General features: G+C 35.5%; 47 protein-coding genes and 1 tRNA gene (1 of these 48 cut by a window edge). 19 read left to right on the forward strand and 29 right to left on the reverse strand.

All coding sequences use genetic code 11. The annotated features are described in order from the left end of the window. Positions 1-335 carry the 3' portion of a LolA family protein gene (locus tag ACFOWM_RS04430; protein ID WP_379707470.1) on the forward strand. It extends 319 nt beyond the left edge of the window, so the window shows 335 of its 654 coding nt (coding positions 320-654); the start codon falls outside the window, past its left edge; its stop codon occupies positions 333-335. A gap of 64 nt (positions 336-399) precedes the next feature. Here the strand turns inward: ACFOWM_RS04430 and ACFOWM_RS04435 are convergent, their stop codons facing one another. Both ACFOWM_RS04435 and ACFOWM_RS04440 read right to left on the reverse strand, forming a co-directional pair. Beyond that, positions 400-2,931: an alpha-amylase domain-containing protein gene (locus tag ACFOWM_RS04435; protein WP_379707471.1), complete on the reverse strand. Its 2,532-nt coding sequence runs from the start codon at positions 2,929-2,931 to the stop codon at positions 400-402. Positions 2,932-3,078: 147 nt separating this feature from the next. After that, the gene (locus ACFOWM_RS04440; RefSeq protein WP_379707472.1) at positions 3,079-3,651 is read right to left on the reverse strand and encodes a UbiX family flavin prenyltransferase; all 573 of its coding nucleotides are present in this window, start codon (positions 3,649-3,651) and stop codon (positions 3,079-3,081) included. A 24-nt stretch (positions 3,652-3,675) separates the two neighbouring features. Between ACFOWM_RS04440 and ACFOWM_RS04445 the strand changes: the two genes are divergently transcribed. Genes ACFOWM_RS04445 through ACFOWM_RS04455 form a run of 3 tightly spaced genes read left to right on the forward strand, consistent with a single transcriptional unit; the run spans position 3,676 to position 6,769 of the window. After that, positions 3,676-4,200, forward strand: coding sequence for a thioredoxin family protein (locus ACFOWM_RS04445; RefSeq protein ID WP_379707473.1), 525 nt, complete (start codon positions 3,676-3,678; stop codon positions 4,198-4,200). A 24-nt stretch (positions 4,201-4,224) separates the two neighbouring features. Further along, positions 4,225-5,388, forward strand: coding sequence for a class I SAM-dependent methyltransferase (locus ACFOWM_RS04450; protein WP_379707474.1), 1,164 nt, complete (start codon positions 4,225-4,227; stop codon positions 5,386-5,388). Between the two features lie 22 nt (positions 5,389-5,410). Further along, complete coding sequence (locus ACFOWM_RS04455) at positions 5,411-6,769, forward strand: APC family permease (RefSeq protein WP_379707475.1); 1,359 nt, start codon at positions 5,411-5,413, stop codon at positions 6,767-6,769. Positions 6,770-6,816: 47 nt separating this feature from the next. Here ACFOWM_RS04455 and ACFOWM_RS04460 read toward each other — a convergent pair whose 3' ends face one another. After that, on the reverse strand, positions 6,817-8,079 hold the full coding sequence (locus tag ACFOWM_RS04460) for an aminotransferase class I/II-fold pyridoxal phosphate-dependent enzyme (RefSeq protein WP_379707476.1): 1,263 nt from the start codon (positions 8,077-8,079) through the stop codon (positions 6,817-6,819). A gap of 294 nt (positions 8,080-8,373) precedes the next feature. Here ACFOWM_RS04460 and pafA point away from each other — a divergent pair, with 294 nt between their 5' ends. Next, positions 8,374-10,017, forward strand: a complete 1,644-nt coding sequence (gene pafA, locus ACFOWM_RS04465; RefSeq protein WP_379707477.1) for an alkaline phosphatase PafA — start codon at positions 8,374-8,376, stop codon at positions 10,015-10,017. A 67-nt stretch (positions 10,018-10,084) separates the two neighbouring features. On the opposite strand, the gene ACFOWM_RS04470 is transcribed toward pafA, so the two are convergent. From ACFOWM_RS04470 to cphA, 8 genes are all read right to left on the reverse strand, one after another. Next, positions 10,085-12,565, reverse strand: a complete 2,481-nt coding sequence (locus tag ACFOWM_RS04470; RefSeq protein WP_379707478.1) for a glycoside hydrolase family 31 protein — start codon at positions 12,563-12,565, stop codon at positions 10,085-10,087. Positions 12,566-12,702: 137 nt separating this feature from the next. Continuing rightward, complete coding sequence (locus ACFOWM_RS04475; RefSeq protein ID WP_379707479.1) at positions 12,703-13,596, reverse strand: hypothetical protein; 894 nt, start codon at positions 13,594-13,596, stop codon at positions 12,703-12,705. 105 nt (positions 13,597-13,701) lie between these two features. Continuing rightward, positions 13,702-14,220, reverse strand: coding sequence for a DUF5004 domain-containing protein (locus tag ACFOWM_RS04480; RefSeq protein ID WP_379707480.1), 519 nt, complete (start codon positions 14,218-14,220; stop codon positions 13,702-13,704). Positions 14,221-14,249: 29 nt separating this feature from the next. Continuing rightward, positions 14,250-15,614: a RagB/SusD family nutrient uptake outer membrane protein gene (locus ACFOWM_RS04485; RefSeq protein ID WP_379707481.1), complete on the reverse strand. Its 1,365-nt coding sequence runs from the start codon at positions 15,612-15,614 to the stop codon at positions 14,250-14,252. A gap of 27 nt (positions 15,615-15,641) precedes the next feature. Next, entirely contained in the window at positions 15,642-18,737 is a 3,096-nt protein-coding gene (locus ACFOWM_RS04490; protein WP_379707482.1) for a SusC/RagA family TonB-linked outer membrane protein, read from the reverse strand. A 281-nt stretch (positions 18,738-19,018) separates the two neighbouring features. Beyond that, positions 19,019-20,863 carry an alpha-amylase family glycosyl hydrolase gene (locus ACFOWM_RS04495; RefSeq protein WP_379707483.1) on the reverse strand — a complete coding sequence of 615 codons (1,845 nt, stop codon included), beginning with the start codon at positions 20,861-20,863 and terminating at the stop codon, positions 19,019-19,021. Positions 20,864-20,968: 105 nt separating this feature from the next. Next, positions 20,969-21,039, reverse strand: a tRNA-Gln gene (locus ACFOWM_RS04500). Between the two features lie 78 nt (positions 21,040-21,117). Next, positions 21,118-23,739: a cyanophycin synthetase gene (gene cphA, locus ACFOWM_RS04505; protein WP_379707484.1), complete on the reverse strand. Its 2,622-nt coding sequence runs from the start codon at positions 23,737-23,739 to the stop codon at positions 21,118-21,120. 238 nt (positions 23,740-23,977) lie between these two features. On the opposite strand from cphA, the gene ACFOWM_RS04510 reads away from it, so the two are divergent. Further along, entirely contained in the window at positions 23,978-25,960 is a 1,983-nt protein-coding gene (locus tag ACFOWM_RS04510) for a T9SS type B sorting domain-containing protein (protein WP_379707485.1), read from the forward strand. 83 nt (positions 25,961-26,043) lie between these two features. Continuing rightward, complete coding sequence (locus ACFOWM_RS04515; RefSeq protein ID WP_379707486.1) at positions 26,044-27,108, forward strand: tryptophan 2,3-dioxygenase; 1,065 nt, start codon at positions 26,044-26,046, stop codon at positions 27,106-27,108. Positions 27,109-27,160: 52 nt separating this feature from the next. Here the strand turns inward: ACFOWM_RS04515 and ACFOWM_RS04520 are convergent, their stop codons facing one another. The 4 genes from ACFOWM_RS04520 to glmM form a co-directional block, all read right to left on the reverse strand. Continuing rightward, on the reverse strand, positions 27,161-27,526 hold the full coding sequence (locus tag ACFOWM_RS04520) for a lipocalin-like domain-containing protein (protein WP_379707487.1): 366 nt from the start codon (positions 27,524-27,526) through the stop codon (positions 27,161-27,163). Positions 27,527-27,546: 20 nt separating this feature from the next. Then, a complete protein-coding gene (locus ACFOWM_RS04525; RefSeq protein WP_379707488.1) occupies positions 27,547-28,593 on the reverse strand; it encodes a tetratricopeptide repeat protein in 1,047 nt (348 codons plus the stop codon). A gap of 88 nt (positions 28,594-28,681) precedes the next feature. Further along, positions 28,682-29,809: a cysteine desulfurase family protein gene (locus tag ACFOWM_RS04530; protein WP_379707489.1), complete on the reverse strand. Its 1,128-nt coding sequence runs from the start codon at positions 29,807-29,809 to the stop codon at positions 28,682-28,684. Positions 29,810-29,842: 33 nt separating this feature from the next. Continuing rightward, positions 29,843-31,237, reverse strand: a complete 1,395-nt coding sequence (glmM, locus tag ACFOWM_RS04535) for a phosphoglucosamine mutase (RefSeq protein WP_379707490.1) — start codon at positions 31,235-31,237, stop codon at positions 29,843-29,845. A gap of 303 nt (positions 31,238-31,540) precedes the next feature. On the opposite strand from glmM, the gene ACFOWM_RS04540 reads away from it, so the two are divergent. After that, positions 31,541-32,278: a class I SAM-dependent methyltransferase gene (locus ACFOWM_RS04540; protein ID WP_379707491.1), complete on the forward strand. Its 738-nt coding sequence runs from the start codon at positions 31,541-31,543 to the stop codon at positions 32,276-32,278. Between the two features lie 3 nt (positions 32,279-32,281). Here ACFOWM_RS04540 and ACFOWM_RS04545 read toward each other — a convergent pair whose 3' ends face one another. Together ACFOWM_RS04545 and ACFOWM_RS04550 are read right to left on the reverse strand one after the other, a co-directional pair. Then, complete coding sequence (locus ACFOWM_RS04545; RefSeq protein WP_379707492.1) at positions 32,282-34,234, reverse strand: LTA synthase family protein; 1,953 nt, start codon at positions 34,232-34,234, stop codon at positions 32,282-32,284. Between the two features lie 96 nt (positions 34,235-34,330). Continuing rightward, on the reverse strand, positions 34,331-36,319 hold the full coding sequence (locus tag ACFOWM_RS04550) for an LTA synthase family protein (protein ID WP_379707493.1): 1,989 nt from the start codon (positions 36,317-36,319) through the stop codon (positions 34,331-34,333). Positions 36,320-36,411: 92 nt separating this feature from the next. On the opposite strand from ACFOWM_RS04550, the gene ACFOWM_RS04555 reads away from it, so the two are divergent. Next, the gene (locus ACFOWM_RS04555; RefSeq protein WP_379707494.1) at positions 36,412-36,975 is read left to right on the forward strand and encodes a phosphatase PAP2 family protein; all 564 of its coding nucleotides are present in this window, start codon (positions 36,412-36,414) and stop codon (positions 36,973-36,975) included. A gap of 9 nt (positions 36,976-36,984) precedes the next feature. Next, positions 36,985-38,304 carry a hemolysin family protein gene (locus tag ACFOWM_RS04560; protein ID WP_379707495.1) on the forward strand — a complete coding sequence of 440 codons (1,320 nt, stop codon included), beginning with the start codon at positions 36,985-36,987 and terminating at the stop codon, positions 38,302-38,304. Positions 38,305-38,313: 9 nt separating this feature from the next. Here the strand turns inward: ACFOWM_RS04560 and ACFOWM_RS04565 are convergent, their stop codons facing one another. After that, positions 38,314-38,787: a DUF6702 family protein gene (locus ACFOWM_RS04565; protein WP_379707496.1), complete on the reverse strand. Its 474-nt coding sequence runs from the start codon at positions 38,785-38,787 to the stop codon at positions 38,314-38,316. A 123-nt stretch (positions 38,788-38,910) separates the two neighbouring features. On the opposite strand from ACFOWM_RS04565, the gene ACFOWM_RS04570 reads away from it, so the two are divergent. Both ACFOWM_RS04570 and ACFOWM_RS04575 read left to right on the forward strand, forming a co-directional pair. Beyond that, on the forward strand, positions 38,911-39,486 hold the full coding sequence (locus tag ACFOWM_RS04570) for a HupE/UreJ family protein (protein ID WP_379707497.1): 576 nt from the start codon (positions 38,911-38,913) through the stop codon (positions 39,484-39,486). Between the two features lie 54 nt (positions 39,487-39,540). Further along, on the forward strand, positions 39,541-41,919 hold the full coding sequence (locus ACFOWM_RS04575) for a M1 family metallopeptidase (protein WP_379708257.1): 2,379 nt from the start codon (positions 39,541-39,543) through the stop codon (positions 41,917-41,919). Between the two features lie 60 nt (positions 41,920-41,979). On the opposite strand, the gene ACFOWM_RS04580 is transcribed toward ACFOWM_RS04575, so the two are convergent. Next, entirely contained in the window at positions 41,980-42,657 is a 678-nt protein-coding gene (locus tag ACFOWM_RS04580; RefSeq protein WP_379707498.1) for a hypothetical protein, read from the reverse strand. Positions 42,658-42,878: 221 nt separating this feature from the next. Between ACFOWM_RS04580 and ACFOWM_RS04585 the strand changes: the two genes are divergently transcribed. Further along, a complete protein-coding gene (locus ACFOWM_RS04585; RefSeq protein WP_379707499.1) occupies positions 42,879-43,259 on the forward strand; it encodes an SRPBCC domain-containing protein in 381 nt (126 codons plus the stop codon). Between the two features lie 52 nt (positions 43,260-43,311). On the opposite strand, the gene ACFOWM_RS04590 is transcribed toward ACFOWM_RS04585, so the two are convergent. From ACFOWM_RS04590 to ACFOWM_RS04615, 6 genes are all read right to left on the reverse strand, one after another. Beyond that, positions 43,312-43,923, reverse strand: a complete 612-nt coding sequence (locus ACFOWM_RS04590) for a fumarylacetoacetate hydrolase family protein (RefSeq protein ID WP_379707500.1) — start codon at positions 43,921-43,923, stop codon at positions 43,312-43,314. Positions 43,924-43,995: 72 nt separating this feature from the next. Then, positions 43,996-44,568, reverse strand: coding sequence for an aminoacyl-tRNA hydrolase (gene pth / locus ACFOWM_RS04595; RefSeq protein ID WP_379707501.1), 573 nt, complete (start codon positions 44,566-44,568; stop codon positions 43,996-43,998). Positions 44,569-44,601: 33 nt separating this feature from the next. Continuing rightward, entirely contained in the window at positions 44,602-47,235 is a 2,634-nt protein-coding gene (locus tag ACFOWM_RS04600) for an FtsK/SpoIIIE family DNA translocase (RefSeq protein ID WP_379707502.1), read from the reverse strand. Positions 47,236-47,330: 95 nt separating this feature from the next. Continuing rightward, positions 47,331-47,720: a DUF423 domain-containing protein gene (locus ACFOWM_RS04605; protein ID WP_379707503.1), complete on the reverse strand. Its 390-nt coding sequence runs from the start codon at positions 47,718-47,720 to the stop codon at positions 47,331-47,333. Next, positions 47,713-48,225: a shikimate kinase gene (locus tag ACFOWM_RS04610; protein ID WP_379707504.1), complete on the reverse strand. Its 513-nt coding sequence runs from the start codon at positions 48,223-48,225 to the stop codon at positions 47,713-47,715. The genes ACFOWM_RS04605 and ACFOWM_RS04610 overlap by 8 nt, the downstream gene beginning before the upstream one ends. 187 nt (positions 48,226-48,412) lie before the next feature. Beyond that, positions 48,413-49,054, reverse strand: coding sequence for a carboxypeptidase-like regulatory domain-containing protein (locus tag ACFOWM_RS04615; protein ID WP_379707505.1), 642 nt, complete (start codon positions 49,052-49,054; stop codon positions 48,413-48,415). 202 nt (positions 49,055-49,256) lie between these two features. Here ACFOWM_RS04615 and ACFOWM_RS04620 point away from each other — a divergent pair, with 202 nt between their 5' ends. The 6 genes from ACFOWM_RS04620 (at position 49,257) to ACFOWM_RS04645 (ending at position 54,739) form a co-directional block, all read left to right on the forward strand. Beyond that, positions 49,257-50,354, forward strand: a complete 1,098-nt coding sequence (locus ACFOWM_RS04620; RefSeq protein ID WP_379707506.1) for an Mrp/NBP35 family ATP-binding protein — start codon at positions 49,257-49,259, stop codon at positions 50,352-50,354. 220 nt (positions 50,355-50,574) lie between these two features. Then, entirely contained in the window at positions 50,575-51,486 is a 912-nt protein-coding gene (locus tag ACFOWM_RS04625) for a glycerophosphodiester phosphodiesterase family protein (protein ID WP_379707507.1), read from the forward strand. Positions 51,487-51,497: 11 nt separating this feature from the next. Further along, on the forward strand, positions 51,498-52,769 hold the full coding sequence (gene kynU / locus ACFOWM_RS04630; protein ID WP_379707508.1) for a kynureninase: 1,272 nt from the start codon (positions 51,498-51,500) through the stop codon (positions 52,767-52,769). Beyond that, positions 52,769-53,383 carry an FMN-binding negative transcriptional regulator gene (locus tag ACFOWM_RS04635; RefSeq protein WP_379707509.1) on the forward strand — a complete coding sequence of 205 codons (615 nt, stop codon included), beginning with the start codon at positions 52,769-52,771 and terminating at the stop codon, positions 53,381-53,383. The genes kynU and ACFOWM_RS04635 overlap by 1 nt, the downstream gene beginning before the upstream one ends. 5 nt (positions 53,384-53,388) lie before the next feature. Then, positions 53,389-54,204, forward strand: coding sequence for an orotidine-5'-phosphate decarboxylase (gene pyrF / locus ACFOWM_RS04640; RefSeq protein ID WP_379707510.1), 816 nt, complete (start codon positions 53,389-53,391; stop codon positions 54,202-54,204). A gap of 10 nt (positions 54,205-54,214) precedes the next feature. Next, complete coding sequence (locus ACFOWM_RS04645; RefSeq protein ID WP_379707511.1) at positions 54,215-54,739, forward strand: thioredoxin family protein; 525 nt, start codon at positions 54,215-54,217, stop codon at positions 54,737-54,739. Here the strand turns inward: ACFOWM_RS04645 and ACFOWM_RS04650 are convergent. From ACFOWM_RS04650 to ACFOWM_RS04665, 4 genes are all read right to left on the reverse strand, one after another. Beyond that, positions 54,717-55,319: an SGNH/GDSL hydrolase family protein gene (locus ACFOWM_RS04650; RefSeq protein ID WP_379707512.1), complete on the reverse strand. Its 603-nt coding sequence runs from the start codon at positions 55,317-55,319 to the stop codon at positions 54,717-54,719. The genes ACFOWM_RS04645 and ACFOWM_RS04650 overlap by 23 nt on opposite strands. A 61-nt stretch (positions 55,320-55,380) precedes the next feature. Beyond that, a complete protein-coding gene (locus ACFOWM_RS04655) occupies positions 55,381-55,881 on the reverse strand; it encodes a hypothetical protein (RefSeq protein WP_379707513.1) in 501 nt (166 codons plus the stop codon). Positions 55,882-56,052: 171 nt separating this feature from the next. Next, positions 56,053-56,586, reverse strand: a complete 534-nt coding sequence (locus ACFOWM_RS04660; protein ID WP_379707514.1) for an outer membrane beta-barrel protein — start codon at positions 56,584-56,586, stop codon at positions 56,053-56,055. A gap of 140 nt (positions 56,587-56,726) precedes the next feature. Beyond that, positions 56,727-57,668 carry an NAD-dependent epimerase/dehydratase family protein gene (locus ACFOWM_RS04665; protein ID WP_379707515.1) on the reverse strand — a complete coding sequence of 314 codons (942 nt, stop codon included), beginning with the start codon at positions 57,666-57,668 and terminating at the stop codon, positions 56,727-56,729. Positions 57,669-57,671 lie beyond the last annotated feature (3 nt).

Consider the following 57,671-nt stretch of genomic DNA (forward strand, 5'->3'; position numbering starts at 1 on the left):
TAACCATCAATAAAATTGATCCTTCTGCTAATAGCATAACACCACAAAAATTATTTACTAATTTTTACGATAAAGATTTTTTATACAAATTAAATGGTACTACAAAAAATGTTAATGAAATTGAATTAACACCTATAGATAAAACAAAACCATTTTTTAAGATTTTGTTATACGTTGATAAAAATGCTATCAACACCACTAAATTGTATGAAAAAACAGGCAATAAATATACTTACAGCACCACAAGCTTAACCCCAAATGCAGCAGTTACAGATGCTACTTTTGTATTTGATGCTAAAAAATACCCAGGTGTTGAAGTAGTTGATTTACGATAATCTTTTAAAAACCTTTATATAAAAAACGCTATCATTACTGATAGCGTTTTTTATTTTATATTATTTATTGTTTTACCAGTGGTTTTGTGATGCGTTGTTTTCCATCATCAACAACAACATTATAAGTTCCTTTTGCAAGTGTGCTTACATCAACCGGAAAATTAGTAGTACCCGGTGTAACCTTCCATGCTTTGCTTATTACTTGTTGACCCACATTGTTTACAACTGTTATTTTTAATGCTGTTGTATTGGTAGTTTCAATATTAATAGCAATATTATTTGTTGCAGTTGGGTTAGGGTAAATATTCACTTCAAATGTTGCAACATTAAATTGAACTTTAATGATTTCGCTATATTTAAAAGAATTGTCTTTATCAATTATTTTTAAACGATAATACAAAGCCGCTGCTTTAGGTAAAGCTGCATCAACAAAACCATAGCTGTAGTTATTACTATTGATAGATGTTACTTGACCAATAGCACTAAAACTTGTACCATTTAATGAACGCTCTACTTCATACTTTTCTACATTTATTTCATTGTTTACATTCCATTGTAAGTTTACTTTATTGTTGGCGGATACTCCATTGAATGACAATAATGATACTGGCAAAATCAAACTATTTTGCGACCATACTGAATAGCTTTTTGGTGGTAAATCAATGTACACCCTATTTAAAGCATCAACTTGCTGAAACGGAAATGCAGAATTTCCTAAAATATCAAAAAACTGTACGCCTTGTGTAATAGCACCACCATTTGTGTTAATTTGATGATTTACTTGCAAACGTGTGGTACCGTAATTAATGGCAACAATAATATCTCTATTACCATTAGCTGCTGATCCACGTAGTTGATAAATTAATGATTTATTAGCGCTGCCACTTATATACTGACTGGTATATGGTGTTGAAAAACGATTTAAGTAATCAATAGATGGAGAACCGTTGATGTAAGTTTTTAAAATATAAATGAGTGAATCAATTTTTGTTTTTAAAGCTGGTAAATTGGTTGGATGATAACTGTACAAACCACCGCTAGGAGCAGGATAACCATAATAATCTGGATAAAAAATAGTTGGTACCCCAATTTGGTTATTGGTTAATAAATAAGCATACGCCAAATCATTATTATTTCTAATTAAAGATGAGAAACCACTAGCATCTCTAAAATCGTGATTGTTGGCAAATGTTACCACATTAAAACCACTCATACCTTGGTTATCTCGTAAACTGCCGGTGAATACGTTTCTTACATCAAAACCAGCATTATCAGAAGCTTGTCTTAATTGTTCACGTAAGGTAAAATCAAACACTTTAGGTTGTATAGCGGCTTGGGCTGCTGCACTCATGTTTGTTTTTACATCATTCACCCAATTTTTTAAAACTACTGGGTTGGCATCATACCATTCACCTACTACCAAACTAGGTATTTTATTGTACTTGTACATACTATCCAACATCCTGCCTACAAACTGCGGTGTAAAATGCTTGACTGCATCCATTCTAATACCACGAACACCTAGTTCATCGTAATTCCATTTGGTCCAATCTATCAAAGTATCTTGTGTACGTTTTTGAAATTGATCGTAATCGTAAAAGAATAAAAAACTATCCCAATCACCATTTAAGAAAGTAGTAGAAGCATTGGTGCTATTGGGTTTAAAAAATTCGTAATTCATTTGTCCTCTACCACTTGCCATGTTATTGTAGTTAGTGTACGTCATATACAACAATTCATTTACAATATCAGTTGCTCTTGCCGTGCTATAAATACCATAAAAACGATGATCAGCATAACCGTTGGTATTGTTCATGTAAATAAAAATGGTATCACCAGCAGGATTAAATTGTCCGTTTGCTAATGTAAGTTTAAACTCATCGGTATTGCAACCAGTGGTGGTTTCAATGGTGCCCAACATATCTCTTCCTAAAGTAATGGTATTGTTGCCTTGTCCGCAATCGCCGCCACCATTGGGCTCTGCTTCATTTTGTGCAGGTAAGCCACCAAAGCCTACAAGGCTGGTTTGCATGTATAATTTATATCCTTTCCCATTAAAACGATTATCGCCTGTTTTTGATGATAGCTTAAAGAAATAATCGCCTGCACCATTACCTGTGGTACCGCCTACTGGCAATGCACAAAAAAATCGATCTGATGGATAAGGCTCTTTTGCAGCGGTATAAAAGTTGGTGATATATGCTTTTACAACCGGGTTAATTTCTGCTGCACCTCCATCACGATGGTTATAAATTAAATCAGCCACTGGCGCAATACCTTGTGCTGACATGGTGCTCAACATATTGTTTAACGCTGCCCTTGTACCTAAACCAGTAGTTTGGTTGCCTATAAATAAATCTTTGGGGTCGTAACCATTGCTATTGGTACCAAAACTAGCCACCGCATGTGGCGGAAACCAAATATGCGTAAAGCCAGCAGTGGCCAAACTAGGCGCTTTTAATCGAAGCGTATCTGCCCAGCTAAAACCATTGGCTGTTTTAGGATAATCCCAATACCAACCTTGCATAAAAACTTGTTGTGCTTTACCTAAAAAGCTAACGCAAACGATTGCGTAAAGTAGTAATAGTTTTTTCATGATCTCAATGCTTTAAAAAAAATAAGTGTTGTTGAAATTTGAAACAGGTGTGGTAAACCTGAAATGATATTTAAAATTAGAGCAAATAATGGAATGATGAGCAAATATTTGTCATATTTTATTGACAAATACTAAGTACTTACCTATTTATTTACCCCAACGATACGTATGGTGTTGTAAACCAGCTAAATCAATGATTCTATCAACAACAGTTGCCGCTACTTCTTCAATAGTAGTTGGCTTACTATAAAAAGATGGAGTAGCCGGACAAATAATACCACCGGCCAATGTTATTGTTTCCATATTACGAATATGAATTAAATTATAAGGTGTATCTCTTGCCACACAGATGAGTTTTCGGCGCTCTTTTAATATTACGTCTGCTGCCCTTGAAATTAAATCATTTGAAATGCCTGCAGCAATTCTACCTAGGGTACCCATGCTGCATGGCACAATAATCATGGTTTGGTATTGGCCAGAGCCCGATGCAAAAGGTGCATCAAAATCTTGTTGTGTGTAATATTTTACATCAAAATTTTTATAGCTTTCATCGCCTAACTCTGTATACCAAACCTCACGAGCATTATCAGTCATCACTACTGATAACTCACTAATTTGCTCCTTCAACTGCAATAATTTTGTTAATAGTACCTTCGCATATACCGAACCGCTTGCCCCAGTGATTGCTACTACAATTTTTTGCGTAATTTTCTCGTTCATACAACTAAGGTAAAGCATTTATACATGAAGCAATTGTTGGTATTTTCGTTTTTAGTAATAATTTTTTGTAGCTTTTCTAACAAGCCTGCAAATAAAGAAACCATACGTTGGTTGAGTTTTGATGAACTTCAATCTGCATATCAACAACAACCCAAACCCATTATGGTTGATATTTATACCGAATGGTGTGGCTGGTGTAAAGAAATGGACCGTACCACTTATAAAAATGAAAAACTAGTTACCTACATTAACGAAAAATATTATGCTGTAAAATTTAATGCAGAAACTAGGGCTGCTATTTCATTCAACAACAAAACTTTTCAATACAATGCTCAATATCGTACCAACGAATTGGCTATTTATTTAACTGGCGGACAATTATCATACCCTACAACCGTTTTTTTAAGTGGTATCAACGGGCAACCAGCGCCATTACCCGGTTACCTTAAACCAAAGCAAATTGAAGCTCCCATTAAATTTTTTGGCGAAAAAGCAAATGAAAAAGAAACCTTTATAGCATTCAACAAAAAATTTCATAGTAGCTGGTAACTGTATCTTTGTAAAAAATATTACATGGTTCAGTTGCAAACATTGTTACAAAAAATAAAAGTAAACGCACAAAATAAGCAGTTACTAAAAATAACATTGGGTAATAAAAAAGATGCACTTGCACTCCCAAAAAATGTTTTCATTAAACCTGTAATTATAAAAAACAGTTTACAACTTTCTTTTACCTACCGCAACCCTACTAATGACATCACCAAAAATTTTGAAATTGATGCGGCACTCGTTGCTATTGAACAATTAGTAGCCGCTACCTTTTTAAATATGGATGTATACACAGTTGATGCAACTATTTATTATACCTCAACCATAAAAGGAAAGGAAAAAGTTATCACAAAAAATAATGCTATACCGAAAGCCAGCATACCTACTTTACAGCATAACAAACAAAAAAATGTAACTATCAATAACGATGCATTTTATTTAAAAGCATTGGGGGTTTGCACTGCTGATGGTAAAATAAAAAACGACAAACAACATAAGTTTAGGCAAATAAATAAATATGTTGAAATTGTTGCCAGCATTTTAAAAACAAGCAACCTGCCAACTCATTTTACAGTTGCAGATATGGGAAGTGGTAAAGGCTACCTCACGTTTGCCTTGTACGATTATTTACAACAACAGCAATATAATGCAACTGTTATTGGTGTTGAAATGCGTACTGATTTGGTGCAAACCTGCAACAACATAGCGCAACAAGCAGGCTACCAACAATTACATTTTAAAGAAGGTACTATTCAACAATACGATATGCCTGCCGTTGATATGTTGATTGCCTTACATGCATGCGATACTGCTACTGATGATGCTATTGCGAAAGGTATAAAAGCCAACGCAGCAATTATAATTTGTGCCCCTTGTTGCCACAAACAAATTCGCAAACAAATGGCACCAACTAATGCAATGCAATACATTACACAACATGGAATTTTATTAGAGCGACAAGCAGAAATGGTTACAGATACCATCAGGGCTTTAATATTAGAAGCCCATGGTTATAAAACCAAGGTTTTCGATTTTATTGAGCAAGATGATACACCTAAAAACGTTTTAATTGTTGGTACAAAATCTACATCAAGTACTAACAATTGTATTGTTATAAAAGAAAAAATAGCTGCTTTAAAAAGTTTGTTTGGCATTCAACAACATTATTTAGAAACACTTTTACCCTAAGTAAGTTTATTATCTTTAAAGCATGACAGCAGTTTCGCAACAAAGACGTTTAGGGTTGTTTCAATCAACCGTGTTGAACATGATTGACATGGTAGGTATTGGGCCATTCATTACCATGCCAATTGTAATAGGCTTATTGGGTGGTATGTACATATGGGCTTGGTTAGCAGGCGCATTGCTCTCCTTTTTTGATGCGATGATTTGGAGTGAACTCGGTGCAGCTTACCCATTAGCCGGCGGCAGCTACAATTTTTTAAACGAAGCGTATGGTAAAAAAGGGGCCGGTAAACTCATGAGCTTTTTATATGTATGGCAAACCATAATACAAGCCCCATTGGTAGCAGCTTCAGCAGCTATTGGCTTTGCCCAATATTTTACTTACTTAGTACCACTCAATGTATGGCAACAAAAAAGCTTGAGTGGTTTAGTCATCATTTTTATCACATTTTTATTATACCGCAACATTGAAAGTATTGGTAAAATTGGAGTGTTACTTTGGATAGGTGTGGTAGCTACCCTCGGTTGGATTATTTGGGGCGGAGTGGCGAATGGTCATTTTTTTACACCAATTAGTAATGTAGGCGCAGCTTTTAGCATCAATACCTTGGCGTCGTTTGCATTCGGACAAGCATGTGTAAAAACCATTTATAGTTATTTAGGTTATTACAATGTTTGTCACCTAGGAGGTGAAATAACCAACCCCAGTAAAAACATACCAAAGAGTATGTTCATCTCCATTATCGCTATTGCTGTATTGTATGTAGCCATGAATGTAAGTGTAACAAGTGTTATACCTTGGCAAGAAATTAGTACATGGCAAAAAGCAGGTACCAATAATTTTGTCATCAGTATATTTATTGAACGTTTGTATGGCAACACCGCTGCCATTATCATCACCATTATGGTACTTTGGGTGGCATTAGCTTCTTTATTTGCAGTAATGTTGGGGTACAGTAGGGTACCTTTTGCGGCAGCGCAAGATGGTGCTTTTTTCAAAATTTTTGCAAAGCTACATCCCACCAAAAATTTTCCCCATGTATCATTATTAATATTAGCCGCCTTTGCTTTTGTATTTAGTTTATTATTTCGAATGGGTGATGTTATAAGTGGCATATTAGCCATGCGTATAATGGTGCAGTTTATTGGCCAAGCTGTAGGGCTTACCATTTTAAGAAACAGCGCAGGTTCAAGCAAACTACCTTACAAAATGCCCTTGTATCCATTACCTATTATTATTGCTATTGCCATGTGGATATATGTTTTTTGTGCAACCGGTTTATTGGTAATGGCCAGTTTTGCCGCCGTTTTAATAAGTGGTATTATTGTTTATTTTATAAAAGCCCGTATTAAAAAAGAATGGCCTTTTAAGCAAACTTCATAAAAAAATGCGAACCTATTGGTTCGCATTTTTAAGTTTTATTATAAAATTTATAAAGCGCCTACCTCAGCCATATCTGGTATATCAGCAGCTTTGTAAGCTCCAGCATCTAATTTCTTTTTAGTTTCTTCAAATGCTTGTAAGGTAATATCAACTTCCTCAAAACTGTGAGATGCCGTAGGTATTAAACGGTAAATAATATCACCTTTAGGTATTACAGGGTATACCACTATACTACAGAAAATACCATAGTTTTCACGTAAGTCCATCACCATTTGTGTAGCTTCTGGTACATCACCCTTCATGTAAATAGGTGTTACCGGGCTATTGGTATTACCAATATCAAAACCCCTTTCTTTTAAACCTGTTTGTAAACGGTTTACATTATCCCACAATTTACTACGTAATTCAGGTTGGTTAATTACCATATCCATACGCTTCAACATACCTTCTACAATTAGCAATGGCAAGCTTTTAGCAAAAATTTGCGAACGGGTATTGTAACGTAAAAATTTAAGTACCGCTTTTGGACCACTAATAAAAGCACCAATACTACCCATACTTTTTACAAATGTGCTAAAGTATAAATCAATATCGGCTTGTACACCTTGTGCTTCATCAGCACCTGCACCCGTTGGGCCCATATAACCAAAACCATGTGCATCATCAATTAAAATACGGAAACCATACTTAGCTTTTAATGCCACAATTTCTTTTAATATACCTTGTTCACCATCCATACCAAACACCCCTTCGGTAATTAATAAAATACCGCCGCCATTTTTTTCTGCCAAGGCTTTAGCCCTTACCAATTGTTTTTCACAATCAGCAATATCGTTGTGTTTAAATGCAAAACGGTTTCCCATGTGCAAGCGTACACCATCAACAATACAAGCATGTGCTTCTGCATCGTACACAATAACATCCCTTCTATTTACCAATGCATCAATACAACTCATGATACCTTGGTAACCAAAGTTCAACAACATTGTATCCTCTCTACTCACAAATTTGCTGATTACTTTTTCAAGTTCTTCATGCTTTGCTGTGTTACCACTCATCATACGAGCACCCATTGGGTTACCCATACCATAGGCAGCCGCTGCATCAGCATCTACTTGCCTCACTGCTGGGTCGTTTACCAAGCCCAAATAGTTATTTAAGCTCCACACAATTACTTCTTTACCCCTAAATTTCATACGTGGCCCTAATTCACCTTCCAATTTCGGGAAAGCAAAATATCCATGTGCTCTATCCATATGCTGACCAATTGGTCCGCCATCTTTCACTAATTTTTCAAAAACATCTACCATAAAATGTATTTTTCGTGTGGCAAAGTTAATTAATAATTAATAATGCCTCATGGTAAAATTCAACAAAATAGAACATTTTAGGGGCTATAGGCTTCAAATCATCTATCAACAGTGGTTCCGGCTATTCGCTGTACCTGCTCCGCTTTGGCGGATGCGGTGCCGCTGCTATCCGGCAGCCCATCAACAGTACATATATTATGGAGCAATTTTATACGCAATCTTAAAAAACCGTTTTCATATTATAATAACCTCAGGTATCATACACAGTTTTTACCTTTGGCAAAATATTTTTACATGAAGTTGAAGTTTTTAATACTATTAACAGGGTCGTTGGCAGCAGCAAAAGTAACCAATGCACAACAAAAATTAAACAGCAATGACCTTGCCCGACCAAAATTGGTAGTGGGTTTGGTGGTTGATCAAATGCGGTGGGATTATCTCTATCGTTTTTACAATCGTTACAGCAATGGTGGTTTTAAACGCCTCATTAATAAAGGGTATAGTTTTGATAATACCATGATACCCTATATGCCTACTTACACAGCACCGGGCCATACTTCTATATACACAGGTGCCGTACCAGCTACCAATGGTATTGTAGGTAATAATTGGTACGAAAAAAGTTTAGGCAAAAGTTTGTATTGTACAGAAGATAGCACTGCACAAGGCGTAGGCAATAATGATGCGGCAGGTAAAATGAGTCCTAATAATTTATGGGCTACTACTATTACAGATGAGTTACGCCTGAGCAACCAAAAACAAAGTAAAGTAATTGGTATTGCTTTAAAAGACAGAGGCGCTATTTTGCCAGCAGGCCATGCCGCCAACGCTGCTTATTGGTACGATGATAAAACAGGTAAATGGATTACCAGTAATTTTTACATGACCGCATTGCCGAACTGGGTAAACAATTTTAACGCTTTAGATGAACCAGGCACCATGATGCAAAAAGACTGGAACACCCTTTACCCAATTAATACTTACACCTTAAGTGCCGCTGATAACCAACCTTACGAAGGCAATATACCGGGTTTAAAAAGTCCAACGTTTCCGCAGGCATTATCAACCATTACAACAGGTAAATACAGCAGCTTTAAATATACTCCTTATGCTGCAACTTACACTTTTGATTTTGCGAAAGCAGCGCTTAAAAATGAAAATTTAGGTAAGGGAAACGTCACTGATTTTTTAACAATCAGCATATCATCTACCGATTATATGGGCCATACATTTGGCCCCAATTCCATTGAGGCAGAAGATACTTATTTGCGATTAGACAAAGACATTGAACAATTTTTACAGTATTTAGATGCACAAGTGGGCAATGGCAATTATGTTGTTTTTCTTTCGGCAGACCATGGCGCTGCTCATGTACCTGGCTACTTAACTGAAAATAATATACCAGCTGGAATATTTAGCGACTTTAAATTTGAGCAAGAATTAAATAAAATTTTGGAAGATAGTTTTGGTATAAAAAGAGCCATTGCCAGCGTTCAAAATTACCAAGTGTATTTTAATGAAAAAGCGATCACACAAAATGGTAAATCTGTTACTGATGTTCAAAATGCTGCTATAAATTATTTACAAACAAAACCATTTATAACACAAGCATTTAAAACAGCACAAATAGGTACCGTTACATTACCTGAACCTATTAAAACCATGTTACTAAATGGCTTTACACCACAACGTAGTGGCGAAGTAATGTTTTTAGTGAAACCAGGTTATTTTGATGGTGGTAATAAAGGTACTACGCATGGTTTATGGAACCCTTATGATGCACACATTCCTTTAATATTTTATGGTTGGAACATTAAGCAAGGTAAAACAAACCGCCCCACCTATATGACGGATATAGCGCCTACCATAGCGGCATTGCTACACATACAAATGCCATCAGCTTGTGTTGGCAAACCACTAATTGAAATTACCCAATAAATAAAATAGCAAATAAAAAAAGCCCTGAAACATATCAGGGCTTTTGTATGAATACTTAAAAATTATTTTACAACTGTATTACCATTTTTGCAGCATCATTTTTAAATACTGTTGTTATGGTATTGCTACCCTCAGGGTTTTTAGTAGTGCCTTGTGGATCAAATTGTGAAATAGGTTGTAAAAAGTTGGTAAACGTAGCCATCGTTTTTGATGTTGCCCCATTTACTGTTGCATTTACATTATTACCAAAACCATGTAACACAATTGCAATGTTTTTGAACTTGCTACTTAACTGCCCTTCAGCTGCATCAAAACTTATTTGCTGGGTTGCAGGGTTGTACTGAATTGTTCTTTTATAAAACATGCCTTTTTCGTAATCGAAGCTGCTTCCATCATCTTCATAATAAACAAAACTATTGGCTACATTACCTTTATAAATATGTACTACCAATGTGTCTGTTGGCGCAATGGTGGTTGATTGTACCAATGATTGCATTGGTATAATACTACTTTCTTTTACATACACCGGTAATTTCGCCATACTCAATTCAACTGTACGATCACTTTTTCCTGTAATAGCAGCATCGGTATACATATCGTACCAATTACCTTGTGGAAAATAAATTTTCATAAAATCTTTACCACTTTCAACAGGTGCTACCATTATTGATGGCCCAAATAAAAATTGGTTTTGAAATGCGCCGTTATAAATAGCATTATCATGTGCATTTTCAAAAACTAATGAGCGGTTTACCGGCATACCACTTTGGGTTGACTCATAAAAACTGCTGTACAAATAAGGTAATAATTTATAACGAAGGTTAATGTAGTTTCTTGAAATTTCGGTTACTTCTTCGCCATAAGCCCAAGGTTCAGATGATTTGGTGTTTACGCCTGTATGGTTTCTAAAATATGGAATAAATGCACCTAATTGCATCCAACGGGCATATAAGCCAATTGATGGGTTACCGGTGAAACCACCAATATCCATACCGGTGAATGGCACACCACTCAAACCTAAGCTGTTTAATAATCGTACGCCAGCCATCATGTGGCTATCTTCTGAGCGGTTGTCACCCGTCCAAATTGCTGCGTAACGTTGTAAGCCTGCATAGCCTGAACGAGTTAATACAAAAGGACGCTCATTTGATAAAGCCCTATACCCTTCATAGCTAGAGCGTATCATTTCTAAACCATATACATTTCTACCTTCAAGGTGTGATGCTTTTCTACCTTCAAAATCAAATATGATGTTGCTTGGCATTTTTTGTCCCCATGTAGCAATTTCATTCATATCATTCCAAACACCACTGATACCATTATCAACAAAAAACTTCATTTCGCTACGCCAAAACTTACGGCCAACTTCACTTGTAAAATCAGCAAAATTGCACCATCCTGGCCAAACTTGACCAGTGTAATTTTTACCATCGGTATATTTTAAATAAGCGCCAGCTTTCAATCCTCTTTCATAAGCTGCGGCACCTGGCTCCACCTTAATACCCGGGTCAACAATTACAGTGGTTTTAAAACCCATTGATTTTAATTGATCTGTTAAACCTTTTGGGTTAGGAAAACGCTCTTTGTTCCAAGTAAATAATTGGTAGCGATCCATGTAATGAATATCAAGTGTGATACCATCTGCCGGTATTTTTTTCTCTCTCAATGTTTGAGCAATACGCAACACTTCAGTATCAGGATAATAGCTATAACGATTTTGTTGGTAACCTAAACTCCACATTGGTGGCAGTTTCATACGACCTGTAAGTGCCGTGTATGATTTTACAATATCTGCTACTTTTTGGTGGTAAATAAAATAGTAATTCATTTCGCCACCTCTTGCACCGAATGATGAAAAACGATCATTACTTGCGCCAAAATTAAAATCAGATTGGAAAGTATTATCCATAAAAATACCATAGTTCAAATTATGGTGAATACCAATGTAAAATGGTATGGTGGAGTATATAGGATCTTGACCAGTACTATAGCCGTACGCATCAGTATTCCAATGGGTGTAGCCATTTCCTTTTCTATCTAAATCACCTGTTTTTTCACCCAAGCCTACAAAGCGTTCACCGTCTTGCATCTTTTTGTAGGTAGTTACTTCTTCACCTAACCATGAAGTAGTTAAGCCAGTTTCATCTTGATTGATAACATCACCATTCAATGTATAAAAAGCAATGGCGTATGGTTTCTTTTGAATAACTGCTTTCATTGAATCAGTTACGATAGTGATAGCTTGCTCATTTTGAGTGATGGTAGTTTTAGTAGTTTGTGGTGTTGCCACAACTGCATAAGAAAAATCTTTTTTAAGCGGTTGCTTATCCATACGAACCCTTATTACAGAAGGCGTATACACCAATGCCTCTACGTAAGCTGCATCTGTTACGATGCTTACATTTTGACCGCTAATTTTTACTGATTTTACATTGCCAACTTCTTTTAAATTGAGTTGTGCCCATAAGGTATTACAAGTACCTAGAGCCAATAAGAGCAATCCAAAAACGGCTTTAGTTTTTTGATTACTTTTTAATAAATAAAACATAATATGAATTTATGATGGTGGTAATAAACGAACTACAATTTCTGTATTAATACTGAATTATAAAAATTAAGCTGTTGTAATTTTTAAAAAAAAGACTGCTCAAATTGAACAGTCTTTTTTTAATATGATTGATTTAATTACTGCGTTACAGGGAAACCAAAATTATCACCCAAAGAGCCACTGTCACCTGATGTGAAAGGACAATAAGGACTTAACCTTGTTCTGAAATGCACTTTAATACGAGTTATACGTGAACCAGCTGGCGGAAATAATGGACTACCTGTATCGCCTATTCTGAAAAACTTTGATGGAACGATCGTCCAACCAAATAAACCATTACCAAAATCTTTTGCTTTTAAAGCAGGGTTATCGGCAGTAGTGGTTTGACCAGGGTAGTAGTTACCATCAGAAGTATTTAATGGTTCGCAATATTGTGAAACCTGAAAATAACCAGTAGTTCCGTTCGGACGAACATAATCAATATCAGTAAACACATACACTTCTGTGGCTGCTTTTAAAGCAGTTTTAGATGGATCTAACAAATTCTTATCTAAGTAAAATGTTACTACATCGTCTTGTGTAAATTTAGAAGGAAACGGCCTGAACACACTTGGTGTAAATGTTAATGGATCCACTGCAAAAACGAAATCTTGCGTTTGGCGGCTACCATTTTGGTTTTTAGCCAAACAACCAAATTGAGCACCAATTTCAGCAGCAGTTTTATTCATGTACTGCGTTGGTGTTAATGTAAATGAATACTTTTTTCCGCCCAAAGCAGTACACTTCGCCAATGGGTTAGAGTTACCAAAACCAAAACCACCTTGATCATTTAATGGTGATCCACAACAACCTGGTACAAACCCCCAGATATATACATCTTCACCATTATTACCTAATTGTACGCCATTTAAATCAAACGTAATGGTAATTTGATCTTCAGCAGTAAAGTTTGCTGGACTTACAGTAGCAGTTTGAGCAAAACCAGTAATACTGGCTATTACAACTGCAAGTAGACTTACTATTTTTTTCATATTTATAATTTTTTTGCTGTTCCAAAATATTTGTAGGTGCTATCAATATTATTGCCTCACAAAGTATTTTGAAAAATGAATATTATTTTTTGAAATACGAGTTCATTAATTTTTTGAAAAGTTTAAATCGTAGTAAACAAACGTTTTATTGTTACTGTAAAAACGTCTGCTCACACGTAAGGCTAACTTTTTATCGCTTACCCTGTAAGCCTTTCCAAAATCAATACTATCGGTACGTGAAGTACCAACCAAACGAACTCTTAGTGGGCCACCATTTTCAAAAAAGTTCCATGTACCTGAAGGTGCTACAAACAAAGGAGCATTTCCAGGGTTGGTGAATGAATAGTTACCAGCATTACCCGTACCATCGTTCGTAAATGAAACAGTTACAGTACCAAATGGAAACAATGAAGTAATGTTTTGCTTTTGCACAAATGCAGGAAATCCTTTGTCAACAGCCGTTTGATCTACTTGTATGATACTATCTAATTTCCAATTACCAATTAAATTGTCTCTTAAGCTGATGCTTTCGCCCACTTCATCGTATTGTATTTTTTTACATGAACTGATGGATAAGCTCATTACAATTAAAGCGGCAAAGCTAAAAATGATGATTTTTTTCATTTTGTTTTATTTAAATATGTTGTATAAAATTAGTTTTGAATCATACCAGGGTTTACTCTTACTTCACCATCAGGTATTTTTAATAACCCTGTAGCATCGTCAAAAGCAATACCTCTTACAGATTGTTTCAATCTTCTTAATTCATGGTAGCTATCGCCTTCAGTAAATAACTCAACCTGACGTTCGTTGCGAATAGCGGTTAATAAAGCAGTTGCACCACTAGTGCTATTATCTGCTACTACACCTGCAACAGCTCTTACAGCGTTATAATCAGCTCTTACAGCAGCATCAGTAAATGTACCAGTTTGTACCCTAGCTTCTGCACGTATCAAATACATTTCTGATAGCCTTACTACTGGCACATTAATAGCAACATCACCTAACACACTCCACTTTAATGATACACCTTTACCACTTGTTGAAGATGTTGATAAGAAAGTAGCTCTGTTACCACCTCTTGCATTAATGTTTGAGAAAGTTGCATTAGCTATTGGTAAGAAAGTATTGTTTAAATCACTGTTCCAAAAATTACCTCTCAAACGGCCACCATCGCCTAGTACACCAAAAACCACTGATGCAGGAAAACTAGCCACATTACCAGTAGTAGTAAATGGTGCTTTCACATCAGTACCCAACGCAAAGCCACCGTTAGTAATAACATCATTTGCATACGCAAAGGCATTGGCGTAATCTGCCATATTAAAATAAATACGTGCTAAGTAAGCTTTTGCAGCCCAACGTGTAGCTCTTACACCATTTGTGGTAGGCAATAATTGTTCTGCAGCTTTTAGGTCTGCAATAGCAGCATCGTAAGATTGCTTAACGGTACTACGTTGTACTTGTTGTTGTGCTTCAGTAGCGTTTAATGCTCTCAAACGCAATACCACACCCGGGTCGCTGGTTGGGTTAGCGGTATATGGTTTAGCGAAAATGCGAACCAATTCGAAATGAGCTGCACCTCTTATAAACAATGCTTCACCTTTCCATGTATTTTTTGCAGCAGCAGTAGTATCATTAAATGTATTATTATCAATTGCATTTAACACCACATTTGCTCTACCAATGGCTTCATAACCAGTAAACCAAATATCTCTACCTATTTGATTAAAAATATTGAAACTACGGCTTACAAATTGTGCTGGTGCACCACCTGTAGCATTGGCAAGATCAACTTGATTGCCATATAATTCAGCTGTACGTTGTACTTCGCCACCAACAAAATTATTATCTGTAAATCGGCTGTATGAAGCAGCTAATACTGATAATACATTGGAGCTTGATTTTAATACCTCTTCGCCAGGTTGGGCATCTGTAGGTAATTTATCTAATAATTTTTTACAACCCGTACTTAAAATACTTGCTGCGAAAAATGAACCTATTAATATTTTTTTCATTGTAATAATTTTAAAATGTGGGTAAGATTATAAACCAATATTTAAACCAAAGTTGATGCTTTTGCTTTGTGGTGTTGGCAAGTAAGGCGCATTAAAAGCACCGTTAGATGCACCATTATTAAAACGGTAACGAACCACTTCCGGATCCCAACCAGCATACTTAGTAAACGTGAATAAATTTTGGCCAGATACATAAATTCTTGCACTGGTTAATTTTGCTTTGTTTAAAATTGACTTAGGTAAGTTATACCCTAATGAAATACTACGAACACGTAAGAAAGATACATCATATAAATACCTTGATGAGTTGCTGTTATCAGCATTACCACCCTCAATTAATGATACTTTTGGTACATCAGTAATATCACCAGGTTTTTGCCATCTGCTCAATAACTCTCTACGTTGGTTCCAACTACCTAAACGGCCACCCATTTGATATTTACCACCATCATCATAAATAGTATTGCCATATTGGAAGGTTAATAAAATTCCTAAATCAAAACCTTTGTAAGTAAAATTATTTTCAAAACCACCATAAAAATCAGGGTTTGGTGTACCTACAGGCACCCTGTTTGCATTTTGCGATGCTGGTGTTAATTTTATTTTTTTACCAGTACCTTTTTCAAATATCAATTGATCACCAGTTTGAGGATCAACACCTGCAAAAATTGGTAAATAATTTATACCTAATGGATAACCAGCAATAACCCTAGTATCACCTTCACTCAAATCTAAAAAGTCAGGATCAGTAAAACCAGCTACTGTTAATACTTTATTAGCGTTATGTGAAATGTTTAAAGAGCTTGTCCATTTAAAAGATTTTGTTTCGAAGTTGGTTGAGTTAATGACCAACTCAACACCCATGTTACGCACTTGTACATCCACATTACTAGCAATGTTGCTAAAGCCAGTAGAACGTTGTACAGGTGTGTTCAACAATAAATCTTTTGATTTTTTAGTATAGAAACTCAAGCTACCAGAAATTCTGTTTTTCAACACAGCATAGTCAACACCAAAATCAAATTGTTGACCTTTTTCCCATGATAAATCTGGGTTAGCTAATTGCGATTGTACTTGGCCATTAATACCAGCATACCCACCTGTTGGGTTGTATAATTCAATATAGCGGAAATCACCAATTTCAGCATTACCTGTTAAACCATATGATGTTCTTAATTTTAAATAGTTGATTACTTTACTATCTTTTAAGAAAGATTCGTCAGATGCGATCCACCCTGCAGATACTGATGGGAAGTAACCATAACGATTGTTTGCACCAAAACGAGGTGAAGCATCGGCACGGAAACTTGCGCCGAATAAATACCTGTCTTTAAAACGATAATTCGCTCTTGCAAAATAAGACAAGAAACCACTTTCGTTTCTGTTACGATAAGCGTTTACCGGCGAACCATTGCTAATAGTAGTAGGTGCTAAAGGCGACCATGATAAACCAGCAGTACCTTCTGTATAAAAATTATTTACAAAACCAACACCGGCATCTCTAGGTGTGTAAGAGATTTCATGGTAACGCAATGCATTTACTGCAAAACCAGCAGTTGCATCAATTTTATTATCAGCGTTAATTTGTTTATTGAAAGTAAAATAATTGTTGGTATTGATGTTGGTTAAATCCAAGTTTCTTTCAGATGCTGCTGCCAACATGGTGTTTTGATACCATCTATTAAAATTTTGTTGGTAGTAATTTTCTTGTTGCTTGCTCATATCTAAACCAAATTCACTTCTAAAAGATAATGTTTTGGTTATTTTTAAAGCCGCATACACATTCGCAAATGTTCTGAGTGTTTGGTTAATGAATGTATTTTGTAATTGTGCAACAGGGTTAATAAAGATGTTGTTTTTAGTTTGTGTACCAAAATAACTTCCATCTGGATTAAATACAGGATATATTGGTAATGACTGTGATTGAGCCCAACCAATACCACCATTAAAAGAGGTAGGTACTTCGTTGGTTTTGGTTGAATACATACCAAATTGTACCCCTAAATCTAAGCGGTCAGATGCTTTATTATCAATATTAACACGGGCACCAATTCTTCTAAAATTGTTACCTACCAATACGCCTTTTTCATCACGATACACACCGCTTAAATAGAAACGAGTTTTATCGTTACCACCTCTTGCTGATAAGTTCGCTTCGTACAAAGTACCATTTTGTGTAGTTTGATCAATCCAATCGGTATTTACATTTGGGTTGTACACATACGATAATGCTTGACCAGGTATTGCTTGGTTAGGCCCCAAAGGCAATTGACCATCATTTACCCTTGCTTCATTGTATAATTGAAACCACTCAGCACCATTTAATAAAGGTAGCTTACGGGTAATTTTTGAAACACCCGAAACCGCATCTAACGAAATTTGCGTTTTACCAGTTTTACCTTTTTTGGTAGTAATTAAAATAACACCATTTGCAGCTCTTGCACCATAAATAGAAGCTGAAGCAGCATCTTTCAACACTTCAATTGATTCAATATCATTTTGGTTAATGGTTGCTAAAGGGTTTGTATTATTCGCTTTTGTAGCATCAAAACCACTTCCAAAACCTGCTTGGTTATCGCCATTAGCAAACGGCACACCATCAATAACATACAATGGTTCACCACTTGCAGATATTGAGCTAGTACCTCTTACCCTAATACGTACGGCACCACCTAATGAACCATTGGCTTGTTGTACTTGTAAACCAGGCGCTCTACCTTGCAAAGCCGCATCAAAACTTGGTGCTGGTGTACTAGTAAAAGCTTTGGATTCAACTTTTGATACAGAACCCGTTAAATACTTACGTTGTTGTGTACCATAACCTACCACTACTACTTCATCTAAATTAGCGGTGTTAGGTGTTAGTGCAACGTTCACATTTTTTTGACCAGCAATGGCCAATTCAATACGTGTAAAACTTGCAGAAGTAAAAACCAATGTTCCGTTACTTGGCGCTGTTATGGTATATGCACCATCAGCCGAAGATTGTACGTTGGTAGACGTACCTTTTACATTAACGGTAACACCAGCAATTGGGGTACCATCTTTTGCGTTTGTAACAACGCCACTAATAGGGCTTTGTGCATACAAACTCATGGATGCTACTGCACAGAACAATAACATACAAATTCTCAAAATTTGCCTTGAGGAGAAGTTCATAAATAACATTTGTTTTGGTTAAAATAAATTCAATAATGGTCGTTATAACAAGTGAATTGTTCACTTATTAATAAACCAAAAATAACAATTTATTAATTAACGCAATCGTTTGCGTAAATTAATTTTTAATGAATTGGTTATCAATTAATTACGAATCATATAAAATAAATAATACTTTATATATTATTGATAACCAATGAAGCAATTAATTAAATAATTAATACGAATTACAACATAGTGGCGTTTTACAAGAGTTTTCCGATGTAAAACGTTTGCGCTGGAATGTTAATTTTAGTTGAACTTATTTCGTTGGTGAAGATGTTTTTAACGCTGTTTTGCGCCTTTACCATATCAGGATACTTAACCGAAATATCAATAGTTTTATTAGTAGTACTTGTATTGAGCATACAAATTATTTTTTCATTTTGATTGTATCTAAAGTAAGTATATAAACCATCATCAGGAAGGTACTGCATTAATTTACCTGTACGTATTGCTGAAGATGTTAATCTAAAATTGGCCAATGTTTTTATTAATTGAAAAACGGAATCTTCTTGTGCTGTTCTACCAGTTGTAGTAAACTTATTGATACTATCTTGTTTCCAACCTCCTAAAAAATCTGAACGTACCAAACCATCAGGGTTACTAAAGCCCTTCATTAATATTTCGTTACCATAATATAATTGAGGTATGCCTCTAAAAGTAAGTAGCCAACCTAAGGCCATTTTATATTTAGCAACATCTTCATTAATAACAGAAAAAAATCTCGACAAATCATGGTTATCTAAAAATATAACTTGCCCCATAGGGTTTTTGTACAATATATCTTGTGCGGTGGTATTATATAGCTTGCTCACACCTTCCGTCCAGCCCTGCTTTTCATTTAATGCTGCTTGTATACCGTAAAACAATTGCTGAAAATCTGTAGTGTTTTGTAAATTACTTTTAAACTTAGTGTTCATATTATTTTCACAGAAATAACTTTGGTTTACCACTCCATGCACCCAGGTTTCACCAAACATAGTAATTGATGGAAAATCAGCTAACAAAGCTTTATTACATGTATTCATAAAGGCCAAGTCGTTATAAATATAGGTATCAATACGCCAGCCATCTATACCAAAATTTTCAACACTCCATAAAGCATGTTGTATTAAAAAATTGGCTACATAAGGGTTTGACTGATTTAAATCGGGCATAGAGGGCACAAACCAACCATCGCTTAATTTTTTTGTTTCAGAAGCTGCAGCATAGGCATCAAATAAAACCTGTTCACGGTAAGTAGTTTGGGTATACTGTGGCCATTGGTGCAACCAACTTTTCATTGGTGGATCTATAACGGTAATATGTTTTATACCTACATGGTTATATACAGCATCTTGTATCAACTTCATACCCTTTGCATGAATGGCAGCACTCAATTTAAGGTATGCACTGTTACCACCTAACCTTGGGTCAACAGTATAATGATCCGTAATGGCATACCCATGTTCAGTACGAGAAGGCATATCGTTTAAGAGTATGGGGGTCATCCAAACGGTTGTTACACCCAAGTCTTTTAAATAATCTAGCTTATTGATAACACCTTGTAAATCGCCACCATGGCGTAGGTACATACTATCTCTATTGAGTGATTGATCTAGCAAACCTGCAATTTTATCATTGGTAGTATCGCCATTACTAAAACGATCGGGCATTAATAAATACACCAAATCATTAGAAGTAACACCTTGAGCAAATTGCTTACCATTACCTGCACGGCGTTGCAATATGGGCCAATTAATACCCTCTTTGTTATTATACTTAATGATTACATTACCAGGCTTTGTGTTGGTAGCAATGGTAACATCTATTGAAGCATAATGTGGATTTTCTAGCACTGTAACTTTTTTTACTACAACACCAGGGTATTTAAGTTTGATGTTGGCTGCTACAAAATTTTCAGATTTGTTATATAATAAAATTTGTACGTTGTTCCATTTCATACCCACCCACCAATTGGATGGGAAAACCCTTACTTGTTGTGCCATTAATGAGGTACTGCCTACTATAAATAACAAAACAAACAATATAATATATATGCGTTTCATGAAGTAAATATTTGAGTAAATGAGCAATGAAAGTAAAGTATTTTGGTTGAGCTGATAACAGCATTATATAAAAAACAAAAACCTCGACTAAAAGCCGAGGTTTTGTTGGGTTACTAGGATTCGAACCTAGACAAACAGAATCAAAATCTGTTGTGCTACCTTTACACCATAACCCAATCAAAATCATTGTTATGATTTGGGAGTGCAAAAATAGGGAATTTCAAAAAAACTCCAACTATTTTTTACATTTTTTTTTATTCGCTGTCTTCTTTTTCTTTTAGCGACTTTATAAGATCTAATGCCTCTGCCACCACATCACACATAATCGTAATTAATGAGCCTGGCTTTGCCGTATTATAAGCATGCATAATGGCTTCTTTTTCGTTCAATATTACAGTAACAGGTATATTTTTTTCTTTATTAGAGTTGATACCTTCTACCAATAAGTCAACAATATTTTGTGCCGTACGGCCACGTAAATGCCTATCTTGTCTAATAATAATTTCATCAAAATACTTTGCAGAAATAGCTCCAAGTTCTCGTATATCTTCATCTCTCCTATCGCCTGTGCCACTTATGATACCTACTTTAGGCGTACCATCCATTTTACTTACAAAATCGCATAACAATTGTAAACCTGCTGGATTGTGGGCAAAATCAGCTAAAAATTTAAAGTGTTTAAATTGAAATAAATTTAACCTACCGGGTGTTTGTGATGGTGATGGAATAAAGGTTTCTAAAGCCAACTTAATATCGGCCACTTTAATATTACGGTATAAATAACAAGCTAGTATTGCTGGCAAAGTATTCATAATATTATGTGTTGCTTTACCACCATAAGTAATAGGAATATCGGTAACTTTTTGCACCCTAATTTTCCATGTACCCTTCATAATGGTAACATAACCATTTTCGTATACTGATGCTAAACCGCCATTTTTGCAATGATTTACAATACGAGGATTATTTTCATCCATACTAAAAAACGCAACATTGCATCTTAAATTTTGGTGCATATTATACACCAAATCATCATCAGCATTTAAGATAGCGTAACCATGTTTGTACACCGTTTCGGGCACTACAGATTTTACCCTTGCCATTTGCTCTAAACTTTCAATACCGCCTAAGCCCATATGATCGGCTGCTACGTTTGTAACGATGGCAATATCGCAATTACGAAAAGCCAAGCCACTACGTAAAATACCACCACGAGCTGATTCTAAAACGGCAAAATCAACCGTTGGATCTTTCAATACAAATTGAGCAGATGCAGGCCCAGTACAATCGCCTTTCATCATCATTTCATTTTGAATATACACCCCATCGCTTGTAGTGTAACCCACTTTATAGCCAGCTGCTTTTGCAATATGTGCTGTTAAACGAGTGGTGGTAGTTTTACCATTGGTACCCGTTATGGCAATTATTGGAATACGGCCATTGTTTTCTTTAGGGAACAACATATCAATTACAGGCTCTGCCACATTACGGGCAATACCTTCTGATGGCTCAATGTGCATTCTAAAACCTGGAGCAGCATTAACCTCCAACACAGCTCCGCCATTTTCACTAATAGGCACTTTTAAGTTGGGTGCCATAATATCAATACCACAAATATCTAACCCAATAATTTTACTAATACGCTCCGCCATAAATATGTTTGATGGGTGCACTTCATCAGTAACATCAGTACTGGTGCCACCTGTGCTTAAGTTGGCGGTTGGTTTTACCAACACTAATTCGCCATTAGCAGGTATGGTTTGCAAGGTATAGCCTTTGTCTTCAAGCATTTTACGTGTAAAATCATCAATCTTAATTTGGGTAAGCACTTTTTCGTGCCCGTAACCACGGCGTTCATCTTTATTGGTTTCTTCTATTAACCATTCAATGGTATGTATACCATCACCGGTTACTGCTGCCGGTGTACGTAAGGCTGCACAAATAAATTTATTATTAATGCATAGCAACCTAAAATCGTAACCGGTAATAAACTTTTCGCAGATAACACTCCTACCATATTTTTGAGCAGCTTCTAATGCAGTTAATGCTTGTTCAAAATTAACGATATTAGTAGTTGCACCTTTACCATGGTTACCATTGAGCGGTTTTAAAACTACTGGGTAACCAATTTTATCAATGGCTTCTTGCAAATCTTCTTCATTGCGGATTATGCTTCCTTTTGGTACAGGTATTTGTGCTGCTTCTAATAAATTTTTGGTATCATCTTTATCGCCTGCAATATCTACGGCAATACAACTCGTAGTACCTGCAATGGTAGCTCTAATGCGTTGTTGGTTTACACCATAACCTAGTTGTACTAAACTACCTTTATTTAAACGAATGTATGGAATACCTCTTTTAGCTGCTTCATCAACAATACAACCAGTGCTAGGCCCTAAACGAGTTTCTTCTCTCAGCTCCCTCATGGTTTGAATATCGGTAGCTAAATCATAATCAGTACCAGCAATTAAGGCTTCGCAAATGCGGAATGCTGCTTTAGCGGCATATACGCCTACCGCTTCTTCCATATAATTAAACACTACATAATATTCACCATGTTTACCTGTACCACGGGTACGTCCAAAACCAACATCCATACCAGCTAGGGTTTGTATTTCGAGAGCAATATGCTCAATAACATGCCCCATCCAAGTACCGGCGTCAACCCTTTCAAAAAAGCCACCAGGCTTGCCTTCACTACACCTATGTTCAAATAAACTAGGTAACAATTTTTCTAACCTTTCTCTAAAACCAGCTACTTTATTGGTTGGTTGCTCTTCCATTGCCTCTAAATCTATCATCATCTGTATTAACTTACCCCTTCTTATACTCCAGTAATTAGGACCACGAAGTGTTTTAATTTCTATTATTTTCATCTTTAAAGTTTCTGAATGGTTAGATGTTGTGAAAAAGGAAATTAATCAATTGTGTTTGTATTTCAAAAAAAGATAACATACAAGTTTAAAAATATAATCATTGTTATTAATATCATTGATGCACAATCGAGATGCAGCAAATATTTCATACAAACCATCTTTTAAATAACTTTACAACATCATGCGGAAAATAGTATTGTTATTCATTGTTAGTTGTTTGATTTTTTCGAAGCCAATTATGGCTCAATCGGCATGTTCAGTTTTCGGACAAACACCTCCTACTGCTTTTCCAATTTGTGCTTTACAAATATTTGTTCAAGATTCAGTACCTATTTGTAGTACCAATGATTTATTTGTACCAGGCTGTTCAGGTGATGGTGCTAATTATCAAAATAAAAACCCATTTTGGTATAAGTTTAGATGTTACCAAGCAGGTACATTGGGCTTCACTATTACCCCCAATGATTTAGGTGATGATTACGATTGGCAGTTGTATGATGTTACTGGCCTAAACCCGAATGAAGTTTTTACCAACCAAAGTATTGTAGTAGCTGGTAATTGGAGTGGTACGTTTGGTTTAACAGGTGCATCGGCCAATGGCGTAAATGGTATTCAATGTGCTTCTTTTCCTGGAGATAACTTACCCACTTTTGCAGCAATGCCTAATTTGATTGTAGGGCATGATTATATTTTACTGATAAGCCATTTTAGTGATAGCCAAAGTGGCTATTCATTAGTATTTTCAGGCGGTACAGCTGTTATTACTGACCCCGTTGACCCACATTTACAATCAGCCCAAGCCCCTTGTGATGGTACTGAAATAAAAATTGCAGTTAATAAAAAAATGCGTTGTACAAGTCTTGCTGCAAACGGTTCAGACTTTGTTGTTACAGCACCCAATGGCAGTTTAATTGTACCTACTAGTGCCGTATCATTACAATGTAATAATGGGTTCGATATGGATTCTATCAGTGTATTTTTAGCCAACCCATTAGCGCCTGGCACCTACACTGTAACAATAAAGAAAGGCACTGATGGCAATACGCTCACAACCTTTTGTGATGTAGCTATACCAGAAAATGAGTCGGTAACTTTTACCGTTTTTCCACTTTTTCCTACTGCGTTAGATAGTATTACTACCCCAAAATGTGCACCTCAAACATTAGAGGTGGTATTTAAAAAGAAAATAAATTGTAATACTGTTGACCCTGCTGGCGGCGACTTTTTTATTACTGGTCCATACCCTGTAACCATCACTGCTGCAAATACCGTTTGCGATGCAAATGGGCAAACTAATAAAATTACCTTGCAACTTTCAGCTCCTATGCAAGTAGGAGGTACCTTTTTATTAAACCTACGCACAGGGCCTGATGGTAATACCATTACTGATGAATGTGGTGTACCAACACCTGACCCATCAAGCACTCCTTTTGTAGTGAAAGATACCGTTAATGCCAATTTCACTTTTAACATTAATTATGGTTGCGATAAAAATGTTGTGAGTTTTAACCATGATGGTGCAAATGCTGTAAACAATTGGTTATGGACTTTTACGAACCACCCTAACAGTACTTTACAAAACCCTGTGGTAACCTACACCAATTTTGAAAATAAAACCATTACACTTATTGTGAGCAATGGTGTATGTAAGGATACAAGCACAACCACACTATCTTTTGCCAATTATTTAAAAGCTGCTTTTGAAGTAACGCCATTAATTTGTCCGCAAAAACCGGCCACATTCATTAACAATTCTGTTGGACAAATTGTTGAATGGAAATGGATAATGGGTAATGGTAGCATCATCAATGTAAAAGACCCTGCACCACAATTTTATGTACCATTAACGTCAAGCGATTATAATGCGCTACCCACTTTAATTATCAAAAATTCATTTGGGTGTTTTGATACCACTAAAAAGAATATTGAAGTGGTGTATAGTTGCTTTATTGCTGTACCTAGTGCCTTCACCCCTAATGGCGATGGACTCAACGATTTTTTATACCCTCTAAAAGCTTATAGAAGCACCAACTTAGCTTTTAGCATTTATAACCGTTTTGGACAAAGGGTATTTTTTTCAACCATCTGGCAAAACAAGTGGGATGGTAAATTTAAAGGCTTACCGCAAGACCCAGGCACCTATGTTTGGACGTTGGAATACCTTGATTTAGAAACCAACAGAAAAGTATATCAAAAGGGTACCTCTATTTTAATTCGTTAAGCAATATACTGTTGATGGTAAATGGTAGGCAACATTCGTAAAAGATGTTACATTCGCACATCATTTAACACAATCAAATATAAATGAAACAACACCCTCCTGTTTATTATGGTGAATATTTAGCATTGGATAAAATTATTGATGCACAACACCCCGTTAGTTTTAAAGAAGGCAATGAACCTGCGCATGATGAAATGCTCTTCATAATTATTCACCAAGCATACGAATTATGGTTTAAACAAATTCTATTTGAAATAAATGCAGCTACCCAAACCATGAGTAAAGAGGCCATGGATGACAACTCTGCTGATTTGCAAATGGTAGTACATCGTTTAAAAAGAGTGACCACTATTTTAAAAGTGTTGGTACAGCAAATTGATATTTTAGAAACCATGACACCCATGGACTTTCTTGATTTTAGAGATATGCTCCGCCCAGCATCAGGGTTTCAAAGTTGGCAATTCAAAATTATTGAAGCTAAGCTGGGTTTAAAATTTGAACAACGTTATGGCCAAAACTATTATACCTCCCAATTAAAGCAAGCCGAAATAGATATTATAAAAGATGCTGAAGCAGGCAATACCGTTTTAGCATTGGTAAATAAATGGTTAGAACGTATGCCATTTTTTAATGATGATGCATTTTGGAAAAATTACTCATCTGCTGCAGTAAACGATACACCGCATAGCCCCAATAATACACATCCCTTTTGGCGTGACTACGAAAATATTTACGCATCAGGACTTGCCGAAGCAGAACAACAAAACTTACAACATTTTAGCAAATTATTTTTTGATGAAGAACGTGATGCTGATAAAACGTTGAGTGCTGCAGCTTGTAGATCAGCTTTGTTTATTATGATTTACCGTGGTTACCCTATGCTTGAGTTACCTTTTCAATTACTAGATACTTTATTAGAAATTGATAACCAACTGGGCATGTGGCGTTACAGACATATTAATATGGTCCGTCGCATGATTGGCACTCGTATTGGCACGGGTGGCAGTACAGGCGCAGGTTATCTACAAGGCGCTATGGATAAGCATTATATTTTTAAAGAAATTTCGCAGCTTAATAGCTTTTTAATTGACAGGCGTAAACTACCGAAACTACCGATTGAGATTACCAATAAATTAGGTTATTTATAAATTGAATAAAAAAGCCATTAGCACGAAAACTGATGGCTTTTTTGAATCACTATTATTTTGATTTTACTAAATACAATGTTTCTGACTGGCCAGAACGGTTCATATCAAACACCAAACTATCAGCTGTTAATTTGGTTATGAGTACCATAATTTCTTGCGCACCATTAGCTTTTGTAAACAGTTGATTATGGTCAACTTTATAAGTACCTTTTTGTGTAGTACCATCATAAACAAATTGATAGTTACCGGCTGTATCAAAATTAAAGAAAGTAGCTGCTGCATTGTTAGTTGATGCGGTGCCGTTGACCAACCATTGTGTGCCTTGCCATTTACCCACAATTAATCTATTGTTTGTTGTATCAACACATGAAGTAATTGAAAGTAAGCACAAGATGAAAAGGATGCTTATATTTTTCATTTTAATATTTTTTAACGTGACTATTTTTGAGGCCAATTATAACTTTTAAGCCATTGATAAAAAGCCGCTACCTTACTGGTATTCACTTTTAACCAACCAGCATTTCGTTCGTCATTAGCGATAGTATACACTATATGACTTAATACATTCGTATAATTATTTTCTTTTAGTTGTTTAAAAAATGGCACATAGCGGTCTTTGAAAAAACCTTTGCCTCTTTCATCTAAACCACTAATTAGCAGTTGTAATTTTAAGTCGAATTTATCAACAACTGTTTTTGCAATATTGCCTACGGCTGTATCTTTTTCAATGGCGCTACTCATGGCAAACAATAACTCTTGACTTGAAAAATCATCGAGTTTATTTTTACCTTTCTTTTTTGACAGTAACGATGAGTTGATGTAGATGGTAACCGCATTATCACCTGTACGTTTTACGTTGCCATACATTAATTGTTGGAGTGTTGCAAAAGTAGTTTTTGAACGTTCTGTTTGCGGCTCCAATGTTAAAAACATAATAGCAGCTAACATGGCAGCAATATGATTATCGTTTTTACGAAGCTCTGTAATTCTAAAATAACTCGATGCATGTAATGGGTTATCTATAAGTGCATTTTGAAAATCTTCATAAGCATCATCTAACTCATCTAATGCTAAATGGGTAATACCTTTATTATATTGTAATAGAAAATAATTTGGAAATTTTTTTAACCCTTTTTGATAGGTTTTTAATGCAGCTTTGTGATTACCTTGATCATCTTGTGCATTACCAATTTGAACATACACAGCATTTAAACTAGGGTTAGTTGGGAATTGCTCAATAATTTTTTCAGACAATACAATACAATCATCTAACTTATTAGAGGCGTACAAAGAGTAACTTTTTTCATAGTAAGCATCAAAATAATTTTTATCGAGTTCAATGGCAGCATCATACTTTTGAATTGCTAATTCATACTTTCCATTATCATGTAGCTTAATACCTTCAGTAACAAGACTTTTAGGTGTTTGGGCAAATGATAGTGTATTGAAAATGATACTAAAAAAGAGGAGGCATGTTGTTTTCATAAAGCTGATTTACTCCATCAATTTAAATGAAAATATGCAAAATGCAAAACGCCTCGTTTTTACGAGGCGTTCTTTTATAATTTTTAGATTAAACCAACGCTTTTAATTTTTCAATTACAGCATCTACTTCAGCTTTTGTATTATGTTTACAAAAACTAAAGCGTACTGTTATTTGATTGGGGTTGTTATTAATTGCCCTTATTACATGGCTACCTTGCTCAGCACCGCTAGTGCAGGCACTTCCACCACTTGCACAAATATTATTGATATCGAGGTTAAACAAAATCATTTCTGATTTTTCTGTTTTAGGAAAGCTAGCGCTCAAAACAGTATATAAACTATTGCCCAAAACATCGCCATTAAAGCCTACACCCGGTATGTGTTTTTTTAGTTGCTCATGCATGTAATATTTTATTGTACCTACATAAGCTGCATCAGTTTCCATTGTTGCAGTAGCTAATTCAAGTGCTTTTGCAAAACCTACAATACCGTAAATATTTTCAGTGCCTGCTCTCATGTTACGCTCTTGTGAGCCCCCATGTACAAAGGGTTTTATGCGAACATTTTCATTAATATAAATAATACCAACCCCTTTAGGACCATGAAATTTATGTGCAGCACCTGTAATAAAATGCACAAGTGTGTTACGTAAATCAATTGCAAAATGCCCTACAGTTTGTACGGTATCGCTATGAAAAATAGCGTTGTACAATTTACACAATTCGCCCACTGCATTAATATCAAGTATATTACCTATTTCGTTATTAGCATGCATTAAACTCACCAAAGTTTTTTCAGTAGAGGCTGCTAATAATTTTTCAAGATCTTCTATATCAATATGCCCATCGGGTAACACTTTTACATAACTCACTGCAATATCATGCACATGGTGCATATGCTCCACCGTATGTGATACTGCATGGTGTTCAATAGGTGATGTAATGATGTGCTTACAACCTAAATCTCTCACAGCTGCTTGTATAGCCATGTTACTACTTTCAGTACCACCGCTGGTAAAAAATATTTCAGCTGGGTTGGCATTTAAAATTTTTGCGACTGATTTACGAGCTTGTTCAACCGCCATACGGGTTTCTCTACCATAAGAGTAAATAGATGAGGGGTTACCAAATTTGTTGGTTAAAAATGGAAGCATTGCATCTAACACAGCAGGGTCAAGTGCAGTAGTGGCAGCGTTATCAAAATAAATTCTTTCCATGAACAAAAATTTTAAGCAGCTTATCATTAATTATTAAGCTTGCATCGCTTCTTTAATATCAGTCATTAAACGTTTCGCAATATTATCAGCTGTTGATGCTAAGTTGCTTTCAGCATAAATTCTGATAATTGGTTCTGTATTACTCGTACGTAAATGTACCCAATCTGTATCAAATTCTATTTTCAACCCATCATCCGTATTTATTGGTTGGTTTTTATATTTCGTTTTTATTTTTTCGAAAATAGCTTTTACGTCAACCCCACCATCAAGCGTAATTTTATTTTTACTCATAAAGTAATCTGGGTAAGTATTGCGTAATTGGCGAATACTTTTTTTAGACAATGCTAAATGCGTTAAAAATAAAGCAATACCCACCAACGCATCTCTACCATAATGTAAATCTGGAACAATAATACCACCGTTACCTTCGCCACCAATAACTGCTTCAACTGTTTTCATTTTGTTCACCACATTCACTTCGCCAACAGCACTTGCATAATAGGCACCGCCATGTTTTTCAGTAACATCTTTCAATGCTCTGGTTGATGACATATTACTAACGCTATTGCCTTTTTTGATACTTAGCATATAATCGGCCACCGCTACCAAAGTATACTCTTCACCAAACATACTACCATCTTCACATACAAAACAAAGTCTATCAACATCAGGGTCAACCGCTATACCTAATGATGCATGTTGCTTTACAACCTCTCTGCTTAAATCAGTTAAGTTTTCTGGCAATGGCTCAGGGTTATGTGCAAAATCGCCTGTAATTTCTTTATGTAAAACAGTGTAGTTTTTAACACCTAATGCATCCAGTAACGCTGGCACAGCAATGGCACCTGTACTGTTTACCACATCAACCACAATTTTAAATGCTGCTGTTGCAATAGCTTCCACTTGCACCATTGGGTGTGCTACAATCTGATTAATGTGATTTTGTAAGGTTTGTGTATTATTGGTTACACTACCTAATTGATCAACTGTTACAAAACTAAAATCGTCGTTGGCAGCAATTTGCAAAATAGTTTCACCTTCGCTACCGCTAATAAATTCTCCTTTGTTATTTAATAATTTTAGAGCGTTCCATTCTTTTGGGTTATGGCTAGCGGTTAAAATAATACCCCCATCTGCATTTAAATTTACAACTGCCATTTCAACGGTAGGGGTAGTACTATAATCAGTATTAATAACATTGATACCTAAGCCACTTAAGGTAGCTACTACAATTTGTTGTACCATTTCGCCACTAATTCTACCATCTCTACCAATTACAACCGTTGGTTTTTGTTTACTGTTTGCTTGTGTTTTGAGCCACGAACCATAAGCTGCTGCAAATTTTACCACATCGAGTGGCGTAAGGTTGTCGTTGGGTTTGCCTCCAATAGTGCCACGAATACCCGATATACTTTTTATTAATGCCATGTATGTATTTTAAAGGTGTGCAAAGGTAACAAATTGTTAAGTAGTGCATAATAGCAAACAACATAATATTATTAAAAAATACCTAACATTTTTATAGCTATTGCAAACAAAATGTTGCGTAAAGTATAAAAATTTCAACTATACGCCCGATTGCAGCAAGTACCCCACAGTGTAGTGAGGAACGAACGAAACGAGGCGTACTGCGTAAAGCGGGACAACTGTTGCCAAATGCACCACTGCTGTCGTTCAAATAAGCATTGATTTTAACCCAATGTTATTTTTGAATATTGTAAATTTGCCGCTATGCATGATACATGGTTTAAAGATTGGTTTAACTCACCTTATTACCACCGTTTATACGCTCATAGAGATGAAAAAGAAGCGGCTGATTTTATTGATTTATTGATACAACATTTAGCTCCAGCTACTGGTGCTACCATGTTAGATGTTGCTTGTGGAAAAGGAAGACACTCCATGCAATTGGCAGCCGCTGGGTTTGATGTTACCGGTATTGATTTAAGCCGTGAAAGTATTGCCGATGCAACACAACATGCACATGAACATTTGCATTTTTTAGAACATGATATGCGTTTGCCTTTTTGGGTAAATTATTTTGATGTAGCGTTTAACTTTTTTACAAGCTTTGGTTATTTTAATACTCAAAGAGAACACGACAATGCTATAAGAACTATTGCCACAGCTGTAAAGTATAAAGGTATTTTTGTAATGGATTACCTTAATATTACATTTGCTGATACCCACGAAATAATTGAAGCAACACAGCAAATTGAAAGCACCACTTACCACGTTACAAAATGGACAGACAACACACATTTTTACAAAAAAATTGTAGTGGAAGATGCTGCATTACCGCAACCAATACAGTACACTGAAAAAGTATCGAAGTTTAGTGTACATGATTTTAAACAAATGTTTGCTAAACAAGGGTTAACTATTAAAGAAGTGTATGGCGATTATCAATTTAAAGCATTTGATGAAGCTACCTCACCCAGGTTGATTATGATAGCTCAAAAAATGTAATCACTATTTTTTATTGTTCACCAACATCCATTTAGAGGTTTCATACAAGGCTGATGTTAATTGTGATAATTGTTTTTTCACAGAATCTTGCTGAACAGCCGATAACATGATTGGTTTATTGGTGATGGATACCAATTCTTCTTTTTGTATGCGTATGTTTTTTCGGTAAAAATAATCGTTGGTTACAACGCCAATCCAACCGGGTGCATGGTAAATAATAAAAGCTGCATTGGGCTTGGTATGAGCATCAAGTAAATCTCTACCCAATGTAGTATTGGTATACGTTTGTTGTACCATACCTGCAATGGTGGGCAATACATCTATTTGTGATACTACTTCGCTATGTTGTTGAGGCGTTAACAATGCTGGAGCATAAAATAGTAAAGGAATATGTTCATCTGCCAAACGTTGTTCGTTCCAAGCTGAAGGGTATACCGCTGCTGCATTACCTTCTACCCCATGGTCACCAACAAATACAAAAATGGTATTGTTGAAATATTTTTCTTTTTTTGCAGCTTCCATAAACTTTTGAAAACAATAATCTGTGTAGGCAAAAGCATTGTACTCTTTTAACGATTCAAAACCGTTTTTAAGCAACGTTTCTTCAGGTATATTTTTGGGAATAAAATCTTTATCTTCTTCAGGCAAATTAAATGGACGATGATTATCGGCCGTTTGAATAATGGTAAAAAAAGGCTTGGTTTGCTGTGCCATTACTTTGTTAGCTTCTAAAAATAAATTTTTATCGCTAATACCCCAAACATTGAGTTTTGCCGCTTTATACTGACCTTCTTCATAAATACGAATGCCGTCAATATTTTTTACCAGCCCTTTGAAATTATTGAATTCGCTACGACCGCCTATAAAATAAAATTTTTCGTACCCATCAAAATCGTTGATGATGGTACGCTGGTTTACTGCGGCTTCATTACGGGTGGAGAATTTCGACAACTGTACATCAGGTATACCCGTAATAGTAGCAAATACACCACGTGCTGTACCAAATGTGGGTGAAAAACATCGGTTAAAAAAAATACCTTCTTTAGTGAGTTGATTAAAGTAGGGTGTGCTGTTTAATTCATTACCACTCATGCTACTTTTATACATACTAAAACTTTCACAAATAACGAGTACCACATTGGGCGTACTTTCTAAAGCTTTACTACTCGGGTGCACTACTCTTTTATAACTATTGGATGCAGCATCAAGCCCCAAAAAAGAACGCATTTGAGGAAGATGTTCTTGTGCATGGGTTTTGTAATCGGGGTCTCTAAAACGTAAGGTGGTAAAAAAGTTTTGCAAAGGATTTAAAGCCAAGTTGCTTTTAAATTCATCATTCAAATTAAATGCCCTAAAAAAATTAAGCGGTTTGGCCGTAAAAAAACCATACATAAACCAACCCAAAATAATGAGTGCTGCTGCATGCCAACGCCTGCGGTAACCAAACTTATGTATGTTGGCATTTTTACCTTCTACCACCACATGCGTTTTTTTAAACATCCAAATAATCATTAGCACAGCACCAATTAGGCCCACCAAAATCCAAACGATGGGATAGCTCTGCCAAACCATTTGCATACTTTCACGAGGGTCTTCAGCAAAAATAAGTGCATCGGCATTGAGCCTAGCATTAATGTAGGCAAACTGACCAAAATCAGCACCATAAAAAAACAATACTAATAAGGTAATGATGCCTAAATAAGCTGTCCATATTTTTTGTGAGGTTTCATTAAAAAAAGGCGAAAAACGAGACACTACTGATAAGGTGGCGATGGGCATTAAAATAAAAGCTATCCAACGTAAATCATATTTTAAACCCAACCAAAACGATGGCCAAAGTTCATTTATACTAATATTACCAGGCTTAAAACATACAACAGTAGCTACCCTAAAAGCAGTAAAAATAAACAGGTAAATTAAAAATAACTTAACAATCCATTGAATTGTTTTAGGCACTCGCCATTTTATAAGCATTGTTGTGTATTGGTTTTTTGTTCAGCAATTGCAATGATACCATTTTTATTAAAACAGCAACTTACATTTGTTAGTACTTTATTGCAAACGCTTCTTATTATTGAGCAACAAATATTTTGAACTGTAATAAAAAGCATCGGTTAATGAGGCCATGTTAGCTTTAATACTATCTGTTATTTTATTGGGCACAATAGCATTGTTATTTTTAACTGAAACAAAATCAATGGCGCCTGTATTTAAACTTTTTGCATAATAATAATCGTTACCCACCACACCAATTGTTCGAGTATCAGGGTCGGCAATAAAGGCAACCCTATGTTTTTGTATTGTTGTATCAAATAAATTAACGCCTAAGGTGGTATTGGTATATTGTTGATTAGCCAAGTGGGCTACGGTTGGCAATACATCAAGTTGCGATGCAGGTGCAGCAATACGTTGCGGTTGTAAAAACTTTGGCGCATAAAATAATAGTGGTACATGTTCGGCCAAAATTCCTTGCTTGGTAAAGCTTTGTGGAAATAAATTACCGGCATCGCCCCTTAGGCCGTGGTCGCCTACAAACACAAAAATGGTATTGTTGAAATAAGGCTGTTTTTTGGCCGCTTCTATAAATTGTTGAAAACAAAAATCAGCATACCGAAATGCATTGTACTGCCCATTATCATCAAAACCATATTTTTTTAGCGTATCGGCAGGGTAATTAAGTACTTTGAAAGCTTGTTGATCTTCAGCAGGTATGGTATATGGTCGATGATTATCTGCCGTTTGAATAATTGAAATAAAAGGCTTGTTTTGTTGTGCCAATATGTTATTTGCTTCTAAAAATAAATTCTTATCACTAATGCCCCAAACATCCACTTTTTTAGCTTTAAAATGATCTTCTTCAAAAATTTGTAAACCAATAATATTGTTTTTTAATACGCCTCTAATATTCGCCCACGTAGTACTGCCACCTAAAAAATACATTTTTTCATAGCCTTCAAAATCATTCATAATACTATGTTGATTTACTGCTGCTGGGTTTCGGCTTGCAGTTTTATTATCTTCTACATCTGGTATGCCTGTTACGGTGGCCCAAACACCTCTTGCTGTACCAAAAGCTGGGGTAAAACAACGTTCAAAAAAAATACCTTGTTGGCACATGCTATTAAAGTAGGGTGTGGCATTGAGTGCATTGCCGAACATTGAGCTTTTATAAGCACTAAAACTTTCACAAATTACAATTACAATATTTGGCTTATTGGTAAAGTTTGCATTTGCTTGATGTACCCTATCGAACATTAATTGCTCTGCATTGGGTTGTTGTATACCCAAATACGTTGCCATAGTGGGGTAAACTTCTTTTACTTTTTTAACATCATAGCCCGACTTTTTAAAACTAAGCGTACTTAAAAAACTTTGAAATGGATTGAGTGATGTGTTTGCTTTAAAATCATCAGATAAATTAAAAGCATCGCTCCACCGCAAAGGATATTGACCTATTTTTCCGAACACCGCGAACCCCAACAGCAACATAAATACGATGGTGGCTACAACTTTATTTTTGGTAGTAGTGTCTGCATGTTGTGCTTGCACTTTTAGTAACAACTTCTTTATAAACCATACAAAAAGCCACATACAGAGTAATAAAAAAAGTAAAATACGTACAATAGGGTACGTTTGCCACATCATAGTAGCGGAAATACCAGCATCTTGTGCAAAACTAACAATGGCGGCACTTAAGCGTTGTTTTAGGTAATCATAATAATAAAAATCGCTGCCATAAGCTATTAAAAAAACGAAAAAAATCAATGTTAAAAAACCCACCCAAAACGTACTATTTTTCTTGTGCTTAAAAAAATTAAACGCTGGTATCATCATTAAAAAATTCATTACAATACCCAAAGCCGCCACAATTCTAAGATCGTACCGCAACCCCAACAACATCATTGAACCACTAAATGGTTTATTGCTAGGTTTATAATGGTAAAAGAAAAAGAGCCTGTACACCATCATCAATAACAATAAAAAAAACATTACTTGCACAATGAATTTTATAGATGAGGTGAATGGTATGAAACGCTTCATATAGCTATTTAAAAATTTGCGCTAAGTTAAATTGTTTACCGATGTATATAGTATTGATTGTTTTGAAAGGTATTATTTACTTTTGAGTGAATATGAATGCAATTATACAAGCAGATAGGGCCATTTTTGAATGGATAAACGACCATTGCCATAACAGTTTTTTTGATTGGTTAATGCCCCATATACGCAATTCAATTACTTGGGTACCCTTTTATATATTTCTGTTAGCCTTTGTGGTAGTCAACTTTAAAAAAAATAGTTTTTGGTGGATTTTATTTGCAGCAGGTACCGTTATCTTATCAAATTTTATTAGCAGCGATATTATAAAAGAAAACATTCACCGCTTAAGACCTTGCAACGACCCGTACTTTAAAGAAAAAATTAATTTTTTGTTAGCATACCGTCCTCAAAGCTCTAGTTTTACTTCATCACATGCCACCAATCACTTTGCTATGGCGGCTTTTTTCTATTTTACCTTAAAAAAACATATTGGCAATATAGCTTGGCTTTTCTTTTTTTGGGGTGCCATTATTTGCATAGCACAGGTATATGTGGGTGTACATTTTCCGCTGGATGTAATTGCAGGTGGTTTAATTGGCTTTGTTTTCGGATATTTGTGTGCAAAGGCTTTTAACAAAAGCTATTTTTTGATGTAATTCAACAAAATGACAGAGGTTTTTATATTAATTTTATTAATACTTTTTAACGCACTCTTTGTAATGAGTGAAATTGCTTTGGTTAGTGCCCGTAAAAGTAGGTTGGAGGGCTTGGCCGCCAAAGGCGATGAAAAAGCAAAAGCGGCATTGGACCTTGCCAATAATCCCGAAAAATTTTTAAGTACCGCAACAATCGGTATTACTTTAATTGCCATTTTAACGGGTGTGTATGCGGAAGATAAGTTCAGTCACTTATTAGCACCTATTGTACAAACGCAATTTCCGAACCTTTCACCTACCTACGCTGCAGGTATTGCTACCACAGTTGTGGTGATTGTAGTTACTTTTTTATCAATCATATTTGGTGAGTTAATACCGAAAAAATTTGGTTTGTTACGTGCAGAAAAAATTGCAAGATCAGTAGCATTACCCATGAACTTTTTGTCGCTCATTATGCACCCTTTCGTATGGTTATTATCAGGCATCACTAATTTAATTTTCAAAATTTTCAATATTAAAAAAGCTACTGATAGTGCAGTAACAGAAGAAGAAATTAAAGCTATGATAACTGAAGGTAGTGAACATGGCTCTATTGAAGAAGATGAAAAAGATATTATAGAACGAGTTTTTCATTTAGGTGATAGAAATATAACCTCATTAATGACACACCGTACCGATATTGTATGGTACGATATGAACGATACGGTAAACGATGTTAAAAACAAATCGGCCGAAATTATTTATAGTACGTTCCCTATTTGCGAAAGCACTGTTGACAATATTAAAGGCATTGTATACGTGAAAGATTTGCTGAAAGCTAACCCTGATGCACCTTTGGCTAATATTATTAAACCTGCGCTTTTTGTACCCGAAAATAATTCTGCTTACCAAGTTTTAGAAAAATTTAAAGGCACTAAAATACATTCGGCATTTATTGTAAATGAATATGGCACACTTGAAGGAATGATTACCTTGAATGATATTTTAGAAGCCATTATTGGCGATGTACCACAAATTGGGCAAGAGGAATATGGTATTATTAAAAGAGATGATGGTTCGTATTTAGTAGATGCCCAAATACATTTTTACGACTTTTTAAGCTACTACCAAAAAGCTGAATGGATGAATGAAGGCGAACACGAATTTGACACCCTTGCAGGTTTTGTATTACATGAGTTAGAACATATACCTGCAACTGGCGAAAAATTTGAATGGAGAGATTTTAGCTTCGAAATTTTAGATATGGATGGTCAACGCATTGATAAAATTTTAGTAGTCATTTCTGACGAATTGAAAGATCAAATGAGTGAAGATGAAGATGACTTATAATAAACAACATTAAAACGATAATACAGCCCTGTTTTCAGGGTTGTTTAGTTTTGTGCTCTTTCTATCACCATTAACTATAAAGTGTATCAAACTAATTTGTTCACTTTTATACTCATACAAAATATCATCCGTAACCACTGCGTTTTTTACCGATGTAACATTATCAGCTTGGTAATAACTATAAATACCTTCATCTATTTTTTCAAAACCTAAATATTTGAGTGCCACTTGTTTGCCATCTACATTTATTTTTAAATGCTTTTGCACATAATCATTAATGAGTTTATCCATTGCAGGTTTTAAATTTGCATCAGCTAAATCAATTTTTGTTTTATAAACAGTACGGAGCGTTTTTTCAAAATCATCAGTAAATATTTTACAACTTACTTCCAACGTTTTTTCTTTAGCGTTGTGTTCAATTTCTGTTACACTTACAAATATGGGATGTTGTTTTGGCGTACTTACTGTAAATAATGTACCCATAAAAGCCATTGTTAACCACTTATGTAAAAAACTGAGCATAATGTAAAAAAATTATTGTTTCCTTTTATATTTGACAACCTTAAACAACAAACTTACAGCAAACGCACTTAGTAGCAACCATACATGAACGATTTAGCATTTTATTTTAAAGAAGGGTGGCAACACATTATTAGTTGGGATGCACTCGACCACCAACTATTTATTATTGCACTAGCGGCTATTTATGTGGTGAAAGATTGGAAACAGGTATTGGTTTTGGTTACAGCCTTTACCATTGGGCACTCCGCTACTTTGGCTTTAAGTGTGTATGATGTGGTTAGAATTAATGACAAATGGGTGGAATTTTTAATACCATGTACCATCGTTATTACAGCGATTTTTAATTTTTTTCAAACAGATTTTACCCAAAAAAAATGGCGATTAAATTATTTTTTCGCTTTATTCTTTGGCTTAATTCATGGGCTTGGTTTTGCCAATACCATTCGTTTTATGTTGGCAAAAAACCAAACCATTGGTTGGAGTTTGTTTGGTTTTAATGTTGGTTTAGAGGCAGGGCAAATTATAGTTGTTTTTACAATACTTTTATTAAGCTATTTATGTATCAATCTTTTAAAAATTGAGAGAAAATGGTGGGTATACTTTTTAAGCAGCGCAACTTTAATTGCTGCTGCAATATTTGCTTTTCAAAGACTACCATAAATTAGTTAACTTTATTTTTTTATGAATATAAATAGTTCACTCAATACAACATCAATGAAAAAAATCATCTTCTCACTTTTTTTAGTGGCAAGTGGCAGTAGTTTGTTGGCACAGGATATTAAAAATAATCCTGGTAGCAACCATGCCAATCGTTTTGAACAACTAGGTACTATTTTACCTACGCCAAATGAGTACAGAACGGCAAGTGGTGCACCCGGGCCAAAATATTGGCAACAACGTTGCGACTATGATATCGTTTGCGAACTTGATGAACCCAACAGAAAATTATTAGGTAAAGAAACAGTAACCTACTACAACAACTCTCCTGATAATTTATCATACCTATGGATTCAGCTTGATGAAAACGAACATAGTTCTATCAACAATTCAGGCTATGAAGGCAGCAACGGTATGCCACGTACTACAACTGATGCTGATTTAAAAAGGCTTGAAACAGGTAAACTTGATAAAGAGTATGGCGATAATATCACCAAAGTAACCAATGCAGCCGGTGTGCCTTTAGCGTATACCATCAACAAAACCATGATGCGTATTGAGTTGCCACAAACTTTAAAACCAGGCCAACAATTCATCTTCAAAATTGAATGGAATTACAACATCATTGAGCGTACCAAATATGGCGGTCGTGGTGGTTACGAATACTTCCCTGAAGATGGTAACGACTTATATACCATGACACAGTGGTACCCACGCCTTTGTGTATACAGCGATTTCCAAGGTTGGCAAAACCACCAATTTGTAGGTACAGGTGAGTTTGCACTTACTTTTGGAAATTTTAAAGTTGCTATGACGGTACCTGCTGACCATGTGGTAATGGCAACCGGACAAGGCCAAAACTACCAACAAGTATTAACGCCTGCACAATATGCTCGTTGGCAAACAGCCCAAAATGCTAAAGATGTGGTAGAAGTTGTTACCCTTGCTGAAGCTAAAGAAAGAGAAACCAAAAAATCAACCGCCAAAAAAACTTGGATATTTAAGGCTGATATGGTTCGTGATTTTGCTTGGGGCAGCAGCCGCAAATTTGTGTGGGATGCTATGCCAACTTACATTGATGGTAAAAAAGTAATGTGTATGAGTGCCTATGGTAAAGAAGCATATGGCTTGTACAGAAAGTTTAGTACCAAAGCAGTTGCACACACCATTAAAAGCTATTCAAAATTCACCATACCTTACCCTTACCCAGTAGCTCAAAGTTTAGAAGCTGCTAATGGTATGGAATACCCAATGATTTGCTTTAACTATGGCCGTACTGAAAAAGATGGCACTTATAGCGAAGGCACTAAAAACGGTATGCTTGGTGTAGTAATACATGAAGTTGGCCACAACTTCTTCCCAATGATCATTAATAGCGATGAACGCCAATGGAGTTGGATGGATGAAGGATTAAATTCATTTGTAGAGTATTTAACTGAAGAATTATACGATAATAAATACCCAGTAAGCAAAGGCCCAGCATACAAAATTGTTGATTACATGAAGCTTCCGAAAGACCAATTGGAACCCATTATGACCAACAGTGAAAACATTGTACAATTTGGACCAAATGCCTACAGCAAACCAGCTACTGGTTTAAATATTTTGAGAGAAACCATTATGGGTCGCCAAAGTTTTGACTATGCTTTTAAAGAGTACGCAAAACGTTGGGCTTTTAAACACCCAACCCCAGCTGATTTTTTCAGAACAATGGAAGATGCAAGTGCTGAAGATTTAGATTGGTTTTGGAGAGGTTGGTTCTACAACACTGACCCATGCGACATTTCATTAGATACCGTACGTTGGGCCAACTTAAGTGTTGAAACCACAGCACCTAACAGAACCACAAGCAGTACAGTAACGCAGCCAATTTCAAAACCAATTTTAAATGCGTTTGATGATATTTCAAAACAGCGTAATCGTGATGACAAAAAAATTGTTTTCGCAACAGATGCTGATGAAAGCTTACGTGATTTTTATTGGAAATACGATAGAGGTTTGGTAAAAGTTGATAGTACGCCAGCTTCTATTACAGTACCACCACCATCTACCGATACTTTAACTACTGAACAAAAAATTGCAATTGCAGGTAATAAAAACATGTACGAACTTACTTTTAGCAATAAAGGTGGTTTAGTAATGCCTATTATTATTGAGTGGACGTTTAAAGATGGTACTAAAGAAATAGACCGCATTGCAGCGCAAGTATGGCGTAAAAACGAAAACAAAGTGGTAAAAACTTTTGTAAAAAGTAAAGAAGTAGCGTCAATTAAATTAGATCCAATGAGAGAAACAGCAGACATTAACGAGAAAAACAATGTTTGGAACATTGCCGCAGAACCTTCAAAGTTTCAATTATTTAAAGCAAGAAATGGTGGCAATGCAAGAGGCGCTAGCAGTGGTGCAGTAAACCCAATGCAAAGAGAAATTAAATAACAAATGTTTGTTTGATACTATTAAAAAAGGCTTGAAATATTTCAAGCCTTTTTTAATGTTTTATAATCCCGTTTGTCCGTTCCTTATTACATTTTTCTTACCCTTGTTTTTCTTTTCCCATTCTAACATTTCAGGCGTTTTTGCAACTTCTTTTTTTACACCACCCAAACTTTTACCACCAACGGGTGCTGCTTTAGGTGTATTCGGCAATACGAGGTTGTTTCTATCCCACTCTTCGGTTTTATACAAACGGCCAGTTACAGGTTCGTAATAACGCCATATACCATGCTTTACACTGTAAGGTTCTGCCTTTACAATTTTATAGTCAATAATTTCACCACTACCCGTGCCATATACTGCAATGGTATCATAAGGCGCATCGGGGTTAAACCCACGCCAGTTCTCTTCTCTAATTAATTCGCCCAACGGTGAGTAGTATTGTTGCAACCCATCTTTACTACCCCTTAAGTACGTTTCAAAACCAATAGGGTCGCCCTGTAAATTATACCTGCGCCAAATACCTTCTTTTTGGTTGTTTTTAAAAATACCTTCTTCTTCAAAACCAGGCTCTCCCCTCAACTCCTCAGTCCGCAACACCCATTTACCTTGCTTCATATTTTTTTGATCAACTTTATTAATCGTATCGCCAGTTTCACTCAACTTATACGCTTTCAGTTGTGCATTACTTTGTAGGCCTATTAAACAAAAAGCAATGATGTTTACAAATTTCAGTTTCATGAATCAATCGTTATTTATTCAAATTTAACGATAATACTTTTTTAAAATTTGTTAATAAAAAGTAGGGGCGTATGCCCTGTTGAGGGGCACCGGGCTTTTCGCCTGTACGCCTCAGCCACCTGCGGTGGCTTGTGGGGTACAGCTGCTACAATCCCTTACGCATGGGCAGCTCAATTATTGTTAGTATTTTTGCAACATCAAATATTTAAAAACACCAGCACTTGAAAGATTATAAAAAATATTACACCCTAAATGCCGATTGCGAAACAGTGTATGCAGCCCTTACCAACCCTGCTACAATACAATTATGGAGTGGTGCACCTGCTATTATGAGTACTGAACCTCAAACCGAGTTTTCCTTATTTGATGATAGTATTGAAGGGCTTAACCTATCATTTGAAAAGAACAAAAAAATTGAACAACAATGGTACTTTGGCGATGAAGAACCAGCTTCAATTGTAACCATTAAATTGCATGATGATAAAGGCCGTACTTCTGTTGAACTAAGGCATATTAATATTCCTGATGAAGCTTATAATGATATTGTAGAAGGCTGGAACGATGTTTACTTTGGTAGTTTGATAGCGTTTTATGAAGATTAAAAAAGAGCAACAATATTGTTGCTCTTTTTTTATATGACTATTTGGTAAACAGTTATTTTACAGTGAGTGATAATAATTTTTCAGTACCTAAAAAAGCCTCTAATTCATCACCCACTACACACTCTCCCACTCCTGCTGGCGTGCCTGTAAAAATTAAATCACCAATATTTAATGAAAAATAGTTTGAAATATGAGCAATAATGCTGTTAAAGCCAAAGATCATATCGTCAGAATTACCATTCTGAACTACTTCACCATTTTTTTTAAAACTAAATTTAATACCTTTTTTATTGAAGCCTGGTGTAATATCAATCATTTTACCTACAACAGCTGAGTTATCAAAAGCTTTGGCTTTTTCCCAAGGCAAGCCTTTTTTCTTTAACTCATCTTGAATGTCTCTTGCGGTAAAATCAATACCCAATGTTATAGCATTGTAGTAATCATTGGCTTGTCTTTCAGCTATAAACTTTCCATTTTTACAAACACGAAGTACCAATTCGCATTCATAATGCAGTTCATTGGTAAACTCAGGGTAATAAAATGGTGTATGTCCTTGCAACAAGGCATTTTTTGGCTTCATGAATATTACTGGCTCATCAGGAACATCGTTTCCCAATTCCTTTGCATGCTCCACATAATTTCTGCCAATACAAATAATCTTCATTGTTGAAACATTAATAGCTAACGAAAATAGTGTAAAACGTTGAATAAAAGTGCAATATGATTTTTTATAACTTTAAAAACTCATTTGATTGTATTGACTCATCGTTCGCTCCACACCTATACTAGCAAAACTTTCAATAATGTCAACACAGGCATTTATTTTGGCTTTAATGGTTTCAATTTCGGTTGGTTTCCATTTACTCAACACAAAATCAGCTTGCATACCCTTGGGAAATTGGTTACCAATACCAAAACGCAATTTAGGATAAGCATCTGTACCCAAAATTGCCTGAATATCTCTTAACCCATTATGACCAGCATGTGTACCGGCAGATCTAATACGTAATTTTTCAATAGGCAATGCTAAATCATCAACAATGGTGAGTGTATTTTCAAGCGGTACTTTTTCTTTATCAAGCCAGTATTTAAAGGCCCTGCCGCTCAAATTCATGTACGTTGTAGGACAAACACATACAAAAATTTTACCTTTCCATTTTACTTCTGCGGTGTAGGCTAATCTACTTTCCTTAAAAATACCCCCATGCTTCATGGCAAAAGCATGTACCACATCAAAACCAATATTATGACGGGTATTGGCATATTCATTTCCTATATTTCCTAAACCTACTATTAAAAACTTCGACATGCTTTTTCTTTATATCATGAATACGTAGCTCGTTTAATTGCCCATATCATTGAGTAACATTTGTAAATCTGCATCGGTTTTTACCAATACATCCCTCACTTTACTACCTTGGTTAGGCCCCACAATACCTGCCGCTTCTAATTGATCCATCAAACGGCCAGCCCTATTATAACCCAACTTTAACCTGCGTTGTATTAATGAAGTGCTACCACTTTGGCTACTTACAATAAGCCTAGCAGCATCTTCAAACAATGCATCTTTATTATTTAAATCAAAATCACCCCTACTTTCCATCTCTTTTTCATCAACATATTCTGGCAACAAAAATGCGTCAGCATAACCACGTTGGTCGCCAATAAAATCAACAATTTTATCAACTTCGGGTGTATCTACAAACGCACATTGCAAACGCACCAACTCACCATTGTAACTAATGAGCATGTCGCCCTTACCAATCAATTGCTCAGCGCCACCAGTATCTAAAATGGTTCTACTATCAATTTTACTACTTACCTTAAAAGCTATACGTGCCGGAAAGTTGGCTTTAATAGTACCCGTAATAATATTTACCGATGGCCTTTGTGTAGCGATTATTAAATGAATACCTATGGCCCTTGCCAACTGAGCCAACCTTGCAATAGGCATTTCAACTTCTTTACCAGCTGTCATAATTAAATCAGCAAACTCATCCACCACCAATACAATAAATGGTAAAAATTGGTGACCTTTTTCTGGATTGAGTTTACGAGCTACAAATTTTTCATTGTACTCACGTATGTTTCTACAACCTGCTTCTTTAAGCAAGTCGTAACGGTTGTCCATTTCAATACACAAAGCATTTAATGTATGTACTACTTTTTTAGTGTCTGTAATAATAGAATCTTCTTCTCCTGGTAATTTCGCTAAAAAGTGTTTTTCAATTGCTTTATAAATGTTGAGTTCTACTTTTTTAGGATCAACCAATACAAACTTTAATTGTGATGGATGCTTTTTGTATAACAATGATACCAATATTGCATTTAACCCAACTGATTTACCTTGCCCAGTAGCACCTGCCATAAGTAAATGCGGCATACTAGCTAAATCAACTATAAAATTGGTGTTATCTATTCGCTTACCAATGGCAATGGGCAATGCAAACGGACTATTTTTAAACTTTTCATCATCGAGCATGGTACGCATGCTTACAATGGTTTTTTTAGTATTGGGTACTTCAATACCAATGGTACCTTTACCGGGTATGGGGGCTATAATACGAATACCCAATGCTGCTAAACTTAAGGCAATATCATCTTCTAAATTTTTGATACGACTAATACGCACACCAGCAGCTGGTATAATTTCATACAAAGTAACTGTTGGCCCTACCGTTGCTGATATTCTTTGAATATCAATATCATAATTTTTTAGAGTGGTAATAATTTGGTTTTTATTGTTTTCAAGCTCTTGTGGATCTTGTACAATTTTTTCGCTACCATGGTTTTCTAACAAATCAATTACCGGGTATTTGTAATCTCTCAAATCTAAAATTGGGTCGTAAGGGGTAAGTGCTTTTACCTCGGCCGCACTTATTGGCTGCGGCGTTGGCACTTCTTCAGGCACCGTTTTTACCTCTAATTGTATATCATCAAAAGTAGGTGTAGGCGTTTTATGCACCGGTATGATTTCCATTTCAATAGGGGCATCATCAAAAGCAGGTGTTTCTTGCTCGTAGTTTTCAGCAATACCTTCATTCAATAAATCATCAGCAGCTGCTTCATTGATCGTTTTTTTAGGAGGTATGATAACCGTATTCACGATTCGTGGACCACGTTTTTCAGCAACAGCTGCATCATCTCTTTCTGTAAGTTCAATACCATCATCAAAAACAGGTGCCAAATTTTGAATATTTAAAATACCAGCATTATCTGTTACAATATTACCTGTACTTGTTTTTTCTTCATCATTGTTCACTAATGGTGTTTCATTTGTTTCCGCAGGTTCCAAGGCATTATCAATATGTAATGATGCTGCTGGCAAATCGTTTTCAGCTAAGGGTGATGTTGATTTTTGTGGCAATGAAAATGAAGGATTGAACCGCCAAATTACGTAGGCAAAAAATGCCACTGCAATACAACCAATGGTACCAATTTTACCTATGGCGCTGTAAAAATAATCTCTGCACATATCACCTACGGCACCGCCCCATGCAAAATCGTTGCCTTGCATTATTACCGATGCTGTAATACTTAACAATGGTAAACCCACTATTAAATATTTAATATTTCTTAGCACAGAAAATACTTTCTTCCCAAAAAATAAATTGATGCCGATAATGAAGAAAAAAGTACATATTAGATAAGAGGCAACGCCAAAGCCTTTGTAAATGAGCAGGTGTGCTATAAATGCACCGAAAGTGCCCATAAGATTGGCCACTTTTGTATCTGTACCAAGTAATAATTTATACCCTTCTTTAAATACTTTGTCCTGATCTTCATCCCAAGTAAATAAATAAGATGTAAATGCAATAAAAAATAATATTGCCAACAGTAAACAAATGCTACCAGCAATTTTATGGGTGCGTTCATCTTTCAGCAGCTCTTTCACTTCTACAGCCTCTTCTTTCTCTTGCTTTAATTCGCCAGTTTGTTTGGTATTTTTATTTACGGGTTTTGTTTTAACTGCCATAGCGCTAAAGGTAATAAATTGCTGCTTTTAATCAACAATGTATAGGTGTAAAAAAATCAATTATTAATAAGCTAAAAAAGCATTTACAAGAAAGCTCATTTTTTGGTAATAACGGCTACCAATAACAATACCCAACCAGCAATAAACGCAGTACCACCAAATGGTGTTATGGCACCCAACCAATTAAACGCATTGTTGCCCACACCTTTAAAATAAGTAAGTAAATATAGTGAACCACTAAATAACACAATACCAATAATAAATAAATAACCAGCCCATAGCACTTGCTTGCTATCAAAATATTGAAACATAATTGCCGTAAATAATAAAGCAAATGCATGGTACATTTGGTAACGTACACCAGTTTCAAAAATGGCTAATACATCAGCCGTAACTTTTGATTTTATGCCATGTGCAGCAAAAGCACCTAATATTACTGAAAGGCCAGCACTTACAATGCCTGCACTCAAAAATCCTTTATGCATGTGGTATATAGTTTAAAATTGTTTGAAAACCTTGTTCGTTTAATTGGTTCGGGTAAAGTGTGATACTGCTCTGTTCGTAAAACGGTAAACGTTGTTCCCATTTCGTTTTTATAAAATCAAATAAGGCTACTTCACTTAAACCAGCAATTAATGGTCGCTTTGCTTGATCAACTTTTATATGATGCTGTATTGTTGGTAAACTTGCATTTAAAAATACGGTAATACCCACTTCATTCATCCATTGCATATTATCAAAATAACAAGGCGTACCGCCACCGCATGCAATAATTGCTTTGGTATAATGCTGCATGTTGCGTAATGTTTTAGCTTCAATATTTCTAAAGTATGCTTCGCCTTTTTGTTCAAAAATTTGTGCTATGCTTGTACCCTCCGTTTGTTCAATTTCTGCATCAACATCATAAAATGACCAATGGTATTTTTTTGACCATTGCTTGCCCAAATATGTTTTGCCTGCTCCCATAAAACCAACAAGAAAAATTAGCATATGCAAATGTAATAAAGCTATAAATGCTTATACAGATTTTATTGTATACAAACTAGAAAAATGTTAGGCTTATAAAGGGCTGAAGCATAGCTTCGGAAGCCAATTGTTGAGGTACAAAATTGGAGCATTTTGTTAATAGCCTATACAAACGTTGCTTTATTATTTTAATGGAAAGCCACCAAATAAATTAAGATTTCTTCTTATAATCACCCCGTTTCCAAGCTTTTATAAATTCGTTCCAAGCAAAGGGGTTGAAAATGTTTTGAGGTGCTATTTGTCCTGCGTATGATAATTTATTTGAATATTGTCGCAAATACTGGCTACTAGCTTCTCTACCATCGCTTGGTAATGTAGCCATTAAAGCCCTACGAGTGGCTACACTATTATTTTTTTGTGCAATAGCAATATCATCATCGGGTACAGGGTTGTTCACAAAATCCCTCTCAAACTGTTGCCGAGTAGGCCTTGGTTTAATAATGGTTGCCGGTAAATACACCGTATCTGTAACCATTAATTGTATAATACTATGTTGGTTACCTTTTAAATCAGTAGGTATGGTTACAGTAATAGGCTTGTACCCCACACTTGAAAACTCTACCTGATCACCTTTTAATACTACAATACTAAATACACCTGCCGCATTGCTTATTGTACCTCTGTTTTGCCCTTTTATAACAATACTTGCAGCTGGTACTCCTTTGAGGCTATCTGCCGTCATTACTACACCATAAAGCTGTACAACAGAATCTTTAAAGGTTTCAAATTGTGCCTTGGCCGTTATAGGTAGCAGTATTGAAAGAATGATAAAGTATCGTAAAAGTTTGCTCATGTAATTATATTGATGTTGGTACAAAACATTTTTTGTGTGCTTTGTGCTAAAGTTTAAACAAAGTACGGTGTTCATTGTTTAATTTTGCAGCCGAAATAACATTTTAACAATACATTTCAGCACGTATGTAATGTACAAAATTACATCGTAAATCACCAGCATTAACATTTACAAAAACAAAACATTTTCTAAATAAAATAAAATGACAAACGAAGCTATATTAAAAGCATTGAGTAATGTGGAGGAGCCTGATTTAGGGAAAGATTTAGTAACCTTAAATATGGTACAAAATGTTGTTATTGATGGCAATAATGTTTCATTTACAGTGGTACTTACAACGCCTGCCTGTCCAATGAAAGATCATATTCAAAATGCTTGTATTAATGCAGTAAAAATTTTGGTAAACAAAGAGGCTAACGTTACCGTAAATTTTACCAGCAATACCACTAGTAACCGTACTGATGCTAAAACATTGCTGAGCGGTGTTAAAAATATCATTGCTGTAGTGAGTGGTAAAGGTGGTGTGGGTAAAAGTACTGTTTCTGCCAACTTAGCCCTTGCACTTGCGGCGGATGGTGCTAAAGTAGGCTTAATGGATGCTGATATTTATGGACCAAGCCAACATATTATGTTTGGTGTACGTGGCGAACGACCAATGATGAAAGATAATGGCGACGGAAAAGGCCTTATTGTACCAATGGAACGCTTTGGCATTAAAGTAATGAGCATTGGTTTGTTGATAGATGAAAAGCAAGCCGTTGTTTGGCGTGGGCCCATGGTGAGCAGTGCTATTAGACAATTTGTAAGTGATGTTGATTGGGGTGAACTCGATTACCTTATTATTGATATGCCACCCGGCACTGGCGATATACATTTAACCATTGTACAAACCGTACCAGTTACAGGTGTTATTGTTGTAACAACTCCACAATTGGTTGCACTTGCCGATGCTAAAAAAGGTATTGCTATGTTCTCTCAAGCGCAACTAAAAGTACCAGTAATTGGCTTGGTTGAAAACATGAGCTATTTTACCCCAGCAGAGTTACCCGATAACAAATATTACTTATTCGGAAAAGATGGTGGCAAGCATTTAGCTGAAGAGTTTGATATTCCTTTTCTCGGACAAATACCTATTGTACAAAGCATTAGAGAAGGGGGCGATATTGGCGTACCTATTATGGTGAGTGATGATGTTATTACCAAAAAAGCATTTGAAAATTTTGGACACAACACTGTAAGAGGCATCGCCATGCGTAACGCTAACTTACCAGCAACTGAAATTCAAGAAATTTTGGAGTAAATTTTTTATTTTTTTTGGAGCAGCAGCGGGGGAACTATTGGCAACAGTGGTCCCCCGCTATTCGTTTCAGCCATGCCGCTTAAGGCGGCTGGCTTTCACTGCTATCGGGGCTAGGCGGAGCAGCAAACCATTTTTCAACTTTAAATGTGCTATGTATATTTTTTAAAACTACTCGTAGTTGGTACCTTTACAACATCAATAAAACAGCTAACCACTTACAATGACGAATAAGTTTTTTATCCTCATCATTATCTGCAGCATGTTAGCCTGTAATGCTACCAAAAATATTCAGCAACAATCATTAAAAAATATAGATAAACAAGGCCACCGAGGTTGCAGAGGTTTAATGCCAGAAAATACCATCAGCGCAATGTTTAAAGCCATTGATGCTGGCGTTAATACGCTTGAAATGGATGTTGTATTTACCAAAGATGCTGTTGCCATTGTATCACATGAGCCTTTCTTTAACCACGAAATTACCACACTACCCAACGGACAATTTGTTGATGAGGCCAAAGAAAAAAACTACAATATTTTCAAGATGACTTTTGCTGAAACACAGCGGTACGATGTAGGTTTAAAACCACACCCTCGTTTTGCACAACAACAAAAATTAGCAACAACAAAGCCAGCTTTAGCTTCTTTAATTGATAGCGTTGAAGCTTATACCGAACAAAAAAAATTACCTTCAGTTTATTATAATATTGAAACCAAAACAACACCAGCAACCGATAATATTTTTCACCCAGCACCTGCAGTTTTTGTATCGCAATTAATGAAAGTAATTATCAATAAACATATTGAAACAAGGGTTATCATTCAATCGTTTGACAGGCGTACATTACAATATTTACATCAGCATTATCCTACCATTAAAACAGCTTTATTGATAGAAGCGTTTGATAAAAACAGTTTTAGAAAACAAATAAAAGATTTGGGCTTTACGCCTACTATATATAGTCCTGAACAAGCACTGGTAAATGAAAATTTAATTGCGGCTTGTCATAAAGCAGGCATTAAAATAATACCTTGGACCATCAACGATAAAGCCACCATTCAACAATTTATTAAATTAGGAGTTGATGGTATTATTACAGATTACCCCAACATATTCAACGAAATAAAAAATTAAACTATACCACAATGCAGCATGAATTTTCATTAGACTATGCCAAACATTTAGATGATAAAGATGCATTAAAACAATACCGCAATAAATTTTATATACCCTATGTAGGCGATAAAGAAGCTATTTATTTTTTAGGCAACTCATTAGGCTTGCAACCCAAAACAGCGCAAGATGAAGTGTTGAATGTAATGGAAAATTGGGCCAACTTTGGTGTTGAAGGTTTTTTTATGGGTGAAGATCCATGGTTAAACTACCACAAAACATTATCGCCTATTTTAAGTGATATTGTTGGTGCTTTGCCGCATGAAATTGTTACCATGAACCACCTTACGGTAAACCTGCATTTATTAATGATTTCATTTTACCGACCTACAGCAACCCGTTATAAAATTATTTGTGAAGCCAAAGCATTTCCATCTGATCAATATGCATTTCAATCGCAAGTAAAATTGCATGGCTTTAACCCTGCCGATGCTATAATAGAAGTACACCCAAAACCCGGCACTCATTTAATAACCAAAGATGATATTTTAGCAACTATTGAAGCACATAAAGACAGTGTGGCGTTAGTATTATTTAGTGGGGTTAATTATTTTACCGGACAAGTTTTTGATATAGAAACCATCACCAAAGCAGCTCACCAAGCAGGCGCTAAAGCAGGGTTCGATTTAGCACATGCTGCTGGTAACATTGCTTTACAATTACACCAATGGAATGTTGATTTTGCTTGCTGGTGCAATTACAAATATTTAAACAGTGGCCCAGGAAGCATTGCTGGCGCTTATATTCACGAAAAACATTTAAGTGATACCAATTTACAACGTTTAGAAGGCTGGTGGGGTAACGATGAAAAAAATCGTTTTAAAATGGAGCCAACTTTTACCCCTTCACCCAATGCCGAAGCTTGGCAAATGAGTACTGCACCTATGTTGTTATTGGCAACACACAAAGCATCATTAAATATTTATAAAGAAGTTGGTTTTAATAATTTGGTTGCAAAAAGCCAACAATTGAGCAGCTTTATGTTTTATGTTTTAGATACTATAAATACCGATGGTAAATACTTTAAAATAATTACACCAACCAACCCTAATGAACGAGGCTGCCAAGTTTCTATTATAGTAAATGCTGATGCTAAAGCTGTTTTCGATAAACTACTTCCTAATGGTATTTTTGCTGATTGGAGAGAGCCAAATGTAATAAGAGTAGCCGCTGTACCCATGTACAACAGCTTTGAAGATATTTATTTGTTTGGTATTACTTTACATAAACTATTGGCACAATAATGTATAAAGTACATCCCTTTGTTGAAAATAATGAAGCACTAATACTAAGCATTGCTGATGAAATAGGTATTGCCTTTGTGGGTGCAAGTATAGGTACAAACATTGCAGGTACACACCTGCCGTTGAGCATAAAAAAACAAGCGGACCAAATTATTTTTTCAGGCCATTTAATGAAGCAAACAGATCATCATAAAGCTTTTGAAAATACCCCTGAAGTGCTAGTAGTTTATAGCAGTCCGAGTGCGGTTATTGATGCCAATTGGTATGCATCGCCTTCGCAAGCAAGCACTATCAATTATATTGCTATTCATGCTAAGGGTACCATACATTTTAAAGATGAGGCAGGTACTTATGAAGCCATCAAAGCTATTACCAATCAACATATCAACAGTAATAGCAATGCAGGTTTTGAGCAAATACCCACTTCTTATTTACAACAACATGTAAAAGCTATTGTTGCTTTTGAAATTGAAGTAAAGCAAATAGATGCTGTGTTTAAACTAAGTCAAAATAAAACATTGGCTGAACAGCAAAACATTATTCAACAACTAAAATTACGTAACCATTTGGGCGATGCTTACATTGCCCAAAAAATGGAAACGCTTATTCAATAAAACGTATGCATCGTAATATTTTAATAGAACAAATAAGGCAAAAAAAGTCATATTTATGCGTAGGGCTCGATAGTGAGTTGAATAAACTACCTGCACATTTGCAACATCAAAAAGATGGTATTATACAATTCAATAAAGCGATTATTGATGCTACAAAAGACTTTTGTGTTAGCTACAAAATAAATACCGCTTTTTACGAAGCCCTTGGCACCAAAGGTTGGGAAGCCATGGAAGCAACAGTTGATTATATACCTGATACTCATTTAAAAATTGCTGATGCCAAACGTGGCGATATTGGCAATACATCTTCTCAATACGCAAAAGCGTTTTTTGAAACCATTCCTTTTGATGCGATAACAGTAGCACCATATATGGGAGAAGATAGTATACGTCCGTTTTTAGCATACGAAAACAAATGGACCATTGTATTAGGATTAACCAGTAACAAAGGCGCTGCTGATTTTGAATTACAACGTATTCGAACTGCCGAAGCTGAACAATATTTATACCAAAATGTTTTACAAACAGTTAGTAAATGGGGTACGCCTCAAAATTTAATGTTTGTAACAGGCGCAACGCAAGCAAGTGAATTGGCTAATATCAGAAAAATAATACCTGAACATTTTTTGTTAGTACCAGGCGTAGGATTTCAAGGTGGCAGTTTAGAAGAAGTAAGCAAATATGGCTTAAACGATGATATAGGTTTGCTAGTCAATGCAAGTAGAGCCATTATTTTTGCTGGGGCTGATGAAAATTTTGCGGCGGAAGCACAGGCCATTGCAAAACAATATCAACAAGAAATGGCTTTATATATTTCTTAAAAATTAGACCATGAAAAAAATATTTTTAATTGCACTAGTACTATTAGTTGGCTATAATTGTTTTGCTCAAAAACCTTTACCAGCAAATACAATATTACAATCAGCTTATAAAAAAGCAGCTCAACAAAACAAAAAAGTATTTTTAATATTTCATGCTAGTTGGTGTGGTTGGTGCAAAAAACTAGATGCTTCTATGAACGATAGTAGCACTAAGAAAATTTTTGATGCGTACTTTGTAACTGTTCACCTTACTGTGCAAGAAACACCCAATAAAAAATATTTAGAAAACAAAGGGGCAGATGCTGTGCTTCAACAATTTAAAGCTACCGATGCCGGCTTACCTTTTTTTGTTATACTTGATAGTAAGGGCAACAAATTGGGCGACAGTTTTGTAAACAACGAAAACATGGGTTGTCCTGCACAAAAAAATGAAGTAGAAAATTTCATTGCTTTGTTACAAAAAACTACAACGATACAAAAACCAGCAACAGCAATTATTTATAATCGATTTATTAAAAACCAACCTCCAAAATAGTTTGCGCTAAAGTATTGGCCCATTTTTGATACGCCAACTTTGAAGGGTGCAAGCCATCACTAGCAACCATATCAACATTGGCAGCATCAGCTCGTAACGTTGTTGTAATATCGATATAATAACACCCATGTAAATCTGCAAGTTGCTTGCATGTACTATTAAAAGCATCAATTTCTGAAGCTATTGTTGCAACATCCCTTTCAGCAGCAAAAGGTGTTTTACCCCAATCAGGTATACTTAATACAAATACCCTTTTAGGGTTATTACCAGCTAATTGAATAGCCGTTTGTATTAAATGATTACACTCATTTTTATATTCTTGAACACTCCTACCTCTATATTGATTGTTTACCCCAATTAAAAGGCTCACTACATCATACGAGGGCAAAAAAATGGTTTGTTCCATACTTGCAATCAACTCATCGGTAGTCCAACCAGTTTTAGCAATAATTTCAGGTGCAAGCACTCGTACACCAGCTTTTCGTAATAATTGTACAGTTTGGTATGGATAACTCTCCGATAATAAAACAGCTTCACCAATGGTGTAACTATCACCTAATGCTAAGTAAGATATATTCATACTATAAAAATAAAAAAGCTACTTCATAAAAGTAGCTTTTGAAATATTTGATAAGAAAATATTATTGCAAAGTATAAGCTACCCTTACACCAAATGTACCGCCTAAATCAGTATAACCAGTGTATTTCACCAAAGCATCAACTCTATCATTTACCTTAAACCCTAAACCAGGACTGTATGTAAACTTAGCACCTGTACCATTTTGTGTAAAAACGCTTGCACCTAATTGGGCAGCACCATATAAATTAGTTGTAAAATAATATTTAACGCCACCTAAAAAAGGTATCACAGCAACAGAACGGAATTTGGTATTAGTACCTTTAATTTTTTTTCCTATCAATTCAACAATACCTGAATTAAAAGTAATGGCTGTATTTTCATTTGTAGCGTAATCTAATTGTGCAGTAGCGCCAATACCTATTGAATAGGGTATATTTAAATTACCAGTAGCAACAGCTAATTCACCTCCAATACTAAATGCAAGTTTGCTATTAGTTTGTGCTTTTGTAGCTAGTGTAACCATCAATAATGCAATTACTACTAACATTGATTTCATTTTCATATTATGCTTGTTTTGTTTAACTTAAAATGTTCCGAGTAAATGTTCAACACACTACAAGGCTATTTTTTTCGGATGCAAAAGTAGCTACATCAATGCTCAAAAAAAATTGTTTTTTGTTAAAAACAAAGCCCTACAATGTTGTAGGGCTTTGAAATTACTTTTTTGTAAAAATTAGAAAGTATACGCAACTCTTAAACCGATTGTGCTACTTGTGCTAGTATTTTTTTGATCGTAACCAGTGTACTTCAACAATGCATCAACGTTTTCAGAAAACTTGTAACCGATACCCGGTGCATAAGTAAAGCTAGTTTTACCATTTTTTTCAGTTGAAAATGCAGCACCTAATTGTGCAGAACCGTAAAATTGTGGAGTAAAGTTGTATCTAATACCACCCAATACCGGAATAATGCTAAAATTTTCTGGCTTAAAAGTGATTGATCCACCTGGTACTGTAATCGTTTGTGATTTACCAGCAAAAGTTAAGTAACCTGCGTTTACATTTAATGATAATTCTGGAGCTACTGAATAATCAGCTTGTAAACTACCACCAAAACCTACTTTGTAGCTATCACCAAAATCACCTACCGGAGCAGCAACTTCAGCACCAATGCTAAATTTAAATGGGTTATCAACTGTTTTTTTTGTTTGCGCATTTGCGCCAATTGCAGCAGCAATTACTGCAACACTTAAAAATACTTTTTTCATTTTTTTTGAGTTTTTAGTTGTTAGGGGCGCAAAAGTAATAAGCTTTACCAAAAAAACTGTTGTTTAAAAGTTAAAAGATATTGCTGTTACGCCTTTATACTACACTCATTGTAAATATTATGCCAATATGATAATATAGCTTACAAATTATCTAACATATCCTTTGTCATATCATCTAAATTATAAGCTGCCTTCCAACCCCAATCTTTGTTAGCTACAGTATCGTCAATACTTTGAGGCCAACTGTCAGCAATAGCTTGACGTGAATCTGGTTTATAAATTGTTTTAAAATCAGGCACATACTTTTGTATAGCTGCTGTAATTTCTGCAGGCGAAAATGACATGCCTGACAAATTGTATGATGTTCTAACTTTAATATTCGATGCTGGTGCTTCCATTAATTCCACTGTAGCCCTTATGGCATCGGGCATATACATCATAGGTAAATAAGTATCTTCTTTTAAAAAACATTCGTATGTTTTATTATCTTCCTTAGCAGCATGAAAAATTTCTACTGCATAATCTGTAGTACCGCCACCAGGTTGGCTTTTATAACTGATCAACCCAGGGTATCTAATACTCCTCACATCTACCCCATACCTATTAAAGTAATAATTACACCAAAATTCACCTGCATATTTACTAATACCGTATACAGTTGTAGGTTCAATAACTGTTTGTTGCGGACAATTTACCTTTGGTGATGTTGGTCCAAACACCGCAATACTGCTCGGCCAATACACTTTATGCAAATTTTCTTCTTTTGCAATATCTAAAACATTCAATAAGCTTTGCATGTTTAAACTCCAAGCCAAATTTGGATTTTTTTCGCCTGTTGCAGACAATATTGCCGCAAGCAAATATATTTGCGTTATGCCTTGCCTTATTACTTGTACATGCAACATTTCTTTGTTCATTACATCTAAACTAACATAGGGCCCTGTACCTTCTAATAAGGGGTTTTGTTCTCTTAAATCGCTGGCAATAACATTGCTGTTGCCATATATTTTTCTAAGCGCCAAAGTTAGCTCTACACCAATTTGACCACTAGCACCAATTACCAAAATTTTTTCTTTAACCATATA

It is taken from the genome of Ferruginibacter yonginensis, from assembly GCF_042651465.1.
Classification (GTDB): domain Bacteria; phylum Bacteroidota; class Bacteroidia; order Chitinophagales; family Chitinophagaceae; genus Ferruginibacter; species Ferruginibacter yonginensis.

What these genes read in the sequence shown, in the direction of transcription:
- ACFOWM_RS04510 (WP_379707485.1), top strand. Translation starts at nt 23,978, where the DNA reads ATGGCTCAATCGGCATGTTCAGTTTTCGGACAAACACCTCCTACTGCT.
- ACFOWM_RS04475 (WP_379707479.1), bottom strand. Translation starts at nt 13,596, where the DNA reads ATGAAAAAAATAGTAAGTCTACTTGCAGTTGTAATAGCCAGTATTACT.
- ACFOWM_RS04600 (WP_379707502.1), bottom strand. Translation starts at nt 47,235, where the DNA reads ATGGCAGTTAAAACAAAACCCGTAAATAAAAATACCAAACAAACTGGC.
- ACFOWM_RS04610 (WP_379707504.1), bottom strand. Translation starts at nt 48,225, where the DNA reads ATGCTAATTTTTCTTGTTGGTTTTATGGGAGCAGGCAAAACATATTTG.
- pth (WP_379707501.1), bottom strand. Translation starts at nt 44,568, where the DNA reads ATGTCGAAGTTTTTAATAGTAGGTTTAGGAAATATAGGAAATGAATAT.
- ACFOWM_RS04560 (WP_379707495.1), top strand. Translation starts at nt 36,985, where the DNA reads ATGACAGAGGTTTTTATATTAATTTTATTAATACTTTTTAACGCACTC.
- ACFOWM_RS04635 (WP_379707509.1), top strand. Translation starts at nt 52,769, where the DNA reads ATGTATAAAGTACATCCCTTTGTTGAAAATAATGAAGCACTAATACTA.
- kynU (WP_379707508.1), top strand. Translation starts at nt 51,498, where the DNA reads ATGCAGCATGAATTTTCATTAGACTATGCCAAACATTTAGATGATAAA.
- ACFOWM_RS04655 (WP_379707513.1), bottom strand. Translation starts at nt 55,881, where the DNA reads ATGAAAATGAAATCAATGTTAGTAGTAATTGCATTATTGATGGTTACA.
- glmM (WP_379707490.1), bottom strand. Translation starts at nt 31,237, where the DNA reads ATGGCATTAATAAAAAGTATATCGGGTATTCGTGGCACTATTGGAGGC.
- ACFOWM_RS04530 (WP_379707489.1), bottom strand. Translation starts at nt 29,809, where the DNA reads ATGGAAAGAATTTATTTTGATAACGCTGCCACTACTGCACTTGACCCT.
- ACFOWM_RS04645 (WP_379707511.1), top strand. Translation starts at nt 54,215, where the DNA reads ATGAAAAAAATATTTTTAATTGCACTAGTACTATTAGTTGGCTATAAT.
- ACFOWM_RS04620 (WP_379707506.1), top strand. Translation starts at nt 49,257, where the DNA reads ATGACAAACGAAGCTATATTAAAAGCATTGAGTAATGTGGAGGAGCCT.
- ACFOWM_RS04550 (WP_379707493.1), bottom strand. Translation starts at nt 36,319, where the DNA reads ATGAAGCGTTTCATACCATTCACCTCATCTATAAAATTCATTGTGCAA.
- ACFOWM_RS04555 (WP_379707494.1), top strand. Translation starts at nt 36,412, where the DNA reads ATGAATGCAATTATACAAGCAGATAGGGCCATTTTTGAATGGATAAAC.
- ACFOWM_RS04605 (WP_379707503.1), bottom strand. Translation starts at nt 47,720, where the DNA reads ATGCATAAAGGATTTTTGAGTGCAGGCATTGTAAGTGCTGGCCTTTCA.
- pafA (WP_379707477.1), top strand. Translation starts at nt 8,374, where the DNA reads ATGAAGTTGAAGTTTTTAATACTATTAACAGGGTCGTTGGCAGCAGCA.
- ACFOWM_RS04470 (WP_379707478.1), bottom strand. Translation starts at nt 12,565, where the DNA reads ATGTTTTATTTATTAAAAAGTAATCAAAAAACTAAAGCCGTTTTTGGA.
- ACFOWM_RS04660 (WP_379707514.1), bottom strand. Translation starts at nt 56,586, where the DNA reads ATGAAAAAAGTATTTTTAAGTGTTGCAGTAATTGCTGCTGCAATTGGC.
- ACFOWM_RS04480 (WP_379707480.1), bottom strand. Translation starts at nt 14,220, where the DNA reads ATGAAAAAAATCATCATTTTTAGCTTTGCCGCTTTAATTGTAATGAGC.
- ACFOWM_RS04485 (WP_379707481.1), bottom strand. Translation starts at nt 15,614, where the DNA reads ATGAAAAAAATATTAATAGGTTCATTTTTCGCAGCAAGTATTTTAAGT.
- ACFOWM_RS04520 (WP_379707487.1), bottom strand. Translation starts at nt 27,526, where the DNA reads ATGAAAAATATAAGCATCCTTTTCATCTTGTGCTTACTTTCAATTACT.
- ACFOWM_RS04525 (WP_379707488.1), bottom strand. Translation starts at nt 28,593, where the DNA reads ATGAAAACAACATGCCTCCTCTTTTTTAGTATCATTTTCAATACACTA.
- ACFOWM_RS04615 (WP_379707505.1), bottom strand. Translation starts at nt 49,054, where the DNA reads ATGAGCAAACTTTTACGATACTTTATCATTCTTTCAATACTGCTACCT.
- ACFOWM_RS04540 (WP_379707491.1), top strand. Translation starts at nt 31,541, where the DNA reads ATGCATGATACATGGTTTAAAGATTGGTTTAACTCACCTTATTACCAC.
- cphA (WP_379707484.1), bottom strand. Translation starts at nt 23,739, where the DNA reads ATGAAAATAATAGAAATTAAAACACTTCGTGGTCCTAATTACTGGAGT.
- ACFOWM_RS04445 (WP_379707473.1), top strand. Translation starts at nt 3,676, where the DNA reads ATGAAGCAATTGTTGGTATTTTCGTTTTTAGTAATAATTTTTTGTAGC.
- ACFOWM_RS04625 (WP_379707507.1), top strand. Translation starts at nt 50,575, where the DNA reads ATGACGAATAAGTTTTTTATCCTCATCATTATCTGCAGCATGTTAGCC.
- ACFOWM_RS04455 (WP_379707475.1), top strand. Translation starts at nt 5,411, where the DNA reads ATGACAGCAGTTTCGCAACAAAGACGTTTAGGGTTGTTTCAATCAACC.
- ACFOWM_RS04590 (WP_379707500.1), bottom strand. Translation starts at nt 43,923, where the DNA reads ATGAAGATTATTTGTATTGGCAGAAATTATGTGGAGCATGCAAAGGAA.
- ACFOWM_RS04580 (WP_379707498.1), bottom strand. Translation starts at nt 42,657, where the DNA reads ATGAAACTGAAATTTGTAAACATCATTGCTTTTTGTTTAATAGGCCTA.
- ACFOWM_RS04450 (WP_379707474.1), top strand. Translation starts at nt 4,225, where the DNA reads ATGGTTCAGTTGCAAACATTGTTACAAAAAATAAAAGTAAACGCACAA.
- ACFOWM_RS04565 (WP_379707496.1), bottom strand. Translation starts at nt 38,787, where the DNA reads ATGGGTACATTATTTACAGTAAGTACGCCAAAACAACATCCCATATTT.
- ACFOWM_RS04460 (WP_379707476.1), bottom strand. Translation starts at nt 8,079, where the DNA reads ATGGTAGATGTTTTTGAAAAATTAGTGAAAGATGGCGGACCAATTGGT.
- ACFOWM_RS04490 (WP_379707482.1), bottom strand. Translation starts at nt 18,737, where the DNA reads ATGTTATTGTTCTGTGCAGTAGCATCCATGAGTTTGTATGCACAAAGC.
- pyrF (WP_379707510.1), top strand. Translation starts at nt 53,389, where the DNA reads ATGCATCGTAATATTTTAATAGAACAAATAAGGCAAAAAAAGTCATAT.
- ACFOWM_RS04435 (WP_379707471.1), bottom strand. Translation starts at nt 2,931, where the DNA reads ATGAAAAAACTATTACTACTTTACGCAATCGTTTGCGTTAGCTTTTTA.
- ACFOWM_RS04515 (WP_379707486.1), top strand. Translation starts at nt 26,044, where the DNA reads ATGAAACAACACCCTCCTGTTTATTATGGTGAATATTTAGCATTGGAT.
- ACFOWM_RS04575 (WP_379708257.1), top strand. Translation starts at nt 39,541, where the DNA reads ATGAAAAAAATCATCTTCTCACTTTTTTTAGTGGCAAGTGGCAGTAGT.
- ACFOWM_RS04440 (WP_379707472.1), bottom strand. Translation starts at nt 3,651, where the DNA reads ATGAACGAGAAAATTACGCAAAAAATTGTAGTAGCAATCACTGGGGCA.
- ACFOWM_RS04495 (WP_379707483.1), bottom strand. Translation starts at nt 20,863, where the DNA reads ATGAAACGCATATATATTATATTGTTTGTTTTGTTATTTATAGTAGGC.
- ACFOWM_RS04665 (WP_379707515.1), bottom strand. Translation starts at nt 57,668, where the DNA reads ATGGTTAAAGAAAAAATTTTGGTAATTGGTGCTAGTGGTCAAATTGGT.
- ACFOWM_RS04570 (WP_379707497.1), top strand. Translation starts at nt 38,911, where the DNA reads ATGAACGATTTAGCATTTTATTTTAAAGAAGGGTGGCAACACATTATT.
- ACFOWM_RS04650 (WP_379707512.1), bottom strand. Translation starts at nt 55,319, where the DNA reads ATGAATATATCTTACTTAGCATTAGGTGATAGTTACACCATTGGTGAA.